Below are 57,671 nucleotides of genomic sequence, written 5' to 3'. Positions count from 1 at the left end.
AACGGATTAACTGTAACTGTATAAGTTGCCGTAGTTGAACACGATCCTGCAGACTGAGAGGCTGTTAATGTGTAAGTCGTTGTAGTTGTTGGTGAAAACTCCCAACCAGTTGTACTATTACCAGTTACATTTGTTGATGGAGACCAAACAAAAGTATCATAACTAGCACCACCATTAGTTAAAGTTAGTAAAGCTGAATCTCCATTACAAATAGATGATGATGTATTACTTAATGTTATTACTGGAGGTGTATTTAAAGTTGCTACAACTGGAACTCTTGTTCCTGAACAAACATTAGATAAACTCCAATTATAAAAATAATAATATGTTGTTGAATTTCCTGATATATATCCATTTGTAATGTTTCCAAAAGTACCAAGGGAATATGGAAATCCTCCAAGAGAAGACTCTCTTACCATAGCTGGACCAGATACAGCTAATAATCTATAACCTGTTCCAGCAGGAATAATAAAATCAATTGGTAATGTAAATTGAACAGGTGAAGTTGCATTTCCTGCAGGAACATTAACCGTTTTAGTATTAATAACTGTTCCTGCTGAATTTTGTAATTGAAGTACTATACTTCCTGATGTAGCACTAGCTAAATAAACATCAACCGAATTTAATTTTGCTTTTCTACTTAAATCAAAAACCAAACCATATGTTGAAGGGGTTGTATTTGCAGTTGCTATTGTAGAAACTCTTCCTAAACCATTTGTTTGATTTGATATTTCATTCTCTTCAACATAATAAGTTGTTGTAGTTGAAATTGAAGGAGTCGTATAAGAAGCACCTGTAGCTAAAGAACTTCCACCTGTAACAGCAGCATACCAATTTAAAACATTATTAACATTAGAAGCTGTAGCATTTAAATTAAATGTTGCGGCAGTAGCACACTTAGTATCACCAATAACTGATGATGGTTGAGGATTATTAATCGTAATATTACTTGTAGCTGTTACAGTGGCACCTGTGTTATCAGTAATTGTAACAGTATAGTTAGTATTAATTGTTGGAGAAACAGTTAAGGTAGACGAAGTACCAACAACTGAAGTTCCATCACTCCATGAATAAGAATATGGAATACAGCCACCTGTTGGAGAAGCAGTTAATACTACTGAACTTCCAACACAAATATTAGATGAGCTAGGAGTAGTTGTAACAGCCAAAGCTGTAACATTTGTTGATACAACAACGTTTTGTGCTGCACTACACCCTGTAGAAGGATTAGTTGCAGTAACAGTATATGTTGTTGATGGTCCCGCAGGTAAAGTAACCGATCCTGAAGATGACGTTAAAACAGTTGAAGTTCCGTCTGACCATGACCATGTATAACTTGACGTTGTGTTAGAATCATTTACTCTTCCTGAAAAAATAAATTGTGGTCGAGTTGAAGAAGTCGTTGAAGAACCATTCCATCCTGAAGGTAAAGAACTTCCAGAGTAACCACAAACTTCTGATGCAGTTCTAGAATCTACATAACGAGCATTTGCAGATACAAATGGTGTAGAATCAACCCTAACTGTTGAAGCTGTATTTGACGTATTAGCATTACTCCAACAAAAACTCAAAATAATATTTGAAGTCCCATCCCAGTTAAACGGAGAACTAAAAGTTATTGTATTTATACCTACTGCAGGAACAAATGTGCCAGCAAAAACATTATTTGAAACATTCTCAATATTTGAAGTTAAAGATGTCAATGGTGTTGACTCCATATTTACTCTAAACCCAGACAATGTAGAACCTGCAACAGTAACATTAATTCCTAAAGAAGTAATATCACCTGCAATAATTCCAAGAGCTGTTAGTTCTGATGCTCTAATCAAATATTGTGTCTTAACTCCTCCATAACCTCCATAAAAAGGGTTTGCAGCAGCTGAAGTTGAAGTGCTCGCTCCTAATCCTAATGTTTTAGAACCTGGTCCATTTTCAATAATTGATGCTGCTAAATTAATTGTACTTCCCGCACACGCAACCATTGGACTAGCAGTTACAGTAGTAATTGAAGGCAAAGGATTAACTGTTACAATTACGGTATTTGTTGTTTGACATCCACCATCTATAGCGGTAGCAGTATAAGTATAGGTTCCTATAGCAGTAGGTGTTACTGTAATACTAGCACCACTTTGAGATGTTTCTACTCCACTTCCTGTAGTAGACAACCAAGAGTAAGTATAATTTTGTAGTGGTGTTGAAGCTGTATTGGCAGCCGTTAAAACTGCACTTTGTCCTAAACATATTGTTGCAGCACTTGTAGATGCTGAAATTAAATCAGGTGTGCTAACCGTAATAGTTATTGGTGTACGTAAACTTTCACAACTTGTTGTTGGATTAACTACAGAAACATATAAAGTTGTAGTAGTGCTAATAGCTGTTGTATAAGTTGTTGAAGTACTCGACTGTAAAGCTGTTCCTCCTGTAGCACCGGCATACCAATTGAAAGTTGGCGTTGTAAAACCATTCGCATCAACTACAGATGCAGTAGGAATTTGTGTTCCACATTGTGCAGAGTTTGTTGCCGTAGGTGCCGTTGGCAATGGATTAACATTAACAGTAGTTGAAGCCGTTAAAGGACACCCATTAACTAGGGCTGTACCAGTATAAGTAGTTGTTACATTAGGATTTACTACTAATGGATTTGAAGTACCAACTACTGATACACCATTTGACCATGAATAAGAAGTTGCTGTTCTAGAAATAATTCCTGAAAATTGCACATTTAATCTTGTTGTTGATAAAACACCTGATGCAGCTGCTTTACCATTTGTATCCGAATGTAAAACTGTATTTCCAGTTGTTGCTGTAAAATATGTTATGGCGTTATTTGTTGCATTAGCACCATCATACTGAATATCAATAATTAAATTTGATGTTCCATCCCAATTATAAGGTGTTGCAAAATTAATTGTTTGCCATCCAGACGCAGTATGAGTATATGTTGCAGCTGGAAATACGGTGGTGAAAGTTGGAGCTAACCATGTTGTTGAAGAAAAAGTACTTTGAGAAATTGTTCCAATACGAACTATAAAATTGGCATTAGTTGCCGCATCTCCTAAAGACGTGATATTAAAAGCCATGGAATTAATATTACCTGCTGCTAACCCCCCAGCAGTTAACTCTGCAGCGGTGTATATTGTTTGAATTCTGTAACTTGGCCATCTATTACAAAATGCAGTTGGCTGAGTAGTAGCAGATGTAAGGGTTGTTGCATTTCCAATCTGAGCTGTTCCACTTCCATTAATATTCATAGTAAGAGTTGTAGCACCTCCAGCACATACTGTAGAAACAGATGCATTTGCAGATGTTGTCAAGCCAGTATTTGGCTCATCTGAATATGATACCCCATTATAAGTTGTATTTAACCCGATAGAATTAGTAGCAGTTATAGACCACGTTACATTTGCATTACCAATTGTAGGTGCTAACATAGTACCTACCCAAGTATTACCACCACTATTAGTCATTGTAATAGCTGTTTGAGCTGTACCATTATGACTGTAATTTAAAACAACACTTGTAATAGTTCCTGCAGTAGTTGTTACATCTACAGAAATAGCTCTATTTGATTTAACACATTGTGAAGTTAAAGCAGGTGTTGCAATCATGTTAGTAATTATTGGCGCAGGAGAAACTCCTTCAAATTCCCAAGCCCCTACATCATAAGACGAGCCAGCACCAGCTGGACGAGGAATACCACTGTAGTCTTCATTATAAGGACTACCAAGAATATTTCCACCACTTTCTGCTTGAGTAATTAAACCAGTAGAAGGTTTAAGGTAATTTGTATTTGAACCAGCAGTAGAAACAAAATATGACACAGGATTGAAACTTGACTCAGTAAAAGAACCAGTTTCTCTCGATGCTACTGCAGCTTGAAAAGTAGTCATTGTTTGGTATGAATTAGTACCATCGTACATAATTAAATTTGTTGCACTGGGAGAGCCTACATAAAATAGATTCTTATTAGAAGTTGAAGCATAGTTTGCTAATGCTGTTCCTCCTCTTCTGTATGCTACTGTTAAACCTGTACCTGCTGAAGCAGAGGTATTAAATATCATATTATTTTGCAAATCAAGAACTGCTATTGTAGCAGTAGAATTTGCTGTATGAAAAATACCTGTCGTTCCAAAATTAGCTCCACTTGAAGATGCATTCAAATATATAGTATTGTTATAAATTCTTTGATTTGATGAAGTAGCAGTTGAAGTAATATTAACCCCCCTAATTGCATCGGTTAAATTTGCTAAAGGAGCAGTTAAATCAGCAATTAAATTGTTGTAGGTATTAATATTTGAACCAGCAGTAATATTAATACCAATTACAGCTGGTGAGGTAGTTGAAATATTGGCTGTAGCACTAATATTATATATTTTGTTTCTATATGTATTAACATTAGTACCCCCTTGAATTGAAATACCTAATGCCAAAGGAGATGTTATGCCAGAAGACAACATTCCGTAGATAGTATTTTGATAAACGTTAGTTGTACTAGCTCCTGAAACCAAAATACCACCAACTGCACTTGACGCACCTGTAGATGATAACGTATTTATAGTATTTCCATTAATATTAATTAATGTAGATGTATTGCTACACGAAATACCTAATACTTGACCACCGGTACCTGTTGATGATAAATTGTTAATAATATTATTAGCAATACTTATGGATGTAGCAATACTACCCGTAGAACCTAAATTAATAGCCGTGATTGCTCCTTGTCCAGACCAATTTGTAAAAGTATTATTATTTACTGTAGAATTACCTGCCCAATATGAGGCTGTTAAACCAATATAAGCAGAAGTACCACCTGTCCCTATCCAAGAATTAAATGTATTATTGGTTATTATTTTAGTAGGGATTGAACTAGAAGACAAATAATCAGTACTTGAAATAGCTGTTATCGCAGTAGCACCTGTTATAGTAATATTTGAAAAATTATTATTAGTAATTGTTGCAGTTGTCCCATTAACTGATGAACCCGCACTCGTTAAACAAGTAACTGTACCACCCGCTCCCGTCTTTGTAAAACCAGTGACAATTGAATTCCCACTTATAGTTTGAGAACCACCTGTTGGCATTGTAACGCTATGACTAATAAAAGTGAAACTACCAGTAGTACTACAAGAAATATTAGTAAATGTATTGTTACTGATATTTGTTGTAAAATCACCTGAAGCCTTTGAAAGAGCTGTAATAGCTCCTGAAGATACAACTGAATGGTTCAGACGTGTAAAATTATTATTACTGACATTTGCAATACTAGTGACCGAAGCGGAACCACTTGGATAAGTAATACCGTTAATAGCACCAGTTGCTGCACCACTCTGTAATGAAATGGCATTATAAGAAATTGTATTTGTAAAGGTTGTTGTAGGAGCATTTGAAGAAGCTTGAATTTGGATTCCGTTCAAAGTACCAGTTGTTACTCCTCCATCTGAACTTGTAATTGAGTTATATGATACATTAAATCCATTTGAATTACGGACTAAAATACCGTTTACTGTTCCAGAAACATTTGCATACCCAGAAAACGTACCCGTTGTTCCAAAATTTGAAATTGTATTTCCAGTTGAAATTGAAGAGCCTCCAATGTCAATTCCTGTATTGGCATCTGCAGCAGCAGTAGGCCCAACCACCACAATACCTAAATTAACATTATTAATTGTATTACCATAGACTTTTAACCCACTATTCCCCCCAGCTGTTGTTGTAGCAGTTGCAGAAGTAGCAATTGTTGTAGCACTGTGAGTTGAATTACTATAAATACCAAATGTATTTTGATACGTTCTATTTAATGCTATGATATTGTTTTGAATCGTACAGTTTTGCGCACCATTAGTAGTAGTAGCATATAATAAAGCTATCCCCCATTCTGTCATAGTATTCGTTCCAGCAGCAGTATCTGCAGCTACAGGCGTAAATGCACGCTCATTCAAAGTAAAACCTTGAATCGTAATCCAATCTCCACCAATAATTTTAAATATGGCATCATTTAAATTTCCAGAAGTTTGAGCAGGCGCAGTAATTGTACTACTATTTCCTTGAATAGTAATGGTATTAGTTGATGTACCTGTTGCAGTTATGCTATACCCCCCCACAGGTGCCGTTTCATTACCTGTCAAAGTAATAACAACAGGATCAGTAATAGTAGCTCCATTTAAAGCCGTAATAGCAGAAGCTAAACTTGGATAAGTAGCTGCTAAGCCAGAACTTGAATTAGTTGTAACTTGCGCAAAAGAAAACAACGTGAAAAACAAAAATAAAAGTGAAAAAACGCCTTTTTTTTCTGAACTAAACGATGCCACTTTTTCTTTTTTTAAAGAAGTCGAACCCATAAAAGTGAAGGGTTTGACTAGAAAGTAGTTTTTTATCATAAATTATAGTTTTAAAAAAATGCTTATTTTATAAAAAGCCGACTAATTTATGAAATAATTTACAATCAAATTGATTTTTTATGACAAAAAAACTAAAAAATAGTTATAATGTAAAAAAAACTCCGTAAAGAGTTTTTTTTTGATTTTAAGCTTGGCCTGTAGGACCAAAATTCAATGGAATTGGTGGCTGTTCACTTTCTTCAATTTTTCCGTGAGCACTTTCAAAACGGTGAATGTTTTCTCCTAATGCTTTTAATAATCGTTTTGCGTGTTGAGGCGTTAAAATAATTCTTGATTTTACTTTAGCTTTTGGCACCCCTGGCATAATGGTTACAAAATCTACCACAAACTCAGAATTAGAATGATTAATAATGGCTAAATTGGAATAAATTCCTTCTGCTGTTTGTTCATCTAATTCGATGTTAATTTGTCCTTGTTGATTATTATTTTCCATGATATTTAATATTATTATTTAGTTATACAAGAATAAGTATAATTTGGGTAAAAAAAAAGCCTAACAGAAAATCTGTTAGGCTTTATGTTGGAATAATGAAGCTAATTAGTAGTTAAACTCTTCTTTAGCAGCCATTAATTCATTGTATTCTTCTTTAGAACCTACAATAATATTATCGTATTCTCTCATACCAGTACCAGCTGGAATTCTGTGTCCTACAATAACATTTTCCTTTAATCCTTCTAAAGTATCAACTTTACCTGCTACTGCAGCTTCGTTTAATACTTTTGTAGTTTCCTGGAACGATGCAGCAGAAATGAATGATTTCGTTTGTAACGATGCTCTTGTAATACCTTGTAATACTGGTGTAGCAGTAGCTGGAACAATATCACGTGCTGAAACTAAGTTTTTATCATTACGTTTTAATAACGAATTTTCATCTCTTAACTGACGCGGTGTAACAATTTGACCTGGTTTTAAGTTTTCAGAATCTCCTGCATCTTCCACAACTTTCATTCCGTATAATTTATCGTTTTCAACGATGAAATCACTTGTATGAACTAATTGATCTTCTAAGAATAAAGTATCCCCTGGATCCACAATTCTTACTTTACGCATCATCTGACGGATAACCACCTCAAAGTGTTTATCGTTGATTTTTACACCTTGTAAACGGTATACCTCTTGAATTTCGTTTACCAAATACTGTTGAACAGCAGATGGACCTTGAATTCTTAAGATATCCTCTGGAGTAATTGCTCCATCAGAAAGTGGAGTTCCCGCTTTTACGAAGTCGTTTTCTTGAACTAAGATTTGGTTTGAAAGTTTTACTAAGTATTTCTTCACTTCACCAAATTTAGACTCGATAGCGATTTCTCGGTTACCTCTCTTAATTTTTCCAAAAGTTACAACACCATCAATTTCAGAAACTACCGCAGGGTTTGAAGGATTACGAGCTTCTAATAACTCGGTAATTCTTGGTAAACCTCCAGTAATATCACCTGCTTTAGAAGAACGACGTGGAATTTTAACTAAAATCTTACCTGCTTTAATTTTTTCTCCATCGTTTACCATAAGGTGAGCTCCTACTGGTAAATTGTATGAACGAATTAACTCGCCATCTTTACCGTAGATGTGTAACGTAGGGATTAATTTTTTATTTCTACCTTCAGAAATTACTTTCTCTTGGAAACCAGTTTGCTCGTCGATTTCAACAATGAACGATTGTCCTTGTTCTAAATCTTCGTAACCTACTTTACCTGTAAATTCAGAAATAATTACCCCGTTATATGGATCCCATTTACAGATTGTAGTACCTTTTTCAACAACATCTCCATCATTTACAAAAATACTTGATCCGTAAGGAATATAGTGTGTATTTAATACAATACCTGTTTTTGGCTCAACTAATTTTAACTCAGTAGAACGAGAAATTACGATATCAACAGCATTTCCTTCAGCATCTTCACCTTTAACTGTTTTTAAATCTTCAATTTCTAATCTACCTGCAAAACGAGTTACAATACTAGACTCTTCAGAGATACCTCCAGCAACCCCTCCAACGTGGAACGTACGAAGTGTTAACTGTGTACCAGGCTCACCAATTGATTGCGCTGCAATAACTCCAACTGCTTCACCTTTCTGTGTCATCTTACCTGTTGCCAAGTTTCTACCGTAACATTTAGCACAAATTCCTTTAGTTGCCTCACATGTTAATGGCGAACGAACCTCTACTCTTTCTACTGGAGAAGCTTCGATTTTCTTAACAATAGCTTCTGTAATTTCCTCACCAGCATGAACTAAAATTTCATTATCTAATGGGTTAATCACATTTTGTAAAGCCACACGTCCTAAGATTCTTTCTCCTAAAGTTTCAACGATTTCCTCGTTTTTCTTTAAAGCAGAAACTTCAATACCTCTTAATGTACCACAATCTACAGAGTTTACGATAACATCTTGAGATACGTCATGTAAACGACGTGTTAAGTAACCCGCATCGGCTGTTTTTAGAGCGGTATCCGCAAGACCTTTACGAGCACCGTGAGTAGAAATAAAATACTCAAGGATAGAAAGACCTTCTTTAAAGTTCGATAAAATTGGGTTTTCGATAATTTCACCACCACCAGCAGTTGATTTTTTAGGCTTAGCCATCAAACCACGCATACCAGTTAACTGACGAATCTGCTCTTTAGAACCCCTCGCTCCAGAATCAAGCATCATATATACCGAGTTGAAACCTTGTTGGTCTTCACGGATATTTTTCATTGCTAACTCTGTTAATTGCGCATTAGCTGAAGTCCAGATATCAATAACTTGGTTATAACGCTCGTTATTAGTAATAAGACCCATGCTATAGTTCATCGAAATTGCTTCTACTTGCTCACGAGCATCAGCGATTAATTTCTCTTTTTGTTCCGGAATTCTAATATCACCTAATGAGAATGATAGACCTCCACGGAATGCGAACTTATACCCCATATCTTTCATGTTATCCAAGAAAGCAGCAGTTGTAGGAACGTCAGTTACCGCTAAGATTTTACCAATAATATCACGTAATGATTTCTTAGTTAATACCTCATTGATATATCCAGCTGCTTCAGGTACTACTTCGTTAAATAATACTCTACCAGCAGTTGTTTGAATAATTTTATAAACTAATTCACCGTTTTCATTAAAGTCTTTTGCTCTAATTTTAACTCTAGCATTCAACTCTAATTTTCCTTCATTTAAAGCGATGTTTACCTCTTCAGCAGAATAGAAAGTTAATCCTTCACCTAAAATTTTGTGCTCAGGAGTTGATAAACGCTCTTTAGTCATGTAGTAAAGACCAAGAACCATGTCCTGAGAAGGAACTGTGATAGGCGCACCATTTGCAGGGTTTAAGATATTGTGAGAAGCTAACATTAATAATTGTGCTTCTAAAATAGCTTCTGGTCCTAATGGTAAGTGAACCGCCATCTGGTCACCATCGAAATCGGCATTAAACGCCGTACATGTCAATGGGTGTAACTGAATCGCTTTTCCTTCAATTAATTTAGGTTGGAATGCTTGAATACCTAAACGGTGTAACGTAGGAGCACGGTTAAGTAATACTGGGTGACCTTTGATTACATTTTCAAGGATATCCCATACTACAGGCTCTTTTTTGTCGATAATTTTCTTAGCCGACTTAACTGTTTTTACAATTCCTCTTTCGATTAACTTACGAATAACGAATGGTTTGTAAAGTTCAGCCGCCATATCTTTTGGTAAACCACACTCGTACATTTTCATTTCTGGTCCAACGACAATTACCGAACGAGCAGAATAATCCACACGTTTACCTAATAAGTTCTGACGGAAACGTCCTTGTTTACCTTTTAATGAATCTGATAACGATTTTAATGGTCTGTTAGATTCTGTTTTAACTGCAGAAGCTTTACGTGTATTGTCAAATAATGAATCTACAGATTCTTGTAACATACGTTTTTCGTTTCTTAAGATTACTTCAGGAGCTTTGATCTCCATTAATCTTTTTAAACGGTTGTTACGGATGATTACTCTTCTGTACAAATCATTTAAATCTGACGTTGCAAAACGACCTCCATCAAGTGGTACTAACGGACGTAATTCTGGTGGAATAACTGGAATTACTTTTAAAATCATCCACTCAGGACGGTTTTCTCTGTTTAAGTTAGACTCACGGAATGATTCTACAACATTTAAACGTTTTAAAGCTTCTGTCTTACGTTGTTTAGATGTTTCGTTATTAGCAGCGTGACGTAATTCGTATGATAATTCATCTAAATTAGTACGAGCTAATAAGTCCATAATACATTCAGCACCCATTTTAGCGATGAATTTATTTGGATCATTATCATCTAAATATTGATTTTCCATTGGAAGTGTATCTAAAATATTTAAATACTCTTCTTCTGTAAGGAAATCTAATTTTTGTAAAGATTCGCCATCAGCATTTTTAGCAATACCTGGTTGAATTACTACATATCTTTCGTAGTAAATAATCATATCTAATTTCTTAGATGGTAATCCTAAAATATATCCGATTTTGTTTGGTAACGAACGGAAATACCAAATGTGAGCGATTGGTACAACAAGATTGATGTGTCCAACTCTATCTCTACGAACTTTTTTCTCCGTTACTTCAACACCACATCGGTCACAAACGATTCCTTTGTAGCGGATTCTTTTATACTTACCACAAGCACACTCATAATCTTTAACTGGACCGAAAATTCGTTCACAGAAAAGACCATCTCTTTCTGGTTTGTGGGTACGATAGTTGATTGTTTCTGGTTTTAAAACCTCACCTCTTGATTCTGCCAAAATAGATTCTGGAGAAGCAAGTCCTATCGTGATTTTGTTAAATCTTTTAACGGTATTTTTATCTTTTAATCTTGTCATGATATGAATACTTTCGATTTATGAAAAGCGTTATAAAGGAAGTAACCAAGGCTACTCCCGGATAAATTTATTCTTCTAATCTGATGTCTAATCCAAGACCTTTTAATTCATGCATTAATACATTGAACGATTCAGGTAATCCTGGTTCTGGCATAGTTTCTCCTTTAACGATAGCTTCGTAAGTTTTAGCTCTACCAATAACGTCATCCGATTTAACAGTTAAGATTTCTCTTAGCGTACTTGATGCACCATATGCTTCAAGAGCCCAAACCTCCATCTCTCCAAAACGCTGACCTCCGAATTGAGCTTTACCTCCTAATGGTTGTTGCGTAATTAAAGAGTAAGGACCAATAGAACGAGCGTGCATTTTATCGTCTACCATGTGACCTAATTTCAACATATAGATAACTCCTACTGTTGCTGGTTGGTGGAAACGCTCTCCAGTTCCTCCGTCATATAAATACGTATGACCGAATCTTGGAATACCTGCTTCGTCTGTTAAGGCATTAATTTGATCTAAAGTAGCACCATCAAAAATTGGAGTAGCGAACTTCTTACCTAATTTTTGACCAGCCCATCCTAATACCGTTTCATAAATCTGACCAATGTTCATACGAGATGGTACCCCTAGTGGATTCAACACGATATCTACTGGTGTTCCGTCTTCTAAGAATGGCATATCTTCCTGACGAACGATTTTAGCAACAATACCTTTATTACCGTGACGTCCTGCCATTTTATCCCCTACTTTTAATTTACGTTTCTTAGCGATGTAAACTTTAGCAAGTTTTAAAATTCCAGAAGGTAATTCATCTCCAACAGTAATAGTAAATTTCTCTCTTCTTAACCAACCTTGTAAATCGTTTAATTTGATTTTGTAGTTGTGAATTAAGTCGTTCACCATTGCATTTGTATGCTCATCTGTTGTCCACTGACCTTTAGTTAAGTGAGCAAAATCTTCTACACCTTGCAACATTTTTTTAGTGAATTTTTTACCTTTTGGCAATACTTCTTCACCTAAATCGTTCATTACACCTTGAGAAGTTTTACCATCGATGATGACAAATAATTTTTCAATCAATTTGTCTTTCAACTCGTTGTACTTAACTTCGAATTCAGTTTCTAATTTATCAACGTCTTCTTTATCTTTAGAACGTTTTCTCTTATCTTTTACTGCTTTCGCAAATAATTTTTTATCTAAAACCACACCGTGTAAAGATGGAGACGCTTTTAATGAAGCATCTTTTACATCACCTGCTTTATCTCCGAAGATAGCTCTTAAAAGTTTTTCTTCTGGAGTAGGATCTGATTCTCCTTTTGGTGTAATTTTTCCGATTAGAATATCGCCAGGTTTAACCTCTGCACCAATTCTAATCATACCGTTTTCATCTAAATCTTTAGTAGCTTCTTCAGAAACGTTTGGAATATCATTAGTTAATTCTTCGTTACCTAATTTAGTATCACGAACTTCTAATGTGTAATCATCAATATGTAATGATGTAAAAATATCATCACGTACTACTTTTTCAGAAATTACGATAGCATCCTCGAAGTTGTATCCTTTCCATGGCATGAACGCCACTTTTAAGTTTCTTCCGATTGCTAATTCTCCGTTTTGAGTAGCATAACCTTCACACAATACTTGACCTTTTACAACTCTATCACCTTTTCTAACAATAGGTTTTAAGTTGATGCAAGTACTTTGATTGGTTTTTCTATATTTGATTAACTGATACGTTTTTTCATCTGAATCAAAACTTACCATACGCTCTTCTTCAGTTCTGTCGTATTTAATTGTGATGATATTAGCATCAACATACTCAACAGTTCCGCTACCTTCAGCATTGATTAATACTCTTGAATCAGAAGCAACTTGTCTTTCTAAACCAGTACCAACGATTGGAGCTTCAGGACGTAATAATGGTACGGCCTGACGCATCATGTTAGATCCCATCAACGCACGGTTCGCATCATCATGCTCTAAGAAAGGAATCAATGAAGCTGAAATAGAAGCAATCTGATTTGGAGCAACGTCTGTATAATGTACAACCGTAGGTTCTACTACTGGGAAGTCACCTTCCTCACGAGCAATAACTTTATCAGCTGTAATTTTCCCGTTAGCATCCATTTCAATGTTTGCTTGTGCAATCATTTTACCTTCTTCTTCCTCTGCACTTAAGTAGATTGGTTCAGAAACTAAATCAACTTGTCCGTTTACAACTTTACGGTAAGGAGTTTCGATGAATCCCATTCCGTTAACTTTTGCATAAACCCCTAAAGAAGAAATCAAACCGATGTTTGGTCCCTCTGGAGTTTCAATTGGACAAAGTCTTCCGTAGTGTGTATAGTGAACGTCACGCACCTCGAAACCAGCTCTTTCTCTAGATAAACCTCCAGGTCCAAGAGCAGACAAACGACGTTTGTGTGTAATCTCTGCTAATGGATTTGTTTGATCCATGAACTGAGATAACTGGTTTGTTCCAAAGAATGAGTTAATTACCGATGATAATGTTTTAGCATTGATCAAATCGATAGGTGTAAACACCTCGTTATCACGAACGTTCATTCTTTCACGGATAGTTCTAGCCATACGAGCTAAACCTACTCCAAACTGAGCTGATAATTGCTCTCCAACAGTTCTTACACGACGGTTTGATAAGTGGTCGATATCATCAATCTCTGCTTTAGAGTTGATTAATTCAATCAAATATTTAACGATTGTAATAATATCTTCTTTTGTTAAAACTTGTTTTTCCATTGGAATATCAAGATTTAACTTTTTGTTCATTCTGTAACGACCTACTTCACCTAAGTTATAACGTTGGTCAGAAAAGAACAATTTATCTATAATACCACGAGCCGTTTCCTCATCAGGCGGTTCCGCGTTACGTAATTGTCTGTAAATATGCTCAACAGCCTCTTTTTCAGAGTTTGTTGGGTCTTTTTGTAACGTATTGTGAATAATTGTATAATCAGCCGCATTATTATCTTCTTTATGTAAAAGGATAGTTTTTACGTCTGCTTCAATTATTTCTTCGATATTATCTTTGTCAAGAATTGTATCACGATCTAAGATAATTTCGTTACGCTCAATAGAAACCACTTCACCAGTATCCTCATCCACGAAGTCTTCATGCCATGTATTTAATACACGAGCAGCAAGTCTTCTTCCTGCATATTTCTTGATACCTGTTTTAGATACTTTAATTTCTTCAGCTAAGTCGAAAATTTCTAAGATATCTTTATCTCTTTCAAATCCGATTGCTCTGAATAAAGTTGTTACAGGTAATTTTTTCTTTCTATCGATATACGCATACATTACGTTATTGATATCGGTAGCGAATTCAATCCAAGAACCTTTAAAAGGAATAATTCTGGCAGAATATAATTTAGTTCCATTTGCATGGAAAGACTGTCCAAAGAATACACCTGGAGATCTGTGTAACTGTGATACAACTACACGTTCAGCACCATTGATAACGAATGTACCGCTAGGTGTCATATATGGTATTGTTCCTAAATACACATCTTGAACAATTGTTTCAAAATCCTCGTGTTCAGGGTCAGTACAATATAATTTTAATCTAGCTTTTAGAGGTACACTATACGTTAAACCTCTATCAATACACTCTTCAATAGTATATCTAGGTGGATCAATAAAATAATCTAGAAACTCTAATACGAATTGGTTTCTCGTATCAGTAATTGGAAAATTTTCCATGAAGGTATTATACAGCCCTTCGTTGCCTCTTTCGTCAGATTTTGTTTCCAATTGGAAGAAATCTTTAAACGATTTCACTTGAATATCTAGAAAATCTGGATATTGTGGAATGTTTTTTGTCGAAGCAAAATTTAATCTTTCAGTCTGATTTGTTATCATCAATGGACAAAATTTTGATTTAAAAAAAGTAATTTTTTGTGTAAAAACACTGCTTTTTAATACTTCCTTTTTATTTAGTCACCAATACATCTTTAAAAATAAACCAGGAAAGTTTGTTTATTTTTTTTCTTCGTTATTGGTTACTTTTAAACGTATAAAAAATACAATTATTTAATATACGCAAAATGGTTTAGGTCTTTGAGAACACTCTCAAGACCTAAACCTAGCTTATTTATGAGTATAAATTATTTTAACTCAACTACAGCCCCTGCTTCTTCTAAAGCTTTCTTAAGACCTTCAGCCTCATCTTTAGAAACTCCTTCTTTAACGTTTGTAGGAGCAGCATCAACTAAATCTTTAGCTTCTTTAAGACCTAAACCAGTTAATTCTTTAACCGCTTTAACAACTCCTAATTTAGAAGCACCAGCATCTTTTAATACTACAGTAAATTCAGTTTGCTCAGCACCAGCAGCACCAGCATCTCCTCCACCTGCAGCAACTACTACAGCTGCAGCAGCAGGCTCGATACCATACTCATCTTTTAATATTGTTGCTAATTCGTTAACTTCTTTAACTGTTAAGTTAACTAATTGTTCTGCGAATTGTTTCAAATCTGCCATTTTTTCTATCTTTTAAAATGTTTTGTAAAAATATAATTTATTAAGTGCGTACGTATTATTCTGCTCCTTCTTCCTTGTTAGGTTGATTTTGAAGAGCTGCAAGAACTCGTTTAGCAGGAGATTGTAATAAACCAATGATTTCTGCAATAACTTCTTCTTTAGATTTAATAGCTACTAAGCTATCTAACAAGTTATCACCAATAAAAATTTCTTGGTTGATATAAGCTCCTTTAAAAATAGGTTTTTCACCTTTCTTACGGAATTCTTTAATAATTTTTGCTGGTCCATTAGCTGTATCAGCAATAAACATAGAAGTGTTTCCTTTAAGAACTGATGCTAAATCACCATAGTCGTTATCAGAAGCCTCCATTGCTTTTTCTAACAATGTGTTCTTAACAACTTCTAATTTAATACCAGCTTTAAAACAAGCTCTTCTTAAGTTTGAAGTAGTATCTGCATCAAGTCCTGAAATGTCTGCTAAATAAACAACATTTACATCCGCTAACTGTGCAGTTAAATCTTCAATAGCGATTGATTTTTCTTCTCTAGTCATACTAAAAATTTTTAACTACCAATTATACAGCTTTAGGATCTAAAGCAATAGCAGGACTTTGTGTACTTGATATATGAATAGACTTAATATAAGTACCTTTAGCTGCAGTTGGTTTCAATTTAATTAATGTTTGAACGATTTCGTGTGCATTGTCATAGATTTTATCAGCATCGAAAGATACTCTACCTATTCCAGCGTGAACGATACCAGTTTTATCAACTTTGAAGTCGATTTTACCAGCTTTCACTTCTTGCACCGCTTTAGCAACATCCATAGTTACTGTTCCTGTTTTAGGGTTTGGCATTAAACCTCTTGGACCTAAAACACGTCCTAATGGACCTAATTTACCCATAACAGCTGGCATAGTGATGATAACATCAACATCTGTCCAACCATCTTTGATTTTTTGTAAATAGTCATCTAAACCTACGTGGTCAGCACCAGCAGCTTTAGCTTCAGCTTCTTTATCTGGAGTAACTAATGCTAATACTCTTACATCTTTACCAGTTCCGTGAGGTAATGTTACAACCCCTCTTACCATTTGATTCGCTTTTCTAGGATCTACACCTAACTTTACTGCGATATCAACAGACTCGTCAAATTTTGCAGAAGCAACTTCTTTAATTAATGCAGAAGCATCTCTTAAAGTATAAAGTTTATTCTTCTCAATTTTTGCTGCAGCCTCTTTTTGCTTTTTTGTCAATTTTGCCATTGTCTAATTTCTTTTTAGAGATTAAAAAGGAGCATTTCCTGTTACTGTTATACCCATAGATCTAGCTGTTCCAGCAATCATACTCATCGCTTTTTCAATTTCGAAAGCGTTTAAGTCTGCCATTTTGTCTTCAGCAATTGTTCTAATTTGATCCCAAGTAACGTTAGCTACTTTTTTACGGTTAGGTTGCCCTGAACCAGACTTTAATTTTGCTGCTTCTAATAACTGAATTGCAGCAGGTGGCGTTTTAACAACAAAGTCAAAAGACTTGTCTTTATACACAGTAATTTGTACTGGTAATACTTTGCCAGGTTTATCTTGTGTTCTAGCATTAAATTGCTTACAGAACTCCATGATGTTAACCCCAGCAGCCCCCAAAGCAGGTCCAACCGGTGGCGATGGATTCGCAGCACCTCCCTTAACTTGTAGTTTAACTACTTTACTAACTTCTTTTGCCATTTTTAAAAAAATTTAGCACATCTATCAATTGGAAGCGATTGATGTGATTTATATATGTAACGAAAATTATACTTTTTCAACTTGCATAAAACTCAACTCTAACGGGGTCTTTCTTCCGAAAATTTTAACCATTACTTCAAGTTTACGCTTTTCTTCATTAACTTTTTCAATTGTTCCATTAAAACCATTGAAAGGACCATCTACCACTTTTACTGTTTCACCAACAGCATAAGGGATGGCTACATTATCAACTTTTACAGATAACTCATCTACTTTACCTAACATTCTGTTAACTTCAGATTGTCTTAATGGCACCGCATCACCTCCTTTAGTTTCACCTAAGAAACCAATCACACCAGGAATTGATTTGATAATATGAGGAATCTCTCCAGTTAAGTTAGCTTCAATCATGATATAGCCGGGAAAATACACTTTATCCTTAGCTATTTTTTTTCCATCTCTAACTTGAACTACCTTTTCAGTAGGAACAAGAACTTGAGAAATGTAATCAGCCATACCTAAACGAGCTGCCTCAGTCTCAATGTAAGCTTTAACTTTATTTTCTTGACCACTTACAGCTCTTACTACATACCACTTATTAACATTATTATCAGCCATACTGTAAGTATTATTTTAAGATGTTAAAAAAACCTTCAAGAGCTTTTACAAATAATTCATCAACACCCCAAGTTAATAGAGCGAAAATAATTGAAAATACAGCTACAATAATTGTCAAACGTTGCACTTCTGACCAAACTGGCCAAGTAACATTCGTTTTCAATTCATGAAATGCTTCAGATATGTAATTAACTACTTTTGTCATCTTAATCTTTATTTGCACGGGCGGAGGGATTCGAACCCCCATCAATGGTTTTGGAGACCACTATACTAGCCCTTGTACTACGCCCGTTTGTTAAAAAACCAGCAGCGAACTGCTGGTTTAATTATTATTTGACTTATAATTAGTCTAAAATTTCAGTAACCTGACCAGCTCCTACTGTTCTACCACCCTCACGGATAGCGAAACGTAAACCTACTGATAAAGCGATAGGGCTTAATAATTGAACATCAATTGTTAAGTTATCACCAGGCATAACCATCTCTACACCAGCTGGTAAAGAAATAGTACCAGTTACGTCAGTTGTACGTACATAGAACTGTGGACGGTAGTTATTGTGGAATGGAGTGTGACGTCCACCTTCTTCTTTTTTCAAGATATATACCTCAGCTTTGAAGTGAGCGTGTGGTTTAACAGATCCTGGTTTAATGATAACCATTCCTCTTTTGATATCTTCTTTAGCGATACCTCTTAATAATAAACCTACGTTATCTCCAGCTTCACCTCTATCAAGGATTTTACGGAACATCTCAACTCCTGTAATTGTAGAAGTTAATTTGTCAGCTCCCATACCAATGATTTCAACAGCATCACCTGTATTAGCAACTCCAGTTTCGATACGACCTGTAGCAACAGTTCCACGACCTGTAATTGTAAATACGTCCTCAACTGGCATCAAGAATGGTTTATCAACATCACGAGCAGGTAACTCAATCCAGTTATCAACAGCATCCATTAAAGCTAATACTGTATCAACCCATTTTGGCTCACCATTTAAAGCTCCTAAAGCAGAACCTTGGATAACTGGACCATTATCACCATCATATTGATAGAAAGATAATAAATCTCTGATTTCCATTTCTACTAATTCTAATAATTCAGCATCATCAACCATATCCACTTTGTTCATGAATACAACCATTCTAGGCACACCTACTTGACGACCTAAAAGGATGTGCTCTCTTGTTTGTGGCATAGGACCATCTGTAGCAGCAACTACTAAGATAGCACCGTCCATTTGAGCAGCACCAGTAACCATGTTCTTAACGTAATCCGCGTGACCTGGACAGTCAACGTGAGCGTAGTGACGGTTAGCTGTAGAATATTCTACGTGAGATGTATTAATAGTAATACCTCTTTCTTTTTCTTCTGGAGCATTATCAATTTGATCAAATGATTTTGCTTCTGATAAACCAGCATCAGCTAATACTTTAGTAATTGCAGCTGTTAATGTAGTTTTACCGTGGTCAACGTGTCCGATAGTTCCAATATTTAAATGGGGCTTCGAACGATCAAAGGTTTCTTTTGCCATGATTTAATAATTTAATCTTAGTTATATATTAGTGTTCAAAAAATAAACTTTCTTAAGAGCCAATGACGGGAATTGAACCCGTGACCTCTTCCTTACCAAGGAAGCACTCTACCCCTGAGCTACACCGGCTTTTGTGAGTTCAGAAGTTAGAATTCAGAATTCAGAAATTTCTAAATTCATTTTTCTAAATTCTAATTTTCTTTGTGGGGAGAGCAGGATTCGAACCTGCGAAGACTTAGTCAGCGGATTTACAGTCCGCCCTCGTTGGCCGCTTGAGTATCTCCCCAAACCATTTATATTTTAGTTACTAACAACTTTGAGCCGATGGAGGGACTCGAACCCACGACCTGCTGATTACAAATCAGCTGCTCTAGCCAGCTGAGCTACACCGGCAACTTAAATATAAAAAGTCCGCTATTTCTAACGGACTGCAAATGTATATAATTTATTTTTGAATCAAAACATTTTTTATGTTTTTTTTATTTTTATGAATGCGCTCTTAATTTTTCTTTCCTTTTCATTATTACTCGCTCTAATGAATCTACAGATAAATCAGCTGCTTCTTCAAAACTTTTAGCTGTTTTCTTCACTACAAAATCGTCTCCAGGCACTATAATTTTAATTTCAACGGTTTTGTTTTCTTTATCACTTGTATTTTCCAACCTTAAAAAAACTTCTGACGACACTATCTTGTCATAGTATTTTTCTAATTTATCCATTCTGTCTTGAATGAAATCCACCAATTTTCTGTCTACATTAAAATTTACTGCTTGCATATTAACTTTCATAATACTGTTAATTAAATGGTTATACAATCAAGTTATTTTTCATTTCTTGGATGCGCATCTTGATACACCTTTTTTAGTTCAGCTAAACTACTGTGTGTGTATATCTGTGTAGAGGACAAACTAGCATGACCCAATAACTCTTTTACGGAATTTAAATCGGCCCCATTATTCAACAAATGTGTTGCAAAGGAATGCCTAAGAACGTGAGGACTCTTTTTTTCTTTTTTTGAGACTGTACTAAAGTAATCATTTATTAACCGATATACAAACGATTCACTTACTTTATTTCCAGTTTTAGATAAAATTAACATCTCTTTATTATTAATTACCTCTAAATGATTTCGTTGTTCTTTATATAATTTATACAAAATTAACGTACAATCTAAAAGCGGAATAATCCTCTCTTTGCTTCTTTTCCCAATAACTCTGATTGTTTTTTGCAACTCATCAATACTATTTACCTTCAAATTTATTAATTCTGCTCTTCGTATCCCTGTTGCATAGAAAAGTTCAATAACAAAACGATTTCGAATACTTTCAAAATCATTGGAATAATCGATATTTGAAAACACATCTTGCATTTCTTTTTCAGAAAATGGAATCTGTACCTTCTTCGCAACTTTTAATGATTTATGCTTTAAAAGTGGATTAACCGAAATTTGTTTTGTTTTTAATAAAAATTTATAAAAAGATTTCAGTGCCGAAATTTTGCGATTAACAGAAGTAGTGGAAATATTTTGTTCTACTAAAGTCACAATCCAACTTCTAATGTTTGGATAAACAACTTCTTCTAAACTTATAGATTGCTCTTGAAGATATTCTTGGAAAGATAAAATATCATCTATATAAGCACGAACTGTTAAAGGAGAATAATTTTTCTCTTTAACTAAATAATCTTGATATGCTTGTAAATTTGTAGACATAAAAAAACCGCTAACAACAAAGTTACACTTTATTAATTAGCGGTTTTATATTTTTATTCAAAAATATTAACTCTCTAAAGAGTCTCTTAAAGTTTGAATATAAGCTGCTTTTTGTATTTTAGCTCTGTTGATAACAGAAGGCTTAATGAAAGCTTGACGTGCACGTAACTGACGAACAGTTCCTGTTTTATCAAATTTTCTTTTATAGCGCTTTAATGCTCTATCGATATTTTCTCCGTCTTTAATTGGTATAATTAACATAAAATAGACACCTCCTCTCGTTAAGGGTGCAAATGTAGAAATTATTTTTTAATTACAAAATCAATATCTATCAAACTTTAAAAAAAGAAAACCTATTTTAATTAAAATAGGTTTTCTTGTATTTTTATTTAACCGCTGGTTTGTAATTCTGATTATCAATGATCATTTTTGATAAAATCTCTTTTAAAATTTCAGAAGTTCCCCCACCAATTGGCCCTAAACGACTATCTCTTAGTAATCTTGCTAGTGGATATTCTTCCATATAACCATAACCCCCTAGCATTTGTAAACAATCATAAATAGCTTGATCAGCTACTTTAGTTGATTTTAATTTTGCCATAGTAGCCTCTTTTACTACATATTCTTTATTATTTAGTCTGGCTACAGCTGCATAATTAAATATTTTACAATGTTCTACTTCTGTTGCATGCTCTACCATTGTATGACGTAATGCTTGGAATTTATTAATTGGGCTACCAAAAGCTTCACGTTGTGACATATATTCCAAAGTGTAATCAATTGCATATTCTGCTCTTGCATGAGCATTGATTGCCATAATTAAACGCTCTAGAGCAAAATGTTGCATAATGTATGGAAATCCTTTCCCTTCTTCACCCATTAAATTTTCAAGAGGAATTTCTACATTATCAAATGCAATTTCGGCAGTATCTGAAGCTCTCCAACCTAATTTATCTAATTTAGTAGCAGAAATGCCTGGCGTTTTGGTGTCAACTAAGAAGATACTAATCCCTTTATTACCTAATTCTGGATTTGTTTTAGCTGCTACTACATAGTAATCAGCATATACTCCGTTTGTAATAAATGTTTTAGAGCCATTGATTACAAATTTATCACCCTTTCTTACTGCAGTAGTTCTCATTCCTGCCACATCACTACCTCCAAATGGTTCTGTAATACACAAAGCTCCAATTTTTTTACCAGCAATACTTGGTGCTAAATAGTCTTGTTTAATTCTTTCATCACCTTCAGCATTTAAATGTGTCATGGCTAAATAAGCGTGAGCCCACATTGCGGCAGCAAAACCAGAAGATTTAACTTTTTGAAGTTCTTCTAAAAAAATAACCGTGTAAAATAAATCCAAATTCATTCCACCATATGCTTCTGGATAGTTTAATCCAAAGAAGCCCATTTCTCCAAATTTTTCCCAAATAAAACGTTCAATAGTACCTGTTTTTTCCCATTTTTCAATATGAGGCACCACTTCTTTGTGTAAAAAATCTCTAAAACTTTGTCTGAATAATTCGTGTTCTTCTGTGAAATACATTGAATTCATAAATCTATAATTGTGTAGGTTGCTTTTTTATATTTTTTTTAAAAATCCAAATATAAGGCGATTATATTTATTTTTTCGTTAGGCATTCCCTTAATTTTTGTTAAATCGTCAATATTTTTAATTCCATTATTCATTGTTCTATAAACCACAATTTCTTTTGCTAAAGCGTAGTTAAAATATGGAAATTTAGCCAATTCTTTCTGCGACAAATCGTTGATAGCTATTTTAATTACTCCATTTTGACTTTTTATAGCGAATCTTTTTTCTAAATCGGCTATTGCTTCTGCACTGATTCCCCAAATAAATTGAAGTTGTTCCATGCTGACAAATCCTCCAAACTTTTCCTTTTCCTGAAGAATTTTATCGGCTAACTTTTCTCCAATACCATAGACGGCAATTAAATCTTCTTTTGAAGCAGTATTGATATCTTTTTGAACAATTTTTACTTTTTCTTTTGGTAAAAACTTATGGAATTTTTCAGATGTTCCGCTATTTTTATTTTTCACCCAATCAGGAAACTTAAAATACGGACTAATTTTTGCTAAAAAAGCATTTGAAACCTGAGTTACTTGTTGAAACTCCTGTGCAGAATTTACAAATTTTCCTTTTTTACGATAAGCATGTAAACGATCAATTTCATCAATTGTCATTCCAAGTTTATACCCTTTGTAATCTGTAATATAATTTGGGTTGAAGGGATAAATTGTATCTTTTCTTGTGACCTTGATATTCTTTAAACTATCAATCTCATTTTGAATTGACAGCCATGCTTTATCCTTCGAGATGTCTTGAACTGAATCAAAATTATTCTTGAACAAAAAATAACCTAATTGTACTAACAGAATAATTATAAATAACAAAAAAATCCCACTTCTGTGTTCTCTTGAAAACAGGAAGTAGGATTTTAATTTATTCATTTAAAAAAAATTAATCGTTTTTTCTTAAAGATTCTTCATTATTTTCTGATAAAGAATCAGGATCTTTTGCTGGCGGTGTTGTTAAAACTTTATAGAAAAAGAAACCTGTTAAACAAATAACTATTCCTTGCGCCATAACCATTGTAATTAATGCTGATGTATTCATAATGTAGCTCTCCCTTCTTTAACTCGTTTTTTATATGCAACGAAAACAATTATTGAAATAAACACAAAAAGTGATAACAATAACATTCTTCCAATAAATTTATACAATGTATTATTTGTAAAATTTCCTTTTGCAATTGCGTCACCTGGCTTAACAACATCACCTACTTTAACAATTACCTCTTGATTTAAGCTAGAATCAAATTCATATTTTTTTGTATCAATAAATTTTTCAACTAGTACTTGGTTGGATTTTTTATCAAATTTCTTTCTTTCGTTTTCAAATTCAAATTTAACAACATTTGATTTCACTTCAATAACTTTACCGCTTACCTTACCAGAGCCTTCAAAGTTCTCAGCAAAATAATTATCAGCAAACCATTCTTTATTATTAGTATCGTTATTCTTAATTTGATTTACCCAATCTGGAATACTTGAAATTAATACAGCTCCTAATAATAATGGTGTAATAATTAAGATTACATATTTAAAAAATTTAGGTAATTTGATGTCAGCTCCTTTGTTAATTTCATCCCAACCTCTATTGATTCCGAAAATATAAGAAAACAGTACTGTTTCTAGGAATGCGAATACCACTAAACTTACAGTTCCTGCCCAATAATCATATTGATCAAAAACCCCTTGATTATAGAAAATCACTGTTGGTAATCCCATAATTAAAGCTAACGCTCCAAAAGACCACGCTCCTTTATTTTTATTCCAACCAAATTCATCCGACATGAATCCCATCCATGGAGTTCCCATTGCTAAGGAAGATGTAATTCCAGCAAAGAATAAAAGTCCGAACCAAAACACACCTGCCAAAATAGCTAATACGCCACCCCACTGTTGAAATAAATAAGGCATGGTTTGGAAAGCCATTCCGAAACCAGCGTTTTGAATAACCCAGTCTAATCCTAAGTAACCAGCAGCAATTGGAATAACTATTAAAGAACCTAATACTACTTCTACAAACTCATTCATGAATCCAGCAGAAACGGCATTTAAAGCTACATCATCTCTCTCTTTTAAGTAGGCTGCATAACAATGGATTGTACCCATACCTACAGAAAGAGTAAAGAATATTTGACCTGCAGCTGCTAACCAAACTTTTGGATTTGATAAAGAATCAAACTGAGGAGTCCATAAGAAATTTAATCCATCCCATGCATTTGCATTTGGAAAAATATCTGACGCACCGCTAGTTCCTAAAGTAATTCCTCTAACAGCTAAAATTACACCAAATAAAATTAATAATGGCATACCAATCTTAGCAACTTTCTCAATACCGCCTAAACCTTTTGATAAAATCCAAGTATTTAAAAGCAAACAAATTATGTAAAATATTACTGCTTCATATGGAATTCCAGTTGTAGAATGAGATACATCAACATAAGAATTAAAAAAACCTGCAACATCTGCCTGACTCATTCCATTAAACGTACCTGCAATAGAATGATACACATAAGACATTGTCCAAGACTCAATGTAACAATAATAAGCCGCTACAGCAATGTTAGTAAAAATTCCAAATACTCCGATATACTTCCAAATACGACCCTTAGCCATTGTATCTAAAATATAAGGAGTACTGTGATTACCAAATTTACCACCAAAACGACCTGTTGACCATTCAATCAACAATAATGGAATACCCATTAATAAAAAACACACTAAATAAGGAATAATAAAAGCTCCTCCACCATTTTGAACTGCCTGAACAGGGAATCTTAAAAAATTACCCAATCCTACAGCATTTCCAGCCATGGCTAAGATAAGCCCCACTCGTGAACCCCACGATTCTACTTTTGCTGTCATATAATTTTATTGGTTGTTAAAGCCTCAAAGATAATAAAAGTATCCAAAATTCAAATAAAACTTACACTTAATGAAATTTTATAAGTCAAAAACTGAACTTCTTTTAGTTTTTATCATGTCTTTTAGTTTTAAAAGAAAAGCTAAGGTAAGATATAATCCAAATCCCAAACCTACTGTTATAAAAGAAATGTAGATAAAAAACAAACGTACATTAGTGGCACGCATTCCTAATCTATCAGCGAAACGAGTTGCTACGAAAAATCCATGTTTTTCAAAAAAATGCAATAGGTTTTGAACCATTTTTAATATTTTTTTTCAAAAATACGATTATTTATTAAGTATAAAATGTCCGATTGCACAATCTAAGCACTTTTTATAATCGCAATAATTCTTTTTTAACTGCAATAAGGCCTGAGATTCATAAACGTTTTGCGATTTGACCCCAAAAGAATGAAATTTTTCAATAATTACGTTTTTCTCTGACTGAATTGAGATTGCTAAATCAATTAATTCTTGTGTAATTTCCTTTTTCTGACTTAATGCATAAGCAAAACGCAATGGAATAATGGTATTTATTACTAACAATTCAATAAACGAATTTGAAAGCTTTTTCCTCTTTTTAGAACTTAGCTTATCAAAATTATAATGCGTTTCCCAATATTCACTTACACCTAAATTAAAAACCTGAAACAATTCATTTATAACACTACAGTTCATCAACAAAGAAAAAAGATTTTTCCGATGAAAATATAAATTAGCCAATTGCACTAATCGTATCGTTGGGAAATTATCAGGACGATGTTTAAAAAATGCTACTGAACCTTCCACTTTCTCATATAATTGATATTTCTGAATCAGGTAATGATAAGATTTTTGTAACTCTTTCGCATAATTATCTTGAAAATCATAAGAAAGTAAATTTGCCTGTCCTAGCAATAACGCTTCTAATGATTCCAATGAATACGATTCCTTTCTAATTACCGAAAATGGAATTGATTTAGCAATCTTATAAAACATTTCACCATTAGTATTCAAACCAAAATTTTTAGCTAAAAGACAAAACAAAACTGCTTCCCAATCATGATTTAGCTCTTTTGCTAACTCAAAAACCAATTGAGATTTTCTTTCCAAACGCTCAAAAAACAAGCGTTCTTGCCAATTTTTAAAAATAAAATCATCTACATTTTCAATTTCATTCTCACAATAAATCCAAGATTTCTGACTTATTAACGATTGATATTTATGCAAATCTGAAAGTGAAACATACTCCTTGAGTTCTAATGTTGGAATTTCAGAATTATCTTTTCTGAAAATAGGCACATCGTATTCCCAAACCACATGTAAAATAATGGAATCATAATTTGAATCTTTTTCGTGATGGTGCACATACCAATCTGATGACTTGAGATGAATTTCTACATTTCCAGCCCATTTTTGATTTCCGATAATAAGTTGCGCATTGAAAAAATCAGGTCCGGCAAGTTGTAAATATTGACCTGAATTGAGAATCTGAATCGACTCTCCTTTTGTAGTTTTTAAGTTGGCAATATCAAATTTCTTGAATTGCCACACGTGGTGCAAAAAATCTTCTTTCATTCTGTATGGCGTATATAATTGAAAAACAAAGATAAAAAAATTATATTTGCTGAACAACCCAACTTTTATGAAAAAAATTATAACCATCACATTATTAAGCCTTTTTACTTTTGCTCAATCTCAAATTAGTGTAAAACCACCTAAAGGATTAAAAATTACCTATACCAGAAGTTCAAATGGGAAACTGATTGAAAATCAAGATCCGATTTTTGTTTTCACAAATCCAACGGAGACTTTAGTCACTACTGAAAAAATGAATTCGGGAAAAGCGGAATTTCCTTTCGAACAAACTTTAATTAATCGCTCTGAAAATAAAATTGTTCAGGTTACCCAACTCAAAAAAGAAAAATCAGTTACAACAGTTGACAGCCTTTCTCTAGCGAAACAAAATTTCGAATTCTTAGCGGATACCAAAACTATTTTGGGCTACAAATGTCAAAAAGCGAAAACCATTATCAATTCAAATACTATTGAACTTTGGTACACGAATGAATTACAAGTGAAAGGCGCACCAACAACATTAGGTCAAAATATTGGTTTAGTTTTAGAAATGGTTCGCAATGGAAATTTTGTGATTTCGGCTACTAAGATTGAGAAAATAAAATCAGTTAGCCCAAGTTTTGAATTACAAAAGAGCACAATCAAAAGTCCTGTTTTAGATGGTTTAACTTATAAAGATTTGGTTTGGAAAAGTCGTTTTACTACCATTAAAGTGTTTGAAAACGAAATCATCAACTTTTCAGATGCTTCTAAATCGAATGATAGCATTTTACGATTTGCCAATGGAACTATCATTTTGAAAAAAATCACTTTCCCAGAAATTAAAAAAGGAGATTTAGTCTTTTTAGATTTAGCCGAACAATCAAATGGTGATGCTTATGACAGAACGGGTTCAGTTTTTATGATTCCGCAAGATAAAAAACAATCGTTTTTAGATGGTTTGCAAAATGGCGCTAAAACTTTACCAATTTATGAAAATGGAAATGGAAAGCAATATCAAGGTGTTGTGGCAACTCCAGAATTTTCTCCTGTAATCGAATTGATGCGCTTTTTTACGCCTTTTGGAATTAAACAATACAATTACATTCAATTGAAAGATAAAACATGGCACGAAATTGTTCCGTACCGAACGGACATTACTGATATAAAATCAAATATATCTGGAAAAACGGTTTATGTGGGAACTTTTATTGGTAATTACGATAAAGGTGGACACAAAATTTCGATGAATATTACGATTAATCCGAGCGAAAGTTCATTGGATAAAAATAATATTTCAATTCCGTTATTTAACACCACAAATGTTATGGAAATGGCGGGACAAGAATATGCTACGATGTTCAATCATGAAAAAGGATTAGAAGTTACTTTTACTTTGGACAAAGAAATCAAAAACGCGAAACTTCGCTATATTACCACTGGACATGGTGGTTGGGAAAACGGAGACGAGTTTGTTCCAAAAAGAAATACAATAATTTTAAACGGAAAAGAAGTGTTTTCATTTATTCCATGGCGACAAGATTGTGGTGGTTATCGATTGTTCAATCCAGCCTCAGGAAATTTTAATGACGGATTATCTTCTTCAGATTTGAGTCGTTCGAATTGGTGTCCTGGTACAGCAACGAATCCAATTTATATTGAATTAGGAAATTTAAAAGCAGGAACACATACTATGCAAGTGAAAATTCCTCAAGGTCCAAATGAAGGTGGAAGTTTTAGTTCTTGGAATGTTTCGGGAGTATTACTGGGAGAATAAAAAAGGACATTCAATTGAACGTCCTTTTAAAATTATTTTATCGAATTGATAATATCGTGTTTTGTAATAATATGATGTTTTCCGTTTCCTAAATCAATCAAAACCGCTTGATTTTCTTTCGTGATTAATTTAGAAACTTCTTCAACAGGTGTTCCTAATTTAACAATTGGAAAAGGTTTACCCATCACTTCGCGAATTGGGCGTTCTGCAGTGTTTTTATCTGTGATATAACTTTGGAATAAATCGGACTCATCAACAGAACCTACAAATCCATTAACATCAACTACAGGAATTTGAGAGATTTTATATTTTCTCATTCTTTCGATAGCGTGCGAAACTAATTCTTCGGTACGAACGATTACTAATGGTTTTTCGATATGTTCTTTGATTAAATCTTCTGCTTTTGTGATTTCTTCATCTAAGAAACCTCTTTCGCGCATCCAATCATCGTTAAACATCTTTCCAACATAACGGCTCCCAGAATCGTGAAATAAGACCACAACAACATCTTCTGGACCAAAATGTTCTTTTAACTGCAATAAACCTTTTACAGCGGCTCCAGCGGAGTTTCCAACAAAAATACCTTCTTCTAATGCGATTTTTCGAGTGTAAACAGCCGCATCTTTATCAGTAACTTTAGTAAATCCGTCGATTAATGAAAAGTCAACATTCTTTGGTAAAATGTCTTCACCAATTCCTTCTGTGATGTAAGAGTAGATTTCGTTCTCATCAAAAATTCCAGTCTCGTGGTATTTTTTGAAAACCGAACCATAGGTATCAATTCCCCAAATTTTAATGTTTGGGTTTTTCTCTTTTAAATATTTAGCAACTCCTGAAATCGTTCCTCCTGTACCAACTCCTACTACGAAATGGGTGATTTTACCTTCGGTTTGTTCCCAAATTTCCGGACCTGTTTGCTCATAATGCGCAATAGCATTACTAGGATTATCATATTGATTTACGTACCAAGAATTTGGAATTTCTTCTCCTAATCTTTTTGATACTGAATAATATGAACGAGGATCAGTTGGCTCCACATCTGTGGGACAAACAATTACTTTTGCCCCAACAGCACGTAAAATATCAGATTTCTCTTTTGATTGTTTATCTGAAATCACAAAAATACATTTGTAACCTTTAACAATTGCCGCTAAAGCTAAACCCATTCCAGTATTACCTGAAGTTCCTTCAATAATAGTCCCTCCTGGCTTTAATCTCCCATCTGCTTCAGCATCTTCAATCATTTTTACTGCCATTCTATCTTTAACTGAATTTCCAGGATTGAAAGTTTCTACTTTAGCTAAAACTAAAGCATCTACTTCAGCAGTTACTTTGTTTAATTTTACTAATGGTGTATTACCAATAGTTTCTAATATATTTTTTGCGTATTTCATTTGTGATATTTGTAATATTTTACAAAGATAGTGTGAATTTTGCAAATAAAGCAAACACACTAAAATGGGTAATATAAATAAAATTCTATTTAAAGAAATTCCATTCTAAACCAAATCGAACCATAAAATCGCGGTACGGATAATTTGGAGCTGAATAATAATTATAACCTGTTTTTGAAGAATTAAAATGCTCTGCTTTTAAATAAATACGTGTTTGCTTAATTCGAGCATTAACAAAAAAATCTAATAATGGAAAATCACCAAATTTAGTTTCGTTTTGCACATAGAATTCACCAATCAAAGGATTATAATCGTTTCCATAATACTTAGTAAAATACTGGAAAGTTATCCCTGTTTGCAATAACATAGCCTTTTTGAAAACATGGTCTGAAAAATATAATGTACTGCGAGTTGTAAGTTCGGGAACATTTACAATATTAGAAGCCTGATCAACTTTTTGATACAAAACGGTAACATCTAAACCTAATTTCCAAAACTTGACTTCTTTGTTAGCGTTTATCGACAAATAATTAATGGTTTTGTCGTATTGCATTGGTTTAACAGTAAGCTTAGTAATGTCATTTGTAATGTTATCAAAATACAAATGATCGTTTATTACTTTAAATTGCGCACTAGCATTTATCCATTTTGTTAAAGCCGAAAAAGAAAATTGATTTAGTTTTTCATTTTTAAAATTATTCACCCAATTGTAATCTACATAACGACTTTGATATAATGTGTAATTTAAATTTGGTAAACTATTAAGTTTTTGATATTGAAATTCAAATTGGTAATCGGAATTAATAGTATATTTTGCAGTAGCCTGAATATTAGAAATAGATTGATTTGTTATTGATTGTGCTACTTCAAATTTAGCTACTAGTTTATTTGCAAAATAAGTGTAAGTTCCACCCATCATATTAATTCTATCAGAAATCGAATTAGGAACACTAATATTTCCAGAATTATCATAAACTACACTATCATAATAGTAATTAAAGTTAGTATCATCTAGATAAAATTCAATATTACCATAACTTTTTGTTTTATAGCCTACTCCAAATTTATTATATAAATTGTTAAATCGGGTTTTATTATTAATCGAACTAGAAAAAGAATTTCCGAATCTACTACTTGGTGTTGGTTGAGTAAATTCAAAAAATTTATAATCAGTACTAAATTGGTGTGAAAAAATAATACTATTAGGATTATCTTTATTTAATTTAAAATAATGATCAAGAAAAATACGATTCCCTTTCAATAAAGAAGTGGCGTCTTTAAAATAGACGTCAATACGATCTCTTTGATCATTTGGTGAATCGCTCGCTTCAAACAATGAAACATCAATTATCCCCCCATTTTCCTGATTTGAAATATCTTGTGCTGTAAAATGAGCATTTAAAAAATACCGTTTATCTTTTGTAAAATAACTAGATGTAAATCTAAAATTACCTGTGCTGGAAATATTGTTAATGTATTTACCTATCGAACGCAAACCCTTATACGCAATAGAAAAATTAAGATTAGGTTTTGTATTGATAGTCAAAAAAGCATCTAAAGATTGCCCTTGTTCCATAACTGTTTTGTAGTACAACTCTGTAAATGGTGTTGGAACTGAATAATACTTAATATCACATACTTCTAGGTAGTTAAAGTGTTTTGCGGTAAATCCAAAAGTGGGCGATATGTTTTTATGAGCTAATCCAAAGTTTAATGTATTATAAGTATGTCCTTCATTTGCAAAAGGCATTAAACCAAAATTGTCTTTACGTAAATAATTATACTTGTATTCATTCTTGAGCGACATAGAAGTATCCGCATAAGTAGTATCTTTCTCTAAAGTATAAATTTTATAGAGATTTATGGAAGGCTTAATTTCTTTTCCTTGAACAAGACCTTTAGACAATTCATCTTCATCTTGAACCTGAGAAAAAAGAAAAATAGAAAATAATAAAAAGAAAATTGACAGATAATTCTTCATTACATAAAAATATGAACAAATGTAATGAGAAATTAGGGAATAAAAAAAGGACTACATTAATGTAGTCCTTTTAAAAGTATGTTAAAAACTAATTATTTAGTTCTAATAACATTTTTTGGCATAACTTTTCTAGCCGCTTTACCAGTAGCTAATTCCTCATCTAATGTATCAAACAAAGTGAAAGTAGTACCTGATTTCTCAACATATCCAACCCAAACATCAGATGCTGCACCTGAAGCAGAACCTGGATCTGCAGAAGACCAAATATTTCTTAAATCAAAAGAATGTACCCAAACACCTGGCTTACTAACTGTTAAAACAGGGAAGAAATTAGTTCTTGTTTTGAAACCATAAGTAGGTCCACTAGGAGTCTCATATAAATCAACATAAAAATCGTAGTACCCATTTGGACGAGTACCAGCAATTGTTGCTAACTCAGGATGATCTCCAGTTGCTCCTGTAAAAATATTTGCAGGTCCAAAAATCAATAAATCAAAGTCAACATCCGCTAATGAGTGTTTAGCACCATCATTACCTAAATACTCAATATCAACGATATTACCATGAGCATTTGTTGTAGAAGCCCAAGTTAAATCAGATTGAACTTCATTAAGTTCTGTATTACCAACAGTAATTGTGATAATATCTGAACCATTAGCAACTAATCCGTTAGAATTACCCATAGGAGTAATTTTTAAAACTAAAGTTTCTGTACCCTCAGGAAAATAGTCTACTAAAGGAGTAATATCAATTGTTGCTGTTGAAGCAAATGCCGGAAAAACATATTTATGACCAATTGCCCCCATACCATCATCAACAACAGTTTCATCACCATTATCTACTGCATAGTCTCTAAAAGAACCTGTACCACCAACTAACTCAACTTTAAACTCCATAGTTCTAAAATAAGGAGTATCAACCGTTAAATCAACTGAAACTGTTTCACCTTCAACAACTGAAAAGGAAGTTTGTGCGGCAGTAACAACTGGCTTAACTGCTCTCTCTTTTGTTGCATCTTCATCTTCGCTACAAGCTGCAAGGAATCCAAAGCATGCTAAAGCAAGTAAAAATTTATAATTATTTCTTTTCATTTTCTTAATAAATTAGTTATTACGAGTATATCTGTAATTTTGCGTTTGATCTCCTGCAGCAAAAGAAATGTTATGCTTAACTTCAAACTGAGTAGGAGAAGTAACAATACCATCAACACCTGGACCATAAGCATCTATACCATACACTTGGTTAGAATATTGACCTAAGTTTTGATCTGGAACAGCGATTTCACCACAAATATCAACAAATCTATATCCAGCTGGTGTAAATGTTCCTAAAGCATATCTTCCAACATAACGTGTTTGGAAAGCATTAACTCCTGCAACAGAAACAATTTCATTGGTTCTTGTAGAAGTTCCTGCAACTGTAGAAATAATTACTGTATAACTTCCTTGTAACTGAGACTGACAACCAACAAAAGTAATTCTCAATTGATCATACTGTGCACCAATCGTTGAGCCTGGAGTTGATGATACTAAATTTAAAATTAACTGAGTTTTTTGAGTTGGGTTTAATTGACCTGTATTAACATTGATAGGAAAATTACCAAAAGTACCACCAGCAGGGATAGTAATTTTTCCAGAATTATCAACAAAATCAAACTCAACACCTTCGGTAGCAGTTGAAGCAGGATCAACTTCATATGTAACTTCTATAGGTGTAGCTGATGGTTGTCCATTACCATTACCTATTAAAGACATGGGAAATTCTCTTAAAACTACCCCTTCGTCTGTAAAGTACTCAACGGTTGCTAAAGAAGATATAAATCCAACAACTTTAGGACCATTAGAAAGATTTTGCTCAGTTCTGATATCGTCATCTGTACATGCCATGAAGACAGAAGCAACGACTAATAATGACATTAACTTTTTCATAATATATAATTTTAATTGTTAATTAATTATTTCCAAAAAGGAGCTGTAGTAAACGACTGGTTAACTGTAACTGTAGGTACATTAGCCGAGTTACTAGCCAACTCAGATGTTGGATACATTAAACGTAATGGTTTTTGACCAGTTGGAGATGTTGCACCTAATGGCATTGGAATATTATTAATATATCCCGTTCTAGTGTACTCAATCCACGACTCTAAACCATTAATACTACATAATGCAATACTTTTTTGGTACATAATAGCCTCAATTTTATCAGTACTTGCAGCATAACCTTTACCATCGATTCCATTAATATTAGTAATGTAACCAGAAGCATTTGCAGCAGAAACTCCTAACATATCACAAGAAGCTTGAATAGCTGAATCGAATAAAATTTGAGGATCTCCTGAAATATAACCTCTATGAGCAGCCTCAGCTTGTAATAATAAACCTTCAGCTAATAACATTACATATCCATCTTGCGAATGTTCAATCATAAGACCAGGGCCAAAAGATGAAATATTAGCAGGAGCTGTAGCAGATCCTTGAACAACACCTACAACATTACCACTAGTCGTAGTAAATAATCTAGATCTTCTTGGATCAGCAGATGTATTTAATTCATTAGCAATATAAGCAGACGCTTTTCTGAAACGGTAAGTATTTCTTTCAACACGAGCTCCAGTAGCACTTAACTTAAGCTCCCACATTAAACCAATCCAAGGATTTTGTTGAGAATCTTTAGCATTAGAATAACCAGGATTAATAGTAATGTTTCTATCAATAAAATTATTATCTAATACAGCAAACTGAGAAGTTAAATAAGTAGCCGTTGCAGCATCAGTCTCAGCCTTAGTAGCTTGACGTAATAAGATTCTTAATTTTAAAGTATTAGCAAACTTAATCCAAGTTCCCATATCACCTCCTAACATAACGTCTTCAGAGCCAACTGCTGTAGTTGTAGAAGGAGCGTTGTTAATCATATCAATTGCACTATCTAATTGAACAATCAAATCTCTATAAATAGCTTGATCATCATCGTATGCAGGGAAAGGATTGTTAACACCTAAATGTGCTTGAGAATAAGGAATATCACCATAAATATCAACTAAATATTGGAAGTAAAAAGACTTCATAATTTTAGCAATTGCTTTATGATGATCATAATCAGCAGATGGATAATTGATAATTCTTGAATACTCATATGTACTTCTGTAAACAGTTGTCCAAATGTCTTCATAGAATTTATTACTCATAGTAATACCGAATTCTTCAGAGTAACCACCAGTAAATGAATTTACGTTTGGTCCCCATTGATTCATAAACACACTTCCTAACTCGTTCATTCTTCTTACCAAAGGAACATAAGAAGCTGTTTGAGCAGCAGATAATGTTAATTTTGGATTAACATTAGACTCAGTAGCTTGATTAGGATTTTCGTTGATATCTAAATAGTTATCACACGAAAATAACACAAGTGCTACTAATGGAATTATTAATTTTAATTTTTTCATATTCTTTTTTTTTAAAATGAAGCATTAAGTGAAAAACCGAATGTTCTAGTTGCAGGATATTGACCTGTAACTGCTAAACCTTGATCATTTCCAGAAGATCTAGATTGCTCTGGGTCATTATAACCTCTATTTTCTTTTGGTAAAACAACGAAAGGATTTCTAGCATTAACACCAAAACGTAATGAAGTTAAACCTGTTTTCTCAATAGTTTTTGTTGGTAAAGTATAGCTTAATGACAACTCTCTTACTTTAAATGCAGTAGCATCTAAAACAAAGTTCTCAACTACATCTCTATATTCATTAGAGAAATAATTTAAGTAACTTGTATAAGTTGAACCACCAGTTACTACACTTGTATTCTCTGTATATACACCTGGAGCAGTTTCAATTGCAGAATTAGGGAAAATAAATCCACTTCTTCCATTTTCAGCTGACTCGTATAAGTGTCCCGACCAAGACAACCAATCTTTAGTTCCAGACCAGAATTGGTGACCTGTTCTGTAATCCATAACTGCAGCTAAACGGAATCCTTTGAATTCAACAGAAGTATTATAGTTAAGAATATAATCAGGCGTAGCCTTACCTAAAATTTTGTAACCTGCAGTTTTGATTGGATTTCCAGAAACTGGATCTATCAATACTCTACCTTGGTCATCTCTTTCATAACCAATACCTTTGATTAATGGAAACTCCTCACCTTCTACAGCAAAAACACCAATTCCATTACCTGTAAAGTTTACTAACGGAATTTCTGTTGCTTGATCTGATACTTTATCTACAATTGATTTTGCTGAAAAATAACCAATTCGATTATCCCATTTCAATCCTAAACCATTAAAATCAGAAGCTCTAATAGCTGAGATTCCTAAATCAATTTCAAAACCTTTAGTAGTCATTTGACCAATATTAGTTAACTGAGTAGTAAGACCTGTACCAGCTGACAATTGTTGACTAGTAATCAAATCTGTAGTTTTAGTTTGGAAAATCGAAGCGTCGATAGTTAATCTATCATTAAAAAAACCTAAATTAGTGGTAAACTCGTAAGTTGTCATAAACTCAGGCGTTAAACCAGGATTAACAGGGTTTTGAGTTGGCAAGAAAGAGTTTAAAGTATTAAAAGGGTATCCAGAACCAGGATTGTAATTCAATTCAGATTGGTATGGAGATAATAATGATGCATTACCTACCTTAACGATAGAACCAGCTAACTTCCAATAATTAAATTTATTAGATTTTAAACCTTCAAATGCTTTTGTTGGAATAATAGATAAACCAGCTGATGGGTAAAAATAATTTGTTTTTTCAAAACCAGTAAATCTTGAATCCCAGTCATTACGAGCTGTTAAGTTTAAGAATAAAAATTCTTCAGAATCACCACCTTTACTTACACCGAAATCTACGTTTCCAAAGAATGAATAACGTCTTTGTCTAGAGAACGAATTACTTCTTCTTGGATCACCAGTAATATTTGAAATATTATACAAACCAGGAATAGTTAAGTTATCACCACCAACACTTGTTGATTGAGAATAAGAATCCTGAATGTTATTACCAATATTTGCTTTCATAGAAATTTTATCTGACAATTTGTAATTAAAATTAATTAAAAAGTCATGGTAAAAATTTCTTGAGTTTGCATTTGATGTATCAAAAGTAGAAACAACTGTATGATTACCTCCTCCAACTTGTAATAAATCAGTATAACCATTAGTATAAGACAAAGCATTAGCTTGAGTAAAAGTTAAACCTGCAACATAATTAAAATTAATGTTTTTGTTTAACGCATAATTTAAGGTAGCAATACCTCTAAACTGATCTCTTCTATTTGTATTTCTTACGTTATCTCTTAACCAGTAAGGATTGTTGTAATAAGAAGTCCAGTGACCAGCTTGTCCAGAATTTGCAAAACGCTCTACAGGAATATTTGTAGCTGTTTGTAATAAATCTGTAAATAAATTTGAAGATGTAGTTTCTGTTTTTTCAGTATTGTAAGTTACATTACCATCAACAGTCCATTTATCAAATTTTTTACCTGCTCTAAACAAGAAAGTATCTCTATTTAATCTATCCTTTTCAACAACGAAATCAGTAGTTTGTCTGTTAGCAGATAATGTAACATACCCACTTTCAGCATCACCACCACTAATAGAAATACCATTTTGGAATAAAGTACCTGTTTGGAAGAATTTTTTAATATTGTCTTTAATTGGAGAGTATGGAGCCATGATATAAGTACCATCAGCTTGAGCTAAACCAACAGGTCTAACAACACCATCCATTTCAGCTCCCCAACCACCATTCTCGTAAGAAATGTGTTGACCATTCCATCCTTGACCATAACGTTGCTGTCTTTGTGGAACATAAGCAACTTCTTCGAAGTCCATAGATGAATTTACTGAAACTCTTAGTTTACCACCTTTGTTTCCTCTTTTAGTTGTAACAATAATAACTCCGTTTACCCCTTGCTCACCGTACAAAGCCGCTCCTTGAGCACCTTTTAATACGTTAGTAGATTCAATAATTTCTGGAGCTAAAGCTTGTAAAGTTCTTGCATCAGAAATAACATTATCAATAACAACTAACGCTTGGTTATTTCCTGATATAGAACGGTTACCACGTAATACAATTCTCGTAGTAGCATTTACACCATTGTTAGTAGTATTGATTGTTAAACCAGATACTTTACCAGCTAACGATTGAACAACGTTAGGGTTAGCTGCTTGTCTTAACTCTTCAGAGTTAACAACTTGATTTGATGAAGTAACAGCATCTTGTTTTTTCTTGATACCAACAGCACCAATAACTTCAACATTTCTACCTGTTAAAACTTCATCTGCCATAGTAACATTATAATTACTTGCTGCAGAAATAGTAATTGTTACCGTTTTCTTACCTGTGTAAGTAAACACCAACACTTCACCTTGTTTTGCTTTGATCGTATAATTACCATCAAAATCAGTTGTAGTACCACGAGTTGTTCCTTTAACAACTACGTTAGCACCTGCAATAGGCCCTAGTTCATCTGAAACTACACCTGTAACAGTTTTGTCTTGTGCGAACGAAAACTGCATCGTAAACGCTACTAAAAGCGTAAAAATCCATTTAAACTTCGATCTCATATTAAATTTATTTGAGTTAGTTATTCCGCAAACTTCTTAATTATTTCTTAAATAAACAAATAATACTTCGGAATATTACTAATTTATTTATGTTAAAGTTTTAGTTTTAAAAAAACATTTAACGGAATAATCTCATACTAAAGATGAAAATATCGCAAAAAGGTTGCGTATAAAATTATATTTTTGTCAAAAAAAAGTATGTTAAGTAAAAGTTACAGTAATTTAATATTAGAATGTGGTACTGACGAAGCCGGCAGAGGTTGCCTTGCGGGACCTGTAACAGCAGCAGCCATCTTATTGCCTGAACATTTTAATAATGAACTTTTAAACGATTCTAAACAACTTTCTGAAAAAACCAGAGAAAAACTAAAGCCTATTATACAAGAAATAGCCATTTCTTTTGCGGTAACCCATATTTTACCTGAAGAAATTGACGAGATAAACATCTTAAATGCTTCTATGAAAGCTATGCAAGAAAGTATTTTACAACTAAAAACACGCCCAGATTTTATAATTGTTGACGGAAATAGACCTATTTTTTCTAAACTTGGAATAAAAAGCACTTATGGAAAGCAATTTTCCGAAACTGAGATAGCTCGTTTAAAATCTATTCCAAATCAAAGTATAATTAAAGGCGATAGTAAATATTTAAGCATTGCTGCAGCATCAGTTTTAGCCAAAACCTACCGAGACGAATATATGAATCAGATTCACGAAGAATTTCCGATGTACAATTGGAAAAAAAACAAAGGTTATCCCACAAAAGATCACAGAGAAGCCATTAAAAAATACGGTCCGTGTAAATACCACCGAATGAGTTTTCGATTATTACCTGAGCAATTAGAATTGGAGTTTTAAAATTTTCAGTCGCAGTTGACTGTACAATTCAAAAAGCGTATCTGAAAACATTGACTGAAAACTAAATCAAAACCTCCGCTTCGAATAGATTTTGAAAATGCTTTATTATTTTTTCTTTTACTTCTTGTTCATCTACTTCTCTCTGCAATTCTACATGCATGGAAGTAACGGCTTTTCCTTTTATTCCACAGGGTATGATATTATCGAAGTAACCTAAATCTGCATTTACGTTTAGAGCAAAGCCGTGCATGGTTACCCAACGTGAAGCTCGAACTCCCATCGCACAAATTTTTCTTGCAAATGGAGTTCCGACATCAAACCAAACTCCGGTTTCTCCTTCGCTTCGCGTTCCGTGCAAGCCGTATTCTGCTAAAGTTAAAATGATAGCTTCTTCTAAAAAACGCAAATATTTATGAATGTCGGTAAAAAAATTTTCTAAATCTAAAATAGGATACCCTACAATTTGTCCTGGTCCGTGGTAAGTGATATCTCCTCCTCTATTGATTTTATAGAAAGTCGCACCTTTTGCTTCTAGTTGTTTTTCGGAAAGTAATAAATTTGAGATGTCTCCGCTTTTTCCTAAGGTATAAACATGTGGATGTTCTACATATAAAAAATAGTTTGGCGTAGCAATTGCAGTTTCCTCTCTCCTATTTTGAACTTTTATGTCCACTATTTCCTTGAATAATGCTTCTTGATAATCCCAAGTATCTTTGTAATCTTTTTTTCCTAAATCTTGAAGTTGGACTTTTTTGTTCATGATAACCGAAATTGTGTTTTGAAAAGTGACGCAAAGATACAAAGAGTTTTTTGATGATGGATGATGGAAGTTGGATGATGAAAGATGGAAGATTGTAAAAAAACCTGAAACTTGAAACTTGAAACTTGAAACTTTTGAACTTGAAACAAAATAAATTATCTTTGCACGCTTAAATACAATACTATGCAACTTTCGGAACAAGAAATCATTAGAAGAGACAAATTAAACGCTTTACGCGAACTTGGAATTAACCCTTATCCAGCGGATTTATTTCCGGTGAATCACACTTCAAAGCAAGTGAAGGAAAATTTTGAAGAAGGTAAGAAGGTTATTTTGGCTGGACGTTTGATGAGTGTTCGTGATCAAGGAAAAGCTGCTTTTGCTGAATTACAAGATAGTGAAGGCAGAATTCAGTTGTATTTTAATAGAGATGTCATTTGTACCAGCGAGGACAAAATTCTTTATAATCAAGTTTTTAGAAAACTAACAGATTTAGGTGACTTTATTGGCGTCGAAGGCGAACTTTTCACAACAAAAGTAGGCGCTCAATGTGTAAATGTAACTGATTTTAAAATATTAAGCAAAACTTTAAAACCGCTTCCATTACCAAAAACAGATGAAACTGGAAAAGTATATGATGCTTTTACCGATCCTGAATTGCGTTACCGTATGCGCTACGTGGATTTAGTAGTAAATCCGCAAGTGAAAGAAGTTTTCATGAAAAGAACCAAATTATTCACTGCTATGAGAACATTTTTCAATGAAGCGGGTTATATGGAAGTGGAAACTCCGGTTTTACAATCGATTCCAGGTGGCGCGGCTGCACGTCCATTTATCACACATCATAACAGTTTAGATATTCCATTGTATATGCGAATTGCTAACGAATTATACTTAAAAAGATTAATCGTGGGTGGTTTTGATGGCGTTTACGAATTTTCGAAAAACTTCCGTAACGAAGGAATGGACAGAACGCATAATCCAGAATTTACCGCAATGGAAATCTATGTAGCATACAAAGACTACAACTGGATGATGGAAATGACTGAAAATCTTTTAGAATATTGCGCTACTCAAGTAAACGGAACTACAAAAGCTACTTTTGGAGAACATGAAGTAGATTTCAAAGCGCCTTATGCAAGAGTAACGATGACCGATGCTATCAAACAATTCACAGGTTTTGATATCACTGGCAAATCGGAAGACGAATTACGCGAAGCAGCAAAATCTATGGGAATTGAAGTAAACGACACCATGGGCAAAGGAAAATTAATTGATGAAATTTTTGGTGAGAAATGTGAAGGTAACTTCATTCAACCAACCTTTATAACAGATTATCCAAAAGAAATGTCACCATTATGTAAATCACATCGAGATAATCCAGAATTAACAGAGCGTTTTGAATTGATGGTATGTGGAAAAGAAATTGCAAACGCTTATTCAGAATTAAATGACCCAATTGACCAAAGAGAGCGTTTTGTAGCCCAAATGGAATTAGCAGCAAAAGGTGATGACGAAGCCAACGGAATTATTGATGAAGATTTCTTAAGAGCTCTAGAATATGGAATGCCACCAACTTCTGGTTTAGGAATTGGAATGGACCGATTAATCATGTTCTTAACCAACAATCAATCAATTCAAGAAGTATTATTCTTCCCACAAATGCGACCAGAGAAAAAAGGTCCAGAATTAACCGAAGATGAAAAACATATCATCGAAATTTTGAAAGCTAACGAAGGTATTTCAATTGGTGATTTAAAAATAAAATCAGAATTAAGCGGTAAAAAATGGGATGCTGCTAGTAAAGGATTAAGTAAACATGGTTTAATGCGAGTGGCAGTTGACGGCGAAAATAAAATTGCTGAATATTTGGGGAAATAACCTTTCTGAAAACTTCATATAAAAGGCGAAACTTTAATTTAGTTTCGTCTTTTTTGTTTTAGATTAAACCTTTTCATTTTTCCAATGTCTTATCATCAAAACAATTAAAAAAACGAAAATATGAAAAAATTAATTTTAGCAATGGCTTTAGTAATGACAACATTAACCTTTGCACAAGACAGAAAACAAGGAAGAGAAAAATTAACAGCAGAACAGCAATCAGAACTTCATGCTAAAAAGATGAAATTAGACTTAGATTTAGATGATAAACAACAAAAAGAAGTTAAAGCCATCTTATTAGAGCAAGCTAAAAAACGTGAAGCTAAAATGGAGGAAATGAAAGCTAAAAGAGAAAAAGGAGAAAAACCTTCAGCTGAAGAAAGATTTAACATGAAAAACGAAATGTTAGACAATCAAATTGAAATGAAAGCTAAAATGAAAAAAATCTTAAAGCCTGAACAATATAAAAAATGGGAAGAAAATCATGATGAAAAAATAACAGAAGGGAAAGAAAAAATGCAAAGAAGAGTAAGAGAACGTAAAGCAAATTAATTATTTTAGTTAATTCTTTTGGTTTACTCTTAAATTTAATTTAGATTTGACCAACAGAAATAAATTTTTATAATTATGAAAAAAATAATCTTTTTAATTGCATTCTTTTTTGGTTTAAGCACTGTTTCCTTTGCTCAAGAGAAAAAAGTTGATGATGCGTATGTATTAGCTAAAAAGGAGATTAATGCTTTAGTTAAAGTAATTAATAATTTAGATCCTTCTATCGAAAGTGCTTTATATAATTTATTAGTTTACAAACATGAAACTTTAGCCAAAGCAACTTCAGAGAAAGAAAAAAACGATGTTTATGCTACAATGAAAGGGAAAATTGATGGAACTCTTACTCCAGAACAATTAAGAAAACTTAAAAGCAACAAAGTTCTTTACGAAGATTTAATAAAATAAAAAATGTCCCGATAAATCGGGACATTTTTTTATAACTCTTTAGCAGTTTCAGCTATTGCATTTATAGTAAAATCTAAGTCTTCATAAGTTAATGCATCAGTGATAAACCAAGTTTCATATGCCGAAGGAGCAATGTAAACTCCTCTATTCAATAATCCATGGAAGAATTTTTTGAACGTTTCGTTATCTCCATTTTTAGCGGTTGCAAAATCTGTAACCGGATTTGCATCAAAATGAACTGAAATCATCGACCCTACTCTATTAATTGTAAACACAATATTATCTTCTGTCAATACATTTCTAATTCCGTTTTCCAAATAAGCCGTTTTTTCATCTAAACGTTTAAAAATATCAGAATCCGAATTTAAAGCTTTTAGCATTTCTAAACCTGCCGCCATAGCTAAGGGATTACCTGACAAGGTTCCTGCTTGATATACTGGACCAAGCGGAGCTAAATAGTTCATAATTTCTTCTCTTGCTGCAAAAGCTCCCACTGGCAATCCACCACCAATTACTTTTCCAAAACAAACAATGTCAGCTTGAATTCCAAATAATTCTTGAGCTCCACCTTTTGCAAGACGAAATCCCGTCATTACTTCATCAAAAATTAGTAACGCTCCATTTTCTGAACAAACTACTCGCAACGCTTCTAAAAATCCTTTTACTGGTGGCACACAGCCCATGTTTCCTGCAACAGGCTCAATGATAATAGCGGCAATTTCATTTTTATTGGCTTCAAAAAGCGCTTTTACATTTTCAATATCATTATAGGAAGCTAACAAAGTATCTTTTGCTGTACCTTCAGTAACACCTGGCGAATTTGGCACCCCAAATGTACTTAAACCACTACCGGCAGCAATTAAGAACGAATCCGAATGACCGTGATAGCATCCTGAAAACTTTATAATCTTATCTCTTTTTGTAAAACCTCGTGCTAAACGAATCGCACTCATACAAGCCTCCGTACCTGAATTTACAAATCGAATTTTGTCGATATTCGGCACCATTGAAACAGCTAACTGAGCAATTTTCGTTTCTAATTCTGTTGGCATTCCAAAGGAAGTTCCCTTTTTTGCTTTTTCAATAACTGCATTAACAACAGGTTCATAAGCATGACCTAAAATCATTGGACCCCATGAGTTGATATAATCAATCAAACGATTACCATCTTCATCATACAAATAGGCTCCTTTGGCTTCTTTTACAAAAATTGGAGTACCTCCTACTCCTTTAAAAGCTCGTACTGGAGAATTTACGCCACCAGGAATTACTTTGTTTGCTTCAACAAATAATTCGCTACTTCTTTTATATAACATTATTTTATTTTGATTTGTTGTCCGATAGAAATGGTATTATCTGACATATTATTTAGTTTTTTTAAATCTTCAACAGTAAGTTTAAATCTTTTTGATAAAGAATACAACGTATCACCTTGTTGAATTGTATAGTAATCTCCTCCTTGAGCTACAATTACCTCTTTTTTTGTAGGTTTAAAATCGCGACTTAAAACTTCGTTATCATATTTATACAATTCAAAACGCTCGATTAATCCGATTAATTTTTCTGGATATTTAACATCAGTTGCATAACCTGCTGCTTTTAATCCTTTTGCCCAAGATTCATAATCTCCCTTATCTAATTTAAACAAACTCGAATATCGAGGTCGAGAAGTTAAAAACAATGAGTGATCGCGATACGATTCAGATGGGAATTCATATTTTCTAAAACATTCTTGAGCAGCATCATCATCGTGTTTTACACTTTCACCTGTCCATTCTTTATGACATTTAATTCCAAAATGATTATTGGCAGCTAATGCCAACTTCCCTTTTCCTGCACCCGATTCTAAAATACCTTGTGCTAAAATGATACTGGCAGGAATACCATGGTTTTTCATGTTATTCATTGCCACATCTTTATAGTTTTCTACATACGCTTTAATTTCTTCAGCATATGTTTTTACAGTAGAGGTGGCTTCAAGCTCTACTTGAGCTCCTGAATTATTAGGTTTAGAAGTAGAGGAATTGGTTGAAGAACCAGACGCAACTGACTTATCAGTTGGCTTTGTTGATTTACTTTGTGTTACAGGTTGTTTTTTAGCTGTAACTTTTGGTTTTGTTGAAGTTCTAACTACAGGACGTGAACTTGTACAGCTCACCACTAAAAGCGCTAATAGAAAAAGGGCTAATTTAGTTTTTAACATATTGTATTATTTCTTTATTCTTTTTTTGTAAAGCAAAATTCATGCCTTTAATTCCTTGTAATCCACCAGTGTGAATCATTAAAATTTTTGAATTTGGTGGAAAATATTCTTTTTTAATTAAATCCAAAACACCAAAAACCATCTTACCCGTATATATAGGATCTAATGGAATATTAGTTTGACTGTAAAAAGAATTTAAGAAAGAAATTAATTCTTCATTTACTTTACCATATCCACCAAAATGATAAGTATCATTTATACTCCAATTCTTTTTCTTTACAAAATTACAAATTACATCAGATAAAAAAGAACCTTTTAAAGAAGAAAATCCAATTAATTGCTGATTTTCATCTGAAGAATTGATTAAACCAGAAAAAGTTCCACCAGTTCCTACTGCACAAGCTATGTGAGAAAAATTATGTTTATCAGATAAAGCTAAAATTTCTTCACATCCCTTTATCGCCAAATTATTTGTTCCTCCTTCAGGTAATAAATAAAAGTCTCCGAATTTTTCTTGTAAATGTGCAATAAATAAACTCGATTCTTTATCACGATAAGCTGTCCGACTCACAAAATAAAATTGCATCCCTAATGCTTGAGCGTGAGCCAAAGTTGGGTTCTCTTTAATTTTATCTTCTAACTCTTCACCTCGAATTACACCAATAGTTTTAAAACCAAATTCGGCTCCTGCCCCTGCAACTGCTAAAATATGATTGGAAAAAGCACCTCCAAAAGTTAATAAAGTACTTTGCCCTAACTTCTTAGCTGATTGAATATTATATTTTAGTTTTCGAAATTTATTACCCGAAATTATAGGATGCAACAAATCTTCTCTCTTGATAAAGAGTTCAATACCATTTGGTAAATCAAGATGTATTTTTTGGTTACTGAATTCCATAAAAAAGCAGCCAATAAAAGCTGCTTTCAAATATACTATAATAGAGCTTATTATTTTCTTGAAATAATTACTTTTTTGCTCATTTCCAAATTATCATTGGTTTTAGTTTTTACCACATAAACACCATCACTTAAATTTGAGGTTGAAAATTCAAAAGAAGCATCATTACCTAAATTTTCTTTTTCCAATACAACTTTCCCTGAAATATCATATACAACTAATGAAACTATTTCTTTATAAAATGTATTGTAAATAGTCAATTTACTATCCAAATTGTTTTGAAAAACACAGAAAGATTCTTCTAACTCTTGAGTTCTTTTTACATCTTTGGATTTTTTTGTAAAAGTTATTTCAAAACGAGTAGTATTGTTTCCTGCTGGCAACGTTATATTAAAAACATCACTTTTAATATCATGATAAATATCTGTAATCTTATCGTGTAAATAAACTTTCTGATTTGCTTGCAAGCCTACTATTTCTTTTACTTGAACTTTAAAATTAGTTGGAGCATTACATCTGAACCCTACAGGAATTTTTTTATTAACATCATATTTAACTGTAGTTGCAATATATTCATGTGGTCTATCTGTTAAAATAAAATAAAACTCAGCACCTTCACCTGATGGGGATCGTCCATCTGCACCATAATCAAAACCATCTGTAGCAGTATCTAAAAAAGCAATAGTTGTAGGTCTTACGCCACTGTCGTTATACATAGCATGAATTCGAATGTATGGAGCAGTATTTTTTTTAATTTGAGTATAATCGATTCCGGCGACATTTGGAATTGCAGAAAAATATTCGACATTGTTTTGAGCAGTAGATTCTGATCCACTTCTAGCAAACTCTGACAGATTAGCCACTCCTTCTTTAACAAAAACACGATAATTATTTTTCATTGTAACATTTCCTGAAGCAGTTCCCAAAACCATGAAACCTTGCCCAATAGGACTAAATCTTCGTTGAAATTCAGTTCCCGAACCAGTTGGTATGCCTTGCGAACCATAACCATCATAAGACCAAAAGGCGGCAGGAGTATAAATTCCAGTTAATGGTGTATAAACCCCATAACCTCCTTGATATTGCCTTAAAATATGAGTATTAACCTCTACTTGTTCCCAAAAATAAGCTTGCCCATTAATAAGATTTGCATTTGCTGGATCTAACAAATAAGCATTTAAATCAATTGCGCTAGGATAAGGATTTCCAACTAAAGTATAATTTCCTGTACTAACCGCTACACTAATATTTCCATCATTAGGTTTACCTCTAAAATCGTATCGTTGATTATTACCAGGATTATTTTGAACGTTCTCAGTAACCTGAGCAACTGTTGCGTCAGTTCCAGATGTTCCTTTCATAGTAAAGCCTTCACCAGCATTAATTATAGAGGCAGCTCCCACATAAGACCATTGCGCATAAGCATTAGAAGTTATGAAACGCCATATCCAATAAGGAGCAATAGCTAAAGGATTTGCTGATCCATTATAATTGTTAGTAGCTAATATTGTTGCAGGAGTTGATGCTGTAAGTCCAGTTGGACGTTGCAACATAGTAATTCCAAAAGGTTCATTTCCTATTAAATTAGAAGCATTACCAACAGGTGAACACCAGTAATTATATTGAAAATTGTTAACCGTTCCTTCTTGAAAAACCGAAAGTTTCCCACTTCCGGTATTAGCACTTGAATTAGTTGACCCTTGTAACAATTGTGAATTATTCCTCAAAAAAAGATTCCCGTTATTTTGAAGATTAACATCTTGATTAACAAAGACAAACTGATCATTTACAAAAACATAAGTATTAGGACTAACATACATTTGAGAAAATGTATTAAGAAAACCCAAAAAGCCGAAAATAAAAAGTAAAATTTGCTTCATAACTAGGGAATTTAAAACAACATTAACAAATATAACTAATTACTAAATACCTATTGCTTAAAAATAAAAATTTAACATAAAATCAATTTATTCAATAAATATATCACAATAAAAAGAAAATTAGAATAAATAAAGCTTTAAATTTTAACAAAAATAATGTAAAGTATATTTTTTTAACTATAAAATTAAATTCGAAAATGCATTTTGTCGATTTTTTTTAACACTTCGTCGATTTTTTAATGAAAAATCAAGGAATTAAGAATCTTGTTTATAAAAAAAATCAAATTAGTTGTAAAAAATTATAAAATATAAATACTTTTGCTCTATATTTGGTTTACTATCATCCTATTAGGTTTGATATAAAATAATAAAATCATAATATCCCTATAATTTATGAAGCAGAATTACGCCCTAATGACGTGTTCTCGTGTGTGTAACAACGCATGGAACTTAATTTCTCAAAACAGTAAACTTAAAACTAGCAGTTTACTCCTTTTATTTTTAACCCTTTTTGGATTTTCTGATGCTTTTTGTCAATCACCTAGTGTATTTACAACCTCTGGAACATGGGTTTGTCCAGCCGGGGTGACTACTATTCAAGTTGAAGCATGGGGTGGTGGTGCTGGAGGAAGATCAACAGCTAACACCAATGGACATGTCGGTGGTGGTGGTGGTGGTGGTGCATATGCACGAAGAAATTCAATTACAGTAATTCCTGGAACTACTTACACAATTACAGTTGGAACTGGTGGAGCTGCCAACACAGCTGGAACAGCCTCAACTGCAACAATAAACGGAGTAACTATCACTGCTGCAGGAGGTTCTGTTGGAGCTGCTTCAAATACAGGAACCGTAGCTGGTGGAAACGGAGGAACAATAGCTGCAAGCGTTGGGGATGTAAGATTTGCTGGTGGAAACGGAGGATCTGGTCTTGGCAGCGGCTCTGGAGGTGGTTCTGGTTCAGGTGGTGGAGGTGGTTCTGCTGCTGGTTCAACTGGAAATGGAAACAATGGTAATAATGCAGCAAATACGACAACTCCAGGTACTGGAGGAGCTACAGTAGCTAACTTTGGTGGAGCTGGAGGTAATGGTGGAAATAATTTTAACGGAGGAAATGCAACTGTCAACTATGGAGGTGGCGGAGGTGGCGCAGGACACAAAGGAAACACTGGAGGATCTGGAATGAATGGAGCTGTAATCATAACTTTCACTTGTCCTGTAAATACAGTTAATGCTGGTCCTGACCAAACTTTAACGACTTGTGCTACTACAGCAACTTTAGCTGGAAGTACTGTAACAGCTGGTATTGGAACATGGACTGTTGTTTCTGGTACAGCTACAATAACTTCACCAAACTCACCAACTTCTGGAATTACAGGAATTATTCCTGGAACTCCAGTAACATTAAGATGGACAATTGACAATGGAAGATGTGGCAGCGGTTTTGACGATGTGGTGATTACTTCTCCTGTAGGACCTGGATGTTTCAATTATTGTCCACCAACCCATACTGTTTCTTGTAGTGGAACAATAACTAATGTAACTTTAAACACCCTAAATAATACAACTGGATGTGCTAATACTAGCGGCACATCATACACAAATTATGCTGCTTCTGGAACTCCTACAACAAGTGTTTTAATTGGCACCTCTTATAATTTATCAGTAACAACAAATTTGTCTTCAATTGTTTCAGCATGGATTGATTTCAATGCAAATGGAACTTTTGAAGCATCAGAATGGACACAAGTATATTCTTCAGGAACCAATGGTTCTGTTTCGATACTAATACCTTTTGGTTCAACCCCTGGCGTAACAACTATGAGAATCAGATCAAGAGGCGCTGGGAATGCTAATGCGTCAGGAGATTCTTGTACAAGTTTCGGATCTGGAGAGACTGAAGATTATGCAATTACATTAATTGCTCCTCCAGCATGTGTTGCCCCTACCGCACAACCTACTGCATTAGGTCTAACCGCATCTGGAACTATTATTTCTGGCTCATTTACTGCTGCAAGTCCTGCCGCAAACAGCTATTTAGTTGTAATAAGCACTTCAGCTATACCTCCATCAGCACCTGTAAACGGAACAAACTATTCTATTGGAGGAACTTTAGCACCAGGATATACTATTGTGGATAATGATACAAATACTGTTTTTTCAGCTACAGGACTAACAAATTCAACAACATATTATATTTATATTTATTCATTTAACAACTTATGTTCTGGAGGACCTTTATATCTAGGAACTTCTCCTTTAACAGGAAACATAACTACAGGACTTGTTGATTATTGTATTCCTACCTCTAATGTAAGTTCTCGATATATTGAAGACATCTCTACTGCTGGATACATAACTAATATTACTAACATGGGGACTGGAAGAGCTGCAACTGGATATGCAGATTATACTGCCGTTCCTCCTGTAACACAAATTCCTGGTGGTGGTGTTACTTTAGATTATAGACTTGTAAATTCAAGACAATATGTAAAAGTTTGGGTTGACTGGAATAATGATGGCATATTTACAGATGCGGCTCCAGAATTAGTATATACAACTGGTGGCGTACAAACTATCGCTGGTTCTGCAGGATTTGTAATTCCAATTGGTACTTTACCAGGAAATTACAGAATTCGTTTCAGATCATTTGAAGCATCTCAAACTTTTACGCCTTGTGCTACTGGATTAGCAACAGGAGAAACAGAAGATTACAGATTGGTTGTTGTAGCTGATTGTTCAGCAAAAATAACTAGTGTAGTAGATGGATCTAGATGTGATACAGGTACAGTAAACGTTACAGTGAATGGAAGTGCAGGAACAACACAATACAGATTTTACAGCGCTAGAACTGGTGGTACTTTAGTAGGAACGTCTGCAACTACTACTTGGACTACTCCATCAATAGCAACTACAACAAGCTATTATGTTACCGCATGGAATGGTACATGTGAATCATGGTACAGAGAAGAAGTAAAAGCAATTGTAAATCCTACAACAACCATTAATGTAACACCATCCACACCTGAAGTTTGCGGTGAAAACAATGTAGTTTCAATAGCTGCATTAGGAGATATTGTTATCGATTATTTAGTTGATGAAAATTTTGAAGGTGGTGGATTTGGTGTATTAACTAGAACAAATGTTGCTGCAGATGCCAACACACAATGGACGAATAGAACAAGTCCTTATGTCCCTACTGGTTCCGTTTGGAAACCAGCAATTACTTCAAGAACAATTGGAAATAGATTTGCATTATCAGTTTCTGATTTTGCTGCACCTGCTCCTAAAGACACACAATTAAGAACTGTGGCATTAAATACAACTCCATATTCAAGTTTGTTTTTAAGTTTCAGACATTATTTTTCATACTATGTTGGTGAACCTTTACAATTTGCTGATATCGATGTTTCTACTGATGGTGGCGGAGCTTGGACTAATATTGCACGCTATACTTCAACACAAGGATTTGCTGGCGAATTTAATGATGTAGTAATTGATGTAAGTGCTTACGCTGGTTTACCTTCAGTTATGTTTAGATTTAGATATCACTTACAAGGTTCAGCTTTTTGTGATGGTTGGGCAATAGACGATGTAAAAGTTTATGGAACTAGACCTTTAAATACAACCTTCACATGGAGTGGTGGCGTAACTGCTTTTATTGATTTAGCTTGTACAATACCTTATGTAGCTCAAAGTGTTTCTACTGTATATGTTAAACCTACACCAGCTCAACTTGAACTACCAACTTATTCTTTTACAGCAACTGCTACTCTAGGAAATGGTTGTCCAGTATCTAAATTAATTACTATTAACAATCTTTCTAAAGTTTGGAAAGGTGGAACGAGCGGCAATTGGAATGATCCAAATAACTGGAGTCCTGTAGGAGTACCAGATGCAACTACTTGTGTTATTATACCACCTGCTACTAACAATTCCGTAATTTCTGGTGTAAATTATAACGGATTTGGAAAAACTTTACAAGTTAAAAACGGTGGTAATTTACAAATACTATCTAACAACACTTTAACAATTACAGACTTTGTTGAAGTAACTGGTACTGGAAATTTAACTCTTGAAAATTCTTCAAGCTTAATTCAAGTAAACAATGTAGCCAACTCGGGCAACATTACAATGAAACGAAATGTTAATTTAAGAAAACTTGATTATGTATATTGGTCATCTCCAGTAGCTAATTTTGGATTAACCAATATTTCAACAACCTCTTATCGATACAAATGGATTCCTACAATTCCATCTAATATCAATGGCTTTGGTAACTGGTCTGCTACTAGTGAAACAATGGTTAATGGTAAAGGATATATTGTGAGAGGTCCTGATAGTTATACAAGCACGCCTCAAAATTATACAGCAAATTTTGTGGGAGTGCCTAACAATGGAACTATTACAACTCCTATTAGCAGAGGCACCTATAATGGAGTAAATTATTCAACTGGTGTATCAACTACGTTAGCAACTCGAGATGACGACAATTGGAACTTAATAGGTAATCCATACCCATCAGCTGTAAATGCTAATTTATTCTTAGCTGCTAATACAAATATTGCAGGTTTCATTAAATACTGGACTCATGGTACATTACCATCTTCAGCTATTTCAGATCCTTTCTACAATAACTTTGGTCAAAATTATACGGTTGCCGATTATGTAACATATAATGCTACAGGTTCTAATCCCGCTATTGGTAATGGAAATATTGCCGCAGGACAAGGATTCTTTGTATTAATGAATCACACTTCTACTGCAACAACTGAAAATGTAGTATTTAATAACAGTATGAGAAGAAACGACTACAGAAACGATTTATTCTATAGAAATAGTAATGAAAATAATTCAGGCGAAGGTGAAAAACATAGAATTTGGTTAAATCTAATTAGTCCTTCTGCTACTTCTAGCCCAACTTTAATTGGTTATATAGATGGTGCAACTAATGATTTAGATAGAATGTATGATGCTCCAGCATTAGATGTAAAAACTAATTTTGAATTGTATTCATTCTCTAATACAGATAAATTAAACATTCAAGGTAGAAGTTTACCCTTTGATGAAAATGATGAAATCCCACTTGGTATTTCTATAGCTCAAAACGGAAATCATACCATAGGTATTTCAACGGTGGATGGTTTATTTGAATCTGCCACTCAGAATATTTATTTAGAAGACAGAACTTTAGGTATTACACATGATTTACGTTCAGCTCCTTATGCTTTCACAGCAACAACAGGAAGATATGAAAATCGTTTTGTACTTAAATTCAAAAATACCACTTTAGGCAATGAAGATTTCACTGCAAATGCAGTAACAGTTTTCACTAACGAAAGTATTAATGTGAACGCAACAAACCAAACCATTAAATCAGTTCGAGTACATGATTTATTAGGAAGAGTTTTAGGAACATTTAATAATGTAAACTCAAATACTTTCTCAACAAGAAATGTAGCTAAAACGCAAAGTCCATTATTAGTAGAAGTTACTTTAGATAATGGTGCTACAAAAACTTATAAAGTAATTTTCTAGAATTATCTTTAAAAAATAAAACTTAAACACCTGCTAATCAGCAGGTGTTTTTTTTGTACCTATAGTATCAAATACTTAATTAAACATCTAAAATATTAAAAAAAAACGAATGTTATTTATCGTATTTTTGTGTTTTTTATCGATTTTTAACGTTTTTTATAAACACATTGTTGTTTTTTATTAAAAAAACAAAACCAAAACAATAATTTCTTCGTAATTTAGAAACAGAATTCATAGAAATCATTTGTTATGACAAAAACATTCCCCCTACAGAATGATTTTGTAAAAATAAAAAAGTACAAAACAACAGTTTGGTTGTTACTAATTGTATGTTTTTTAAATTTTCAAAATCTATTAGCCACTACTTATTCAAGTAGTAATGTGGCTCAAATTACAAATCCCGTAACCGCAGGCGCCACCAATCAATCAATTATTCGTATTGCTGTTGTTGGAGGTGGTGGAGGCGCTGCATTCCCTGTATGCAGTATGAGTTTTGCGATGAACAATTCTGTTGTTCCTTTAAATGCAAAATTATTTTATACTGGAACAAGTGCCACATTTTCAACCACAGTACAATTAGGAACAACTATCAGTAACCCTACTGGTACAATTGTTTTTAATTTCAATCAAACTCATGGAGCAGGAACATTTTATTATTGGTTAGCCTATGATATCCCAACTGATGCTCCAAACTGTTCTTTTTTCGACGCCTCTGTTGCAGATAACGGAATATCATATTCTGGGGCTGGCGGTGCGTGTCCTGGAATTTCAACTGCTACACCTGCAACACAAAATCCAGATGGTGATCGCCGAATTGAAGTAGCGGGATGTTGGAAATATTGTGCTGCAGGCGGAACAAATAATGCTGCAGGTTATTTATCAAATGTAACATTAAACACAATCAACAACAATAGCACATTTGACGGTTATATCAGTACAGGATTAACTACAACTTTATTAACAGGTTATTCATATACTCTTAGTGTATCAAAAACAACAATATCAACAACAACATTTACACAAGCATGGATTGATTGGAACAATGATGGTGATTTTGCAGATGCAGGCGAAATAGTTTTACCTTCTGCTTCTTCAACAGCCTCTGGAACACGAACAATATCAATAACTGTACCAGTTACAGCAACTGTTGGCGTCACTCGAATGAGAGCAATAATGAAACAAGGGGCAACTGCAATTAATGCTAATGGTTGTGACACTGCTAATATTTATACAGATGCAGAAGACTACAACATCAACATTTTAGAACCAGCACCTTGCTTACCTTACTTACAGCCTTTTAATTTATTTTTAAGTGCTGGAAACACTTTTATTAATGGTGCATTTTCTTATCCTACTCCACAAGCAGAAAGCTATTTAGTTGTTATTAGTTCTTCTGCTACTCCACCAACACCAAGCAATGGAACAACATACACAATTGGCTCTACAATTAGTCCTGGGTATACCGTAATAGATAATGATGGTAACAATTCATTTACAGCAAGTGGTTTAACTCCATTAACTTCATATTATTTTTACATTTTCTCCTATGACACAAACTGTATAGGCGGTCCTCTATACAATACAACAAACCCATTATCTGGTTTCACAACAACAAACAACACAGTTAGTCCCGCTTACTGTACACCTACGTCTTCTACAGGAATTCACATTAACCTAATTGAAGGAGTTGGTGCGTTTGCCAACGAAAAAAATGGCCCAACAGGATATACAGCACCAGGATATACAAATTATTCTAATATCAATATTGCAACACAAGTTTCTGGTGGCGGAGTAAATATTAACATTAGTTTAGCAGGTAGTTCCAGTTTTGGACCACCACCATGTACTTCATCCTCGCAATTAATTGCGGCATTTGTAGATTGGAATAAAGACGGAGACTTTTTAGATACTAATGAAAAAGTTTATGAATCAAGCGCTGGAACTGCTGGACAAAATATATTTGGATTTGTAATTCCGTCTGGCACACCACAAGGAATTTACAGGTTACGTATAAGAACTAAATCGTTATGTTTGGGTGCGGGCATAGACCCTTGTACAAACTATGCTGGTGGTGAAACAGAGGATTATTCAATAAGCGTAATTCTAAACTGTTCTGCGCAAATTACTGGTACTATAGATGGAAATATTTGCGGTATAGGCAACAATGTAACCTTAACTGCATTTGGAACACCCGGTACAACTGAATACAGATGGTACAATACCGCTTTTGGAGGTTCACAAGTAGGATCAAGTACAACTAATACTTGGGTAACACCTGCACTAACCAATTCACAAACATTTTATGTAGCTGCTTATAATGGAAGCTGCGAATCATTATATAGAACCGCAGCAAACGCTTATGTTTATGACACAACAGATATTAGTTTTACTCCTACAACCCCAACCGCTTGTGGCAACGATATTATAACTGTTTCGGCCTCTGCAAGTCAAAACATACAAAATCTTTTTTATGAAGGTTTTAATTCAGGAAATTATGGGCAAATGATTTTATCTACCCCTTTGAATCTATGGGATACAAATGGAAATGGCATAACAAATGATGGCGATTCACCAGAACCACGTGCTCCTTGGCTCATTCAATCTAGTCCTTGGATACCTAATGGAACAAGTGTATTTGTTCCTGCTATTAGTTCAGGAAATGTAGGAAATTACTATGCTGTTACTGTTTCAGATTATAGAGGTCAAAATATTGATACCAGATTAACAACTCCTCCTTTAAACGCAACAGGATATTCAACTTTAACTCTTACTTTCAAACAGTATTATTCAGATTTTAATAATACAGATTTTGCTTATGTTGAAGTATCAACAAATGGAGGAACAACATGGAATGCAATTGCAACCTATACAAAAGATATAGGAAATCCAGGTGTTTTCAATGAAGAAAGCATTAATTTAAATGCCTATATTAACGTAAGTGATTTAAGAATTCGTTTTCGATATTCTTCTGGATGGTGTGATGGTTGGGCTATTGATGATATTAGAATTTATGGTTTAAAACCTTATGTTTCGAGTTACACTTGGTCTGGAACAGGTATTGATGCATATTATCAATTACCAACTATACCTGCTAATTTATACAGCGGGCAAGCCGTTTCTACTATTTACTTTTTACCTAATTTAACTCAAATAGAAACTAATAATTGGACATTTGATGTTACAGCAACCCTACCAGGCGGTTGTACTGCTCAAGTACCTATTACAATAAACAATAAGACAAGAACTTGGAAAGGAATTACAAATAATGATTGGTATACTGCTACTAATTGGTCTCCAAATGGCATACCCGATGCTACTTCTTGTGTTTATATCTATGATGGACCAAATGATTCTTACATTAATGTAAGCGCGCAAAACGCTTATGCACGATTTGTTACAGTAAGACCAAGTGGTTTACTTCAAATTGAAGCAAACAATACTTTAACTGTTACCGATGCAGTGACAGTTGATGCTGGTGGTACTTTCAACATTGAAAATAGTGGAAGTTTGATTCAAGTAAACAATGTAGCCAATTCGGGCACTATTTCAATGAAACGAAATGTTAATTTAAGAAGACTTGATTATGTATATTGGTCATCTCCAGTAGCTAATTTTGGATTAACCAATATT

Annotated in this window: 38 protein-coding genes and 4 tRNA genes (1 of these 42 cut by a window edge); 7 read left to right on the top strand and 35 right to left on the bottom strand. The window is 33.7% G+C overall.

Annotation, left to right across the window (positions count from 1 at the left end; genetic code table 11):
• The 24 genes from V7P59_RS11690 to V7P59_RS11575 form a co-directional block, all read right to left on the bottom strand.
• On the bottom strand, positions 1-6,380 hold part of the coding region annotated (locus tag V7P59_RS11690; RefSeq protein WP_333810332.1) for an Ig-like domain-containing protein (this coding region is incomplete at its 3' end). Its footprint begins 1,049 nt before the window's first position; 6,380 of 7,429 annotated nt are visible.
• A 145-nt stretch (positions 6,381-6,525) separates the two neighbouring features.
• Entirely contained in the window at positions 6,526-6,834 is a 309-nt protein-coding gene (locus tag V7P59_RS11685; protein ID WP_111567663.1) for a DUF3467 domain-containing protein, read from the bottom strand.
• A gap of 105 nt (positions 6,835-6,939) precedes the next feature.
• On the bottom strand, positions 6,940-11,238 hold the full coding sequence (gene rpoC, locus V7P59_RS11680) for a DNA-directed RNA polymerase subunit beta' (protein WP_333810331.1): 4,299 nt from the start codon (positions 11,236-11,238) through the stop codon (positions 6,940-6,942).
• 67 nt (positions 11,239-11,305) lie between these two features.
• The gene (rpoB, locus tag V7P59_RS11675) at positions 11,306-15,118 is read right to left on the bottom strand and encodes a DNA-directed RNA polymerase subunit beta (RefSeq protein WP_333810330.1); all 3,813 of its coding nucleotides are present in this window, start codon (positions 15,116-15,118) and stop codon (positions 11,306-11,308) included.
• A 245-nt stretch (positions 15,119-15,363) separates the two neighbouring features.
• Positions 15,364-15,738: a 50S ribosomal protein L7/L12 gene (gene rplL / locus V7P59_RS11670; protein ID WP_333810329.1), complete on the bottom strand. Its 375-nt coding sequence runs from the start codon at positions 15,736-15,738 to the stop codon at positions 15,364-15,366.
• 55 nt (positions 15,739-15,793) lie between these two features.
• Entirely contained in the window at positions 15,794-16,291 is a 498-nt protein-coding gene (gene rplJ, locus V7P59_RS11665; RefSeq protein WP_297868076.1) for a 50S ribosomal protein L10, read from the bottom strand.
• Positions 16,292-16,313: 22 nt separating this feature from the next.
• On the bottom strand, positions 16,314-17,003 hold the full coding sequence (rplA, locus tag V7P59_RS11660; RefSeq protein WP_194093113.1) for a 50S ribosomal protein L1: 690 nt from the start codon (positions 17,001-17,003) through the stop codon (positions 16,314-16,316).
• A gap of 21 nt (positions 17,004-17,024) precedes the next feature.
• Positions 17,025-17,462 carry a 50S ribosomal protein L11 gene (gene rplK / locus V7P59_RS11655; protein ID WP_026724872.1) on the bottom strand — a complete coding sequence of 146 codons (438 nt, stop codon included), beginning with the start codon at positions 17,460-17,462 and terminating at the stop codon, positions 17,025-17,027.
• Positions 17,463-17,528: 66 nt separating this feature from the next.
• Positions 17,529-18,080, bottom strand: a complete 552-nt coding sequence (gene nusG, locus V7P59_RS11650; protein ID WP_333810328.1) for a transcription termination/antitermination protein NusG — start codon at positions 18,078-18,080, stop codon at positions 17,529-17,531.
• A gap of 10 nt (positions 18,081-18,090) precedes the next feature.
• On the bottom strand, positions 18,091-18,285 hold the full coding sequence (secE, locus tag V7P59_RS11645; RefSeq protein ID WP_333810327.1) for a preprotein translocase subunit SecE: 195 nt from the start codon (positions 18,283-18,285) through the stop codon (positions 18,091-18,093).
• A gap of 15 nt (positions 18,286-18,300) precedes the next feature.
• Positions 18,301-18,372: transfer RNA gene (locus V7P59_RS11640), tRNA-Trp, on the bottom strand.
• A gap of 52 nt (positions 18,373-18,424) precedes the next feature.
• Positions 18,425-19,612, bottom strand: coding sequence for an elongation factor Tu (tuf, locus tag V7P59_RS11635; RefSeq protein ID WP_297868079.1), 1,188 nt, complete (start codon positions 19,610-19,612; stop codon positions 18,425-18,427).
• A 57-nt stretch (positions 19,613-19,669) separates the two neighbouring features.
• Positions 19,670-19,741: transfer RNA gene (locus tag V7P59_RS11630), tRNA-Thr, on the bottom strand.
• A gap of 75 nt (positions 19,742-19,816) precedes the next feature.
• Positions 19,817-19,898 (bottom strand) — tRNA-Tyr (locus V7P59_RS11625).
• A 33-nt stretch (positions 19,899-19,931) separates the two neighbouring features.
• Positions 19,932-20,005 (bottom strand) — tRNA-Thr (locus tag V7P59_RS11620).
• A gap of 92 nt (positions 20,006-20,097) precedes the next feature.
• Positions 20,098-20,400, bottom strand: coding sequence for a ribosome hibernation-promoting factor, HPF/YfiA family (gene hpf, locus V7P59_RS11615; RefSeq protein ID WP_333810326.1), 303 nt, complete (start codon positions 20,398-20,400; stop codon positions 20,098-20,100).
• A 32-nt stretch (positions 20,401-20,432) separates the two neighbouring features.
• A complete protein-coding gene (locus tag V7P59_RS11610; RefSeq protein ID WP_333810325.1) occupies positions 20,433-21,323 on the bottom strand; it encodes a tyrosine-type recombinase/integrase in 891 nt (296 codons plus the stop codon).
• 66 nt (positions 21,324-21,389) lie between these two features.
• Positions 21,390-21,584 carry a 30S ribosomal protein S21 gene (rpsU, locus tag V7P59_RS11605; protein WP_333810324.1) on the bottom strand — a complete coding sequence of 65 codons (195 nt, stop codon included), beginning with the start codon at positions 21,582-21,584 and terminating at the stop codon, positions 21,390-21,392.
• 124 nt (positions 21,585-21,708) lie between these two features.
• The gene (locus V7P59_RS11600) at positions 21,709-22,878 is read right to left on the bottom strand and encodes an acyl-CoA dehydrogenase family protein (RefSeq protein ID WP_333810323.1); all 1,170 of its coding nucleotides are present in this window, start codon (positions 22,876-22,878) and stop codon (positions 21,709-21,711) included.
• 38 nt (positions 22,879-22,916) lie between these two features.
• Positions 22,917-23,795, bottom strand: coding sequence for a ComEA family DNA-binding protein (locus V7P59_RS11595; protein ID WP_333810322.1), 879 nt, complete (start codon positions 23,793-23,795; stop codon positions 22,917-22,919).
• 10 nt (positions 23,796-23,805) lie between these two features.
• Positions 23,806-23,961: a hypothetical protein gene (locus V7P59_RS11590; RefSeq protein ID WP_333810321.1), complete on the bottom strand. Its 156-nt coding sequence runs from the start codon at positions 23,959-23,961 to the stop codon at positions 23,806-23,808.
• Positions 23,958-25,778, bottom strand: a complete 1,821-nt coding sequence (locus V7P59_RS11585) for a sodium-dependent transporter (RefSeq protein WP_333810320.1) — start codon at positions 25,776-25,778, stop codon at positions 23,958-23,960. The genes V7P59_RS11590 and V7P59_RS11585 overlap by 4 nt, the downstream gene beginning before the upstream one ends.
• A gap of 78 nt (positions 25,779-25,856) precedes the next feature.
• The gene (locus V7P59_RS11580; protein ID WP_333810319.1) at positions 25,857-26,078 is read right to left on the bottom strand and encodes a PspC domain-containing protein; all 222 of its coding nucleotides are present in this window, start codon (positions 26,076-26,078) and stop codon (positions 25,857-25,859) included.
• A gap of 27 nt (positions 26,079-26,105) precedes the next feature.
• Complete coding sequence (locus V7P59_RS11575) at positions 26,106-27,374, bottom strand: DUF2851 family protein (RefSeq protein WP_333810318.1); 1,269 nt, start codon at positions 27,372-27,374, stop codon at positions 26,106-26,108.
• 67 nt (positions 27,375-27,441) lie between these two features.
• Between V7P59_RS11575 and V7P59_RS11570 the strand changes: the two genes are divergently transcribed.
• Positions 27,442-29,130 (top strand): GLPGLI family protein, encoded by a 1,689-nt coding sequence (locus V7P59_RS11570; protein WP_333810317.1) that lies wholly within the window; start codon positions 27,442-27,444, stop codon positions 29,128-29,130.
• 32 nt (positions 29,131-29,162) lie between these two features.
• Here V7P59_RS11570 and V7P59_RS11565 read toward each other — a convergent pair whose 3' ends face one another.
• The 6 genes from V7P59_RS11565 to V7P59_RS11540 all read right to left on the bottom strand — a co-directional run bounded on the left by V7P59_RS11565 (position 29,163) and on the right by V7P59_RS11540 (position 39,066).
• Positions 29,163-30,524 carry a pyridoxal-phosphate dependent enzyme gene (locus tag V7P59_RS11565; RefSeq protein ID WP_333810316.1) on the bottom strand — a complete coding sequence of 454 codons (1,362 nt, stop codon included), beginning with the start codon at positions 30,522-30,524 and terminating at the stop codon, positions 29,163-29,165.
• 85 nt (positions 30,525-30,609) lie between these two features.
• Positions 30,610-32,505 carry a putative porin gene (locus V7P59_RS11560; RefSeq protein WP_333810315.1) on the bottom strand — a complete coding sequence of 632 codons (1,896 nt, stop codon included), beginning with the start codon at positions 32,503-32,505 and terminating at the stop codon, positions 30,610-30,612.
• 92 nt (positions 32,506-32,597) lie between these two features.
• Entirely contained in the window at positions 32,598-33,596 is a 999-nt protein-coding gene (locus tag V7P59_RS11555) for a hypothetical protein (RefSeq protein WP_333810314.1), read from the bottom strand.
• Positions 33,597-33,608: 12 nt separating this feature from the next.
• Positions 33,609-34,433, bottom strand: a complete 825-nt coding sequence (locus V7P59_RS11550; protein WP_333810313.1) for a hypothetical protein — start codon at positions 34,431-34,433, stop codon at positions 33,609-33,611.
• Between the two features lie 26 nt (positions 34,434-34,459).
• Positions 34,460-35,947, bottom strand: coding sequence for a SusD/RagB family nutrient-binding outer membrane lipoprotein (locus V7P59_RS11545; protein ID WP_333810312.1), 1,488 nt, complete (start codon positions 35,945-35,947; stop codon positions 34,460-34,462).
• An 11-nt stretch (positions 35,948-35,958) separates the two neighbouring features.
• Positions 35,959-39,066, bottom strand: coding sequence for a SusC/RagA family TonB-linked outer membrane protein (locus tag V7P59_RS11540; protein WP_333810311.1), 3,108 nt, complete (start codon positions 39,064-39,066; stop codon positions 35,959-35,961).
• A 198-nt stretch (positions 39,067-39,264) separates the two neighbouring features.
• Here V7P59_RS11540 and V7P59_RS11535 point away from each other — a divergent pair, with 198 nt between their 5' ends.
• On the top strand, positions 39,265-39,924 hold the full coding sequence (locus V7P59_RS11535) for a ribonuclease HII (protein WP_333810310.1): 660 nt from the start codon (positions 39,265-39,267) through the stop codon (positions 39,922-39,924).
• A 61-nt stretch (positions 39,925-39,985) separates the two neighbouring features.
• Here the strand turns inward: V7P59_RS11535 and lipB are convergent, their stop codons facing one another.
• Positions 39,986-40,684: a lipoyl(octanoyl) transferase LipB gene (gene lipB, locus V7P59_RS11530; protein ID WP_333810309.1), complete on the bottom strand. Its 699-nt coding sequence runs from the start codon at positions 40,682-40,684 to the stop codon at positions 39,986-39,988.
• Between the two features lie 183 nt (positions 40,685-40,867).
• On the opposite strand from lipB, the gene lysS reads away from it, so the two are divergent.
• From lysS to V7P59_RS11515, 3 genes are all read left to right on the top strand, one after another.
• On the top strand, positions 40,868-42,565 hold the full coding sequence (gene lysS / locus V7P59_RS11525) for a lysine--tRNA ligase (RefSeq protein ID WP_333810308.1): 1,698 nt from the start codon (positions 40,868-40,870) through the stop codon (positions 42,563-42,565).
• A 120-nt stretch (positions 42,566-42,685) separates the two neighbouring features.
• Positions 42,686-43,117 carry a hypothetical protein gene (locus V7P59_RS11520; protein ID WP_333810307.1) on the top strand — a complete coding sequence of 144 codons (432 nt, stop codon included), beginning with the start codon at positions 42,686-42,688 and terminating at the stop codon, positions 43,115-43,117.
• Positions 43,118-43,192: 75 nt separating this feature from the next.
• Positions 43,193-43,522: a hypothetical protein gene (locus V7P59_RS11515; RefSeq protein ID WP_333810306.1), complete on the top strand. Its 330-nt coding sequence runs from the start codon at positions 43,193-43,195 to the stop codon at positions 43,520-43,522.
• 29 nt (positions 43,523-43,551) lie between these two features.
• Here V7P59_RS11515 and hemL read toward each other — a convergent pair whose 3' ends face one another.
• The 4 genes from hemL to V7P59_RS11495 are packed head-to-tail and all read right to left on the bottom strand — an operon-like array spanning position 43,552 to position 48,503.
• Positions 43,552-44,838 carry a glutamate-1-semialdehyde 2,1-aminomutase gene (hemL, locus tag V7P59_RS11510; protein ID WP_333810305.1) on the bottom strand — a complete coding sequence of 429 codons (1,287 nt, stop codon included), beginning with the start codon at positions 44,836-44,838 and terminating at the stop codon, positions 43,552-43,554.
• Positions 44,838-45,725 carry a glucosaminidase domain-containing protein gene (locus V7P59_RS11505; protein WP_333810304.1) on the bottom strand — a complete coding sequence of 296 codons (888 nt, stop codon included), beginning with the start codon at positions 45,723-45,725 and terminating at the stop codon, positions 44,838-44,840. Before V7P59_RS11505 ends, hemL begins: the two co-directional genes overlap by 1 nt.
• Entirely contained in the window at positions 45,712-46,623 is a 912-nt protein-coding gene (locus tag V7P59_RS11500) for a 1-aminocyclopropane-1-carboxylate deaminase/D-cysteine desulfhydrase (RefSeq protein ID WP_333810303.1), read from the bottom strand. The genes V7P59_RS11505 and V7P59_RS11500 overlap by 14 nt, the downstream gene beginning before the upstream one ends.
• Positions 46,624-46,673: 50 nt before the next feature.
• The gene (locus tag V7P59_RS11495; RefSeq protein ID WP_333810302.1) at positions 46,674-48,503 is read right to left on the bottom strand and encodes a T9SS type A sorting domain-containing protein; all 1,830 of its coding nucleotides are present in this window, start codon (positions 48,501-48,503) and stop codon (positions 46,674-46,676) included.
• A 393-nt stretch (positions 48,504-48,896) separates the two neighbouring features.
• On the opposite strand from V7P59_RS11495, the gene V7P59_RS11490 reads away from it, so the two are divergent.
• Both V7P59_RS11490 and V7P59_RS11485 read left to right on the top strand, forming a co-directional pair.
• Entirely contained in the window at positions 48,897-54,041 is a 5,145-nt protein-coding gene (locus V7P59_RS11490; protein ID WP_333810301.1) for a beta strand repeat-containing protein, read from the top strand.
• A gap of 249 nt (positions 54,042-54,290) precedes the next feature.
• Positions 54,291-57,671: GEVED domain-containing protein (locus V7P59_RS11485; protein WP_333810300.1), on the top strand; the 3,381-nt coding region annotated here is incomplete at its 3' end.

Origin of the sequence: Flavobacterium sp., assembly GCF_036782315.1 — a bacterium.
Lineage (GTDB): Bacteria > Bacteroidota > Bacteroidia > Flavobacteriales > Flavobacteriaceae > Flavobacterium.
This window is presented reverse-complemented; position numbering and strand designations above follow the sequence as displayed.

Coding starts and splice junctions, on each gene's coding strand:
- V7P59_RS11685 (WP_111567663.1), bottom strand. CDS start 6,834: ATGGAAAATAATAATCAACAAGGACAAATTAACATCGAATTAGATGAA.
- rpoC (WP_333810331.1), bottom strand. CDS start 11,238: ATGACAAGATTAAAAGATAAAAATACCGTTAAAAGATTTAACAAAATC.
- rpoB (WP_333810330.1), bottom strand. CDS start 15,118: ATGATAACAAATCAGACTGAAAGATTAAATTTTGCTTCGACAAAAAAC.
- rplL (WP_333810329.1), bottom strand. CDS start 15,738: ATGGCAGATTTGAAACAATTCGCAGAACAATTAGTTAACTTAACAGTT.
- rplJ (WP_297868076.1), bottom strand. CDS start 16,291: ATGACTAGAGAAGAAAAATCAATCGCTATTGAAGATTTAACTGCACAG.
- rplA (WP_194093113.1), bottom strand. CDS start 17,003: ATGGCAAAATTGACAAAAAAGCAAAAAGAGGCTGCAGCAAAAATTGAG.
- rplK (WP_026724872.1), bottom strand. CDS start 17,462: ATGGCAAAAGAAGTTAGTAAAGTAGTTAAACTACAAGTTAAGGGAGGT.
- nusG (WP_333810328.1), bottom strand. CDS start 18,080: ATGGCTGATAATAATGTTAATAAGTGGTATGTAGTAAGAGCTGTAAGT.
- secE (WP_333810327.1), bottom strand. CDS start 18,285: ATGACAAAAGTAGTTAATTACATATCTGAAGCATTTCATGAATTGAAA.
- tuf (WP_297868079.1), bottom strand. CDS start 19,612: ATGGCAAAAGAAACCTTTGATCGTTCGAAGCCCCATTTAAATATTGGA.
- hpf (WP_333810326.1), bottom strand. CDS start 20,400: ATGAAAGTTAATATGCAAGCAGTAAATTTTAATGTAGACAGAAAATTG.
- V7P59_RS11610 (WP_333810325.1), bottom strand. CDS start 21,323: ATGTCTACAAATTTACAAGCATATCAAGATTATTTAGTTAAAGAGAAA.
- rpsU (WP_333810324.1), bottom strand. CDS start 21,584: ATGTTAATTATACCAATTAAAGACGGAGAAAATATCGATAGAGCATTA.
- V7P59_RS11600 (WP_333810323.1), bottom strand. CDS start 22,878: ATGAATTCAATGTATTTCACAGAAGAACACGAATTATTCAGACAAAGT.
- V7P59_RS11595 (WP_333810322.1), bottom strand. CDS start 23,795: ATGAATAAATTAAAATCCTACTTCCTGTTTTCAAGAGAACACAGAAGT.
- V7P59_RS11590 (WP_333810321.1), bottom strand. CDS start 23,961: ATGAATACATCAGCATTAATTACAATGGTTATGGCGCAAGGAATAGTT.
- V7P59_RS11585 (WP_333810320.1), bottom strand. CDS start 25,778: ATGACAGCAAAAGTAGAATCGTGGGGTTCACGAGTGGGGCTTATCTTA.
- V7P59_RS11580 (WP_333810319.1), bottom strand. CDS start 26,078: ATGGTTCAAAACCTATTGCATTTTTTTGAAAAACATGGATTTTTCGTA.
- V7P59_RS11575 (WP_333810318.1), bottom strand. CDS start 27,374: ATGAAAGAAGATTTTTTGCACCACGTGTGGCAATTCAAGAAATTTGAT.
- V7P59_RS11570 (WP_333810317.1), top strand. CDS start 27,442: ATGAAAAAAATTATAACCATCACATTATTAAGCCTTTTTACTTTTGCT.
- V7P59_RS11565 (WP_333810316.1), bottom strand. CDS start 30,524: ATGAAATACGCAAAAAATATATTAGAAACTATTGGTAATACACCATTA.
- V7P59_RS11560 (WP_333810315.1), bottom strand. CDS start 32,505: ATGAAGAATTATCTGTCAATTTTCTTTTTATTATTTTCTATTTTTCTT.
- V7P59_RS11555 (WP_333810314.1), bottom strand. CDS start 33,596: ATGAAAAGAAATAATTATAAATTTTTACTTGCTTTAGCATGCTTTGGA.
- V7P59_RS11550 (WP_333810313.1), bottom strand. CDS start 34,433: ATGAAAAAGTTAATGTCATTATTAGTCGTTGCTTCTGTCTTCATGGCA.
- V7P59_RS11545 (WP_333810312.1), bottom strand. CDS start 35,947: ATGAAAAAATTAAAATTAATAATTCCATTAGTAGCACTTGTGTTATTT.
- V7P59_RS11540 (WP_333810311.1), bottom strand. CDS start 39,066: ATGAGATCGAAGTTTAAATGGATTTTTACGCTTTTAGTAGCGTTTACG.
- V7P59_RS11535 (WP_333810310.1), top strand. CDS start 39,265: ATGTTAAGTAAAAGTTACAGTAATTTAATATTAGAATGTGGTACTGAC.
- lipB (WP_333810309.1), bottom strand. CDS start 40,684: ATGAACAAAAAAGTCCAACTTCAAGATTTAGGAAAAAAAGATTACAAA.
- lysS (WP_333810308.1), top strand. CDS start 40,868: ATGCAACTTTCGGAACAAGAAATCATTAGAAGAGACAAATTAAACGCT.
- V7P59_RS11520 (WP_333810307.1), top strand. CDS start 42,686: ATGAAAAAATTAATTTTAGCAATGGCTTTAGTAATGACAACATTAACC.
- V7P59_RS11515 (WP_333810306.1), top strand. CDS start 43,193: ATGAAAAAAATAATCTTTTTAATTGCATTCTTTTTTGGTTTAAGCACT.
- hemL (WP_333810305.1), bottom strand. CDS start 44,838: ATGTTATATAAAAGAAGTAGCGAATTATTTGTTGAAGCAAACAAAGTA.
- V7P59_RS11505 (WP_333810304.1), bottom strand. CDS start 45,725: ATGTTAAAAACTAAATTAGCCCTTTTTCTATTAGCGCTTTTAGTGGTG.
- V7P59_RS11500 (WP_333810303.1), bottom strand. CDS start 46,623: ATGGAATTCAGTAACCAAAAAATACATCTTGATTTACCAAATGGTATT.
- V7P59_RS11495 (WP_333810302.1), bottom strand. CDS start 48,503: ATGAAGCAAATTTTACTTTTTATTTTCGGCTTTTTGGGTTTTCTTAAT.
- V7P59_RS11490 (WP_333810301.1), top strand. CDS start 48,897: ATGAAGCAGAATTACGCCCTAATGACGTGTTCTCGTGTGTGTAACAAC.